Here is a 57,671-nt window from a genome sequence, read left to right on the forward strand (position 1 = left end):
GTAACATTGTTCAGCATGCGATAAAACTGCCACTGTATTTGACTAGCGCACCGAACTACATCAACTACGATTTAGGGCCGCTTGTGGGGAGTCCTTGTGATACGCTTTCTGTCCTCACCCCGGTCTCGCCTCAGGCGAGAGGCTTAATGCAATGCTTTCCAAACCCTGCCACAAATGAAGTAAACATAAAAATAAACAATGTGCCGCTTGGTAATTATACACTTAGTATATACTCACCGTTAGCGAATGAGGTAATGCACATAGAAGATAAAAACATTGCAAAAGATTTTACAAAAACATTACGTGTGCATGACCTTGCAAGTGGTTTTTATTTTGTAAAGTTGCAGGTGGAGGGGATGGTGTGGTATGGGAGGTTTGTGAGGGAGTAGCCCCTAAATCCCCCGCTGGGGGACTTGAACACCCCCAACCCCCGCTGGGGGCTTACCAAAGCTCGGATGGCATATTGTGTGTTTATCTTATTTAGTTGCAAAAAAAATGTTATCTCATGGATAAATTGAATTTTGAAAGTTTGTATAAAGGCGCAAAGCCAATTCAATTTGAATTTGCACAACAGATGCGCAAAGAGCCTACACAGGCAGAATCAATTTTATGGACATATTTATCCGGCAAGCAAATGCAAGGTTTGAAATTTAGAAGGCAACATCCATTAGACAATTTTATTTTAGATTTTTATTGTCATGAAATAAAATTGAGTATCGAATTGGATGGGAAAATACATCAGAATGAAATGCAAGCAACTTATGATAAAGAACGAACCAAGTGCTTACAAGATAAGGGCATTAACGAACTCCGATTTAAAAATGAAACAATCATTAATCGAATTACTGATGCACTCAATGAAATTGAAAAAACAATAAGACAAATAAAACGAAAGCAATATGATACCAAAAATCCAGCATAGCAAAGACAAGCCCCCAGCGGGGGTTGGGGGTGTATTGGCCACGCAATGCCCCCTGATAGGTGGCTCAGCTGTGTATTTGGCAAGACCAATTGTTGAGTTGTTTGATGACAATATCATGTACAACGATGAGGCAGTTTGCATAAGTCAAGGGGTAATTATGAAAGTGAAAAATCAAGCAAAAGTTGAAAATGTAGTTACAACTGTGAAAGTTTATCCTAACCCTGCAAAAGATGAAATCAATTTTGACTTTGGGAACGGCACATATTTCAAACTAATTATTTATGATAGTTTTGATAAAGAAATACGTTTGGAATTAATGCAAAGCAAAATTGAATACAAATTATCAACCACAGATATTGCAAATGGCATTTATCGTTATAAGTTAATTGGTGTGCCACATGAAATATCCGGAAAAATTGTAATATTAAAGTAAATAAAAATAAAGAGAAGTTGTTAAGGCAACTTCTCTATTTATATTCGACCATACAATGAAAAATTATTTTATTTTATTGATATTTTTTGTAGTCATGCTTGTTTTTCGCAGAAGTATTTAAATAATTTAGCAATCCACGGGTATGCATATTGGGGAAACGACTCCAATTTTGTGCTTATTGATTATAAAACTGGTACTCCTATTAATCAATATGTGGATTCTTCCGACTTGCTGATGGGAACAGTTTCGGCTCTTATTGCAGATAGCTTAGGTGAATTAATTTTCTATACAAACGGCTTTAGAATTGGCAACAAAAATTTTGAAATGATACCCGGTACCGATACTTTAGATTATACAAGTATAACCAACAACTGGCCGTATGGTCAGCCACTTTTAAACGGTGCTTTTTTCTTGCCATCATTGTCAAATCCAAATGAAATTTTATTGTTTCATAAAGATTGGCAAGTTAACTCTTTTTTAAATTGGCTTATTTTTACGAGTTATAATGCATGGTACACTGTGCTTGATAAAACCATGAATAATGGTTTGGGTGGTTTGGTATCGCGCAATAATATTTTATATAATAACGAAATGTGCAGAGATGGAATTCAAGCTGTAAAACATGCCAATGGTAGAGATTATTGGATTGTGCTACAAGATTATGATACAAGCACGTTTATTACTTTTTTATATACACCAACAGGTATTTATGGACCTTACTGTCAAAATATGAATATACCTCTCTATAGAGCAGGACAAGCATCTGCAATTTTTAATAGAGAGGGCAATAAGTATTTAACTATGTCATGGAATTATAACCTAATGCTATTTGATTTTGACCGATGTACTGGTCAATTTACATATACAAATAGAGTTGATACTTCATTCATGTTTCTTGGTTTCGCCTTTTGCTTTTCGGCAAAAGGCAACAAAATATATCGAATGGATAACAGCGATAAAATTTACCAATACGATACAGCCGATGTTGACTTTAATATTTCGCGCGATACGGTTGCCATTTACGATGGTTATTTTGATGGCGACTCTACTAAATTTGGTACTATGTACTTGGCGGCAGATGATAAAATTTATATTAGCTCCGTTGAAGGTTATATACATGCGATTAACAAACCCGATATGACAGGAACTGCATGTAACGTGACACAACATAGCTTTAAACATCCTGTACCAATGGGAAAAGCCTTCCCCAACTACATCAACTACGATTTAGGGCCTTTGGTGGGGAGCCCGTGTGATACTTTATCTGTCCTCACCAATACCCCCAACCCCCTACAAGGGGGCTTAATGCAATGCTTTCCAAACCCGGCAACAAATGAAGTAAACATAAAAATAAACAATGTGCCGCTTGGTAATTATGTGCTTAGTATATACACACCGTTAGCCAATGAGGTAATGCACATAGAAGATAAAAACATTGCAAAAGATTTTACAAAAACATTACATGTGCAGAACCTTGCAGGTGGTATTTATTTTGTAAAGTTGCAGGTGGAGGGAACGGAGTGGTATGGGAGGTTTGTGAGGGAGTAGTTCAAAGGTCACGACACCACGGTCGTGATGCCGACCAAAGTGTCGGCATTTTAAATGTTCAAGGTTGTGAGGTTTTGCAAGTTGAGCATTGGGAATGGTTAACAAATTTAGCATCCATTCGGCAAAGCGCACCCGTGGCCCTAAAGGGCGCAGCCGCAATAAATGCAATTTGCCAGCCGCACACCCGTGGCCCTAAAGGGCGCAGCCGCAATAAATGCAATGGAGCAACCGCACACCCGTGGCCCTAAAGGGCGCCACCGCACTGGTTAACAACTGAATTATGGAAAGAAAAATGTTTTATAATGCATCACCGGATTTGTTTATCAAAGCGCAAATGCTTCGTAACAGTATGACCGTGAGTGAAAAAACATTGTGGGAAAATCTTAAAGAAAATAAACTTGGTGTAAGATTCAAACCTCAGCATCCTATTGATATTTTTATTGCCGATTTCTATTGTCATGCTTTGAAACTTGTTATTGAAATTGATGGGGATTATCATCAATTTCAAATTGAGAAAGATAAAGCAAGAACAGAGGAATTACAAAATATAGGCATAGAAGTAATTCGTTTTACAAATGAAGATGTTGAAAATAATATTGAAATTGTTTTGCAAACAATAGTAGAGAAGATAAAACTAAAGCAAGAAAAAATGCAAACAAATAAAAATCTTCTAAAGAATGATAATGAGCGCTGGCACCCTTTAGGGGCAGGGGTGCGCGAGGGCAAAACGGATTTACTATTAAAAATTTTATTTTTATAATTGTTTTAGTGTATAGCCAATTGTGTTTTTCGCAAAAATATATGAATAATCTTGCTTTTAACGGTAATTACTTCTTATATAATGATACCTTTAATTTTGTACTGAGTGATTATCAAACCAGCACTCCTATTCATCAATATATCGATTCTTCTGATTTGCAAATGGGAACCGTTTCTGCCTTAATTGCTGATAGTGCAGGCGAATTAATTTTTTATTCAAATGGCTTTAGAATTGGAAACAAAAATTTTAAAATGATACCCGGCACTGATACATTAGATTACACTAGCATAACAAATAATTGGCCTTCTGGCCAACCAACCTTAAATGGTGCCTTCTTTCTACCTTCTTTGTCGAATCCAAATGAAATTTTGCTTTTTCATAAAGACTGGCAATTCATATCTTTTTTAAATTGCCTTATTTTTACAAGCTATAATGCATGGTTTACTATACTTGATAAAACTGCAAATAATGGATTGGGTGGGCTGGTATCGCGAAACAATGTATTGTACAATACCGAAATGTGCAGAGATGGCATACAAGCCGTAAAACATGCCAATGGCAGGGACTATTGGATAGTGCTACAAGACTTTGATACAAGCACTTTCATTACATTTTTATATACTCCTTCTGGTTTTTATGGGCCGTATTTTCAAAGTATGAATATACCATTATATAGATGTGGGTCGCATAATTCTATATTCAATTATCAAGGTGCAAAATATGCAACTTGTTCGTGGAACAATAATTTGATGTTATTTGATTTTGACAGATGTAGTGGGCAATTTACTTTTACTAACCAAGTGGATACAGGCATTTCTTACGGTGGCTTCTTTTTCTGTTTTTCTGCAAAAGGGAATAAAATTTACCGAGGCAATTACACAGAAATTTATCAATACGATACAGCCGATGTAGATTTCAATATTTCGCGCGATACGGTTGCTATATACGATGGATATTATGATGGGGACTCAACAAAATTTACTGGTATGTATTTGGCAGCCGATGATAAAATTTATATCAATGCCTCTGGAACAAAATATCAGCATGTCATAAATAATCCGGATGCTGCCGGAACAGCATGCAATGTTGTTCAACATGTAATAAATCACAATCTGATTTTAGATTTAGCCTTCCCCAACTACATCAACTACGACTTAGGGCCGCTTGTGGGGAGTCCTTGTGATACACTTTCGTTCCTCACCCCAACCCTCTCCAAAGGAGAGGGAGTAATGCAATGCTTTCCAAACCCGGCAACAAATGAAGTAAACATAAAAATAAACAATGTGCCGCTTGGTAATTATGTACTTAGTATATACTCACCGTTAGCCAATGAGGTAATGCACATAGAAAGCAAAAACACTGCAAAAGATTTTACAAAAACATTACGTGTTCAGAGCCTTGCAGGTGGTTTTTATTTTGTAAAGTTGCAGGTGGAGGGGATGGAGTGGTATGGGAGGTTTGTGAGGGAGTAGCCCCTAAATCCCCCGCTGGGGGACTTGAACACCCCCAACCCCCGCTGGGGGCTTACCAAAGCTCGGATGGCATATTGTGTGTTTATCTTATTTAGTTGCAAAAAAAATGGTATCTCATGGATAAATTGAATTTTGAAAGTTTGTATAAAGGCGCAAAGCCAATTCAATTTGAATTTGCACAACAGATGCGCAAAGAGCCTACACAGGCAGAATCAATTTTATGGACATATTTATCCGGCAAGCAAATGCAAGGTTTGAAATTTAGAAGGCAACATCCATTAGACAATTTTTATTTTAGATTTTTATTGTCATGAAATAAAATTGAGTATCGAATTGGATGGGAAAATACATCAGAATGAAATGCAAGCAACTTATGATAAAGAACGAACCAAGTGCTTACAAGATAAGGGCATTAACGAACTCCGATTTAAAAATGAAACAATCATTAATCGAATTACTGATGCACTCAATGAAATTGAAAAAACAATAAGACAAATAAAACGAAAGCAATATGATACCAAAAATCCAGCATAGCAAAGACAAGCCCCCAGCGGGGGTTGGGGGTGTATTGGCCACGCAATGCCCACTAATAGGTGGCTCAGCTGTGTATTTGGCAAGGCCAATTGTAGAACTATTTGATGAGAACATAATTTACAATGACCAAGCTGTATGCTTGAGCCAGGGCGTAAGTATGAAATTAGCAAATAACAATAACACAGAAGCACAAAGCGAAAACAGCCAAGTAAAAGTATATCCAGTGCCAAGTAATGAAGTTGTAAATTTTGATTTTGGAAATATCCAATTTAGCATGCTCTTGATATTTGATAGTTTTGGTAAGCAAATACAAGAGATAAAATTAAACGAAGAGCACCATTACCTTTTGCAAACAAATACGTATGCAAATGGTATATATCGTTATAAACTAATTAACGATAAAGTCGAATTAACAGGTAAACTTGTAATTCTAAAATAACAAAATAAAGGGAAACTGGTAATACGGTTTCCCTTTAACTTTGTAAATTAAAAATGAAAAGAATTATTTTATTTCTATTATTGTGTTGGTTTGGAGAATCAAAAGCCCAACAGTATTTGAATAATTTAGCCATTGATGGTCGATATGTATTATATAATGATACGTTTAATTTTGTTCTGAGCAATTTTAAAACTGGCAACCCTGTTTTTCAATACATTGACTCAGCCGATTTGCTTTTCGGAACGGTCTCTGCACTTATTGCAGATAGTACAGGGCAATTAATTTTTTATTCAAATGGATATAGAATTGGAAACAAAAATTTTGAAATGATCTCGGGTACTGATACTTTAGATTATACAAGTATAACCAACAACTGGCCTTATGGTCAGCCACTTTTAAACGGTGCATTTTTCTTACCATCTTTATCCAATACTAATGAAATATTATTGTTTCATAAAGATTGGCAATTTACTATGTTTCCAATTAATTGGTTGATTTGGACAAGTTACAATGCCTGGTACACAGTGTTAAATAAAACTATGAATAATGGATTAGGTGGCTTAGTATCTCGCAATAATGTATTGTACAATAACGAAATGTGCAGAGATGGCATACAAGCTGTAAAACATGCCAATGGAAGGGATTATTGGATAGTGCTTCAAGATTTTGATACAAGCACGTTTATTACTTTTCTATATACCCCATCCGGGTTTTATGGGCCTTATTTTCAAAATGTAAATATACCTCTTTATCGTGGTGGTATTTCAAATTCATTATTCAATAGACAAGGTACAAAATATGCAACTACTGCCTGGAACAACAATTTGACACTATTCGATTTCGATAGATGTTCAGGTCAGTTTACATATACAAATCAAGTAGATACCTCATGGCAATTTTTGGGTGCTATTTTTTGCTTTTCGCCAAAAGGTAATAAAATTTACCGTGGCAATTATACGGAAATCTACCAATACGACACAGCCGATGTTGACTTCAATATTACGCGTGATACGGTTGCGATATATGACGGATATTTTGATGTTGACTCGACAAAATTTGGCACCATGTTTTTAGCTGGGGATGATAAAATTTATATTAATGCATCGGGAACAAAATATCAACATGTAATAAATAAGCCTGATTTGTCAGGTATTGCATGTAATTTAACGCAACATTCCATTAAGCATCCGCTTTATATTGGTGCTTCCTTCCCCAACTACATCAACTACGATTTAGAGCCTTTGGTTGGCAGCCCTTGTGATACGCTTTCTGTCCTCTCCCCGGCCCTCTCCAAAGGAGAGGGTGTAATGCAATACTTTCCAAACCCGGCAACAAATGAAGTAAACATAAAAATTAAAAATGTGCCGCTTGGTAATTATACACTTAGTATATACACACCGTTAGCCAATGAGGTAATGCACATAGAAGGCAAAAGCACTGCAAAAGATTTTACAAAAACATTACGTGTTCAGAGCCTTGCAGGTGGTTTTTATTTTGTAAAGTTGCAGGTGGAGGGGATGGAGTGGTATGGGAGGTTTGTGAGGGAGTAGCCCCTAAATCCCCCGCTGGGGGACTTGAAAGATTAGTTCAAAGGTTTATGAGTTTAAGGAGTATTGAATGCGTTTGGCAGCCGAGACTTTAAAGTATTTTATCGGAAAAAAAATGCCTTTAAAACGCAGCCATATTAGAGCGTATGATAACCACACCAACCGAGCGCACAGTTTTTTTCATCATTCTGCTTGCATCATCTCATCTAATTTACCGCACTCCTTATCATACTCCGTATTAAACCTTTCAATGTATTCTAGCCGTTTCATGATGGTAACATCAATGCTGTAAAAGCCAAACTCCTCTACCACCAATCCTGTAATCATATAGCAGCCGCGGCCAGTAAAGGGATAGGTGGCCAACACTTGCGGAAAGTGGGTGGTATCAATCCAATCGCCATCGCTATCGAGAAAAGTGCCAAAGCTCATAGCCTCGCCATGCTTGGTGCGCGTAGGTTTGCGTGTAACCATGTAGCCACGTATGCTTATTACTTTGCCCAGGTGCATAGGCAAATCGATGGCCCTGCTTATTTCGTTTATAACGGTATCGTTATACGTTTTGAGCAAATCGAATGGCGAGCACAACACAAAGCCAAGTAGCTCCATTTGGTCCCAGGCATCGTCAATGCGATTTTGTATCAATGGGGGCAGGTTGTATTTTGCAGGTTGTACCGGAAACAGCTCGCTACGTGCTTCCGTTTTCTTTTTCTTGCCAAAAATAAAATGTACATCCCACAACAGTTGTTGCTTGCTGCGGCCGGTAAATCTAAAAGCACCAATCCGTATCAACCGTATCATTTGCTCAAGCGAAATACTATTGCGAGTGGCAAAGTCCTGTAACGATATGTATATACCTTTTTCCTGCTCTTCGATAAGTGTATGCGCAACGTTATGTTCCAACTCGGCCACGTGCATAAAGCCAATGTAAATATCTTTATCCTTAATGATGGTATAATATTTACTAAAGTTTACGCAGGGTGCATGAATAGTGGCACCGCACATACGCGCCTCATGCACATAGAATTCGGTAGTGTAAAAACCGCCAAAGTTGTTTATGCAACTCACCATGTACTCAAGCGGGTAATACGTTTTCAAAAACATACACTGATAGCTCTCAACGGCATAGGATGCCGAGTGTCCTTTCGAGAAAGCATAGCCTGCAAAACTTTCTATCTGCCGCCACACTTCTTTCGTAAGGGCATCATCGTAGCCACGCGCTTTGCAGTTTACAAAAAATTGTTTTTCCACTTTGTCAAACTCAGCCCGGCCGCGGTACTTGCCGCTCATGCCCCTGCGCAGCATATCGGCTTCGTCAAGTTCGAGACCGGCAAAGTGATGTGCCACTTTTATCACATCTTCCTGATACACCATCACCCCGTATGTTTCGGCCATCAGTTCTTTCATTAATGGGTGGGCATATTGCCTGCGCTCGGGATGATGAAAACGCAAAATGTATTCGCGCATCATGCCGCTTTGTGCTACACCGGGGCGTATGATGCTGCTGGCTGCTACCAAATCTAAGTAAGTGGATGCACGCAATTTAGATAGCAACATGCGCATAGCAGGCGACTCCACATAAAAACATCCGATGAGTCGTGCCCGCTGCAGGTTGGCACGTATACGCTCATCTTTTTTAAAACTGCTTACATCGTGTACATCTACCGTTACATGTTGGTTTTGCTGTATTATATCTACGGCATCTTTTACTTTGCCCAACCCGCGCTGGCTCAGTATATCAAATTTGTATAAGCCCACATCTTCGGCCTCTAGCATGCTAAAGTGTGTAAGCGGAAAACCTTTGGGTGGTATACTGGTTGCCGTATAGTAGTGCATCGGTTTTTCGGAAATTAAAATACCACCTGCGTGTATGCTCAGGTGATTGGGAAAATCAATCATCCGCTTGCCATAACTAAAAATCAGTTTTGAGATATGGTCGGGTGTAGCGGGATGCTTGCGATTATCAACCAGGTCGTCAATCTCGGCTTTAGGCAAGCCAAATACTTTGCCTAGCTCGCGCAACACAGCACTTGACTGAAAGGTGCTGTAAGTAGCCAATTGCGCCACATGGCTATGGCCATGGGTGCGAAAAATATAGTCAATTACATCATCGCGCTCCTTCCAGCTAAAGTCCAAATCAAAATCTGGAGGGCTTGTACGATACGGATTTATAAAGCGTTCAAAGTACAAATCCAAATCGACCGGGTCCACATCTGTGATGCGCAATAAATAGGCAACTACACTATTGGCACCACTTCCCCTGCCCACATAAAAATAATTTTTGCGTTGAGCGTATTGTACAATATCCCAGTTAAGTAAGAAGTACGCAGCATACCCCAGGTCTGTTATGGTACGTATTTCTTTATCATACCGCTCCATAATGGTATCGTTTTGTTGCGGGTAGCGGTAGTTGAGGTTTTCGGCACACAACTTACGCAGCAGTAGTTCGTCTTCATAAAGATTTCCGGTAAATGTTTTTTTGTTTTTGTTTTTGCCAAACTCAAAATCGATGCTGCATGTTTCGAGCAAGGCATGGCTATTGTCAATAATAACAGGATACTCGCTATAAATTTTTATCAACTCATACGGGTGCACTAGCAGGTGCCCGGGCTGCGCTTGCTCGCTTGCCGGCAACTTGCTTAGCAGTGTATTGTTGTCAATACTGCGCAACAAGCGGTGAGTATTATAGTCAGCCTTGTGGCGAAACGTGCATGGCGCCAGCATTACACATAGATGCATATAGTCGGCAATGGGCGATAGGCGTAAGTTGCGCACATCATCCGGTGCTACTCCTATCCATATACGCTTACGCTTGTCGTTTAATAGTTGTGTACGATTTTTTTGCGGCCATTGTATAAACCACTTCCACGGTACCACACACCACGCACTTTTAAAAACCGGTACTTTGTTGCCAAACCGTTTATCGTTGTGCAAATGATACGAGAGGTAATCATTCAACTCACGAAAGCCTTCGCTGTTTTGTGCCAGCCCCACAAATTTTTGTTCTATGCCATTTCTGAAGTCTATGCCTGCCACCGGTTTTATTCCATAGCGACCAGCTAACCGGTGAAAATCAAGTATGCCCGATGTGCTGTTAATATCGGTCAATGCCAGTTGCTTTATATTTCTGCTGTGCGCCTCTTGCAGCACCTCTTCGGGGCTCATACACCCGTACTTCCAGCTAAAGTAACTATGACAATTCAGATACATCGCAGTTGAAGGTTTTAATACAATCATTTTAATGATTGTATTGCAGCCAATTTGTTTTGCGTAATCTATAACCTTTTTTTAGAATATCAAATGGAGGGAGACGATAGTTTGAAGTTGAAAGTTTGAAGTTTGAAGAGGGAGAGTTATCGTCTTTTCTGATGCTGATGAAAAGACCAGTAAAAGTCGAATGACAGCAAAAAGCAAGCGACCGGCCTTTCTGCTTAAGGTTGGTGTTTTCACCAACCTCAAATTTTCTGCTTCTGGTTGGTGTTTTCACCAACCTCAAATTGAAAGAGGATAGTTATTGTCTTTGGTTGGTGAAAACACCAACCAAAGGCAAAAGTGCATTAAGTCTTTCACCTGTTTAAAAGCCCGCCTAAATTGGCGGGCTTACATCAAGGTATAGGATTGTACACTGTTTGCACCACGAACATTATTATTTCTGGTTGTGGCTGGTGTTTTAACCAACCACGAAAAATTGTTGTAATTTTTTTCTTGAATGATAGTTAGAATGCCGGAAGTGATTTTACGCTCAGCATTTTTCATATAGTGATTTGATGCTTTCATGTTCGGCCGACAGGCGTTTGTGATGTGAAACAAGGAGTTGCTTTTGTTCGTTTTCGGTTTCAGAAAAAATGGTGTCAAGTATTTTTTCGTAGGCTGCTGTGGTTAAGTCTTCTCCATATTCGCATGCGCTGAGAATTGCTTTTCGGTCTTTGCTTTTAAGTGCCGCCTTGGCATCTGCCCAAATGCGAAAAAATTTTCCCGATGCCATGTTACCTTTTACCACTGCTGCTTTCAGCTTATTAAGTTCTGCTATCAATTCAGTATGACAATTGCGGCTGGTAGTTGCAAACCTCGCAAACAAAATTTTTAAATCAGCCTCTTCGGTTGTTATCGTTGCTGATTCATATCCTTCGAAACGGTATTTGTTTAGTGAGAGGAGTGTGTTTAACGCTTCTGTCGAGTTATTTTTTTCCACTTTCATGTTATTTTAAATTGAAGAACAAGCTTTTTTATGGTGCTTTTTGTTACCAAATGGAGACTTCTGGTACACGATTTTATAGAGGTTCATGTTTATAAGATTTATTAGGTATTAATTTGCTGCAACCAAAAAGTCATGGAAACACGCACCAATTACAACTAATCTTCATAACCACTTTTAATGATGGTAGAAATGATTTTAAAATTTTGCCTGGCATAAAATCGTTGTGTAGTATGTGCAGGTATAATAATGCCTGAGCCTACTTTAAGGTGATAGTCTTTGCTATCAATTTTTATATCGGCTTCACCATCTATTACTTGAACATAATTTTCGAACGGAATCTTTTTTTCAGAGATTTCTTCTCCTTCACTTATGGACATGGCAGTTACCGTACCCGTTGATTTTTTAATTATTGTACGGCTCATTACCGCATTTGGAACATATTCTACTATTTCTACTATAATGTGTTCTCTTTGTTTTTCCAACTCTTTTGAATTGGTTTGTTGAGAATGTTCCGGATTGGCCTTTTTATCTTTCATGTGATGAAATGATTTAGTCGAGTTAGGCACAAAGAAAACCCAGTACTCCCTATCGGTTGCTATATTATTTTATCAAAAGATTGCAATATTTACAGGTCTTCCAAGTTCTTTCTTCTTATACCTTTTATTCCCTTAAAAAAACTTGGGGTGAAGCCTGTGGTCTTCTTGAATTGATTAGACAAATGTGCTGCGCTGCTGTAGTTCAATTTATAGGCGATTTCTTTAATCGATAGCTGGTCATAAATAAGCAACTCTTTGGCACGTTCAATTTTGTGGAGAATAATGTAATGTTCGATCGTGATTCCTTTGGTAAGTGAAAATATTACAGAAAGTGTATTGTAATCCACATGCAGCTTCTCACTTAAATAGTCAGAAAATTTTACCCGTGGTGCCTCTTCTTCGTAATGAATCATTTCGACTATGATGTTTCTTATTTTTTCTATCAATATTGCTTTATTATCATCCATGAGTTCTAAGCCTGATTTGCGTAAGGCTTTTTGGAGCAGATCATGCTTGCTGTGGGATAGTACTCCGTCTAACTCAATTTCTCCAAGTTCTATATTCGAAAATTTAATTTTTAGTTTTTCCAACTCTGATTTAACCATCAGTTTGCAGCGTAAACTAACCATATGTTGAATATATATCTTCATGCTATAAGAGGACTAAAACAAAACATGTAACTTTTATTAATTGATGTTTTATTACAAATGTATAATAATAGTTTGCGATATGCAAGGCGGTTTTACCAGAGCAGCTGAGAATACAGCATAGCAGTAACACAGTTATGCAATTTAATTGTAGTATCTAATCTGAATAATCAAAAGGTTGATTAGTGATAAATCAATCTTGAAAACACCGTGCTTGATAATTGCGTCACTATGGTTTCTACTTTAAAGCATCAAATAATTATATAATAATTAGAGGATAAAGTGCAATAAAAAAGAATTTTCCTTTGCTATCTTTGCAAAGTAATTGGTTTATGAAATGGTCAGGTTCCTCTGCATTTAAGGGGTGGTTATGAGTTGCAAATTTTGTAAATTGCATAAAATTGGTGGGAGTGACAAACCGCTTATTAAAAGCAATTATTAAAATATGAAGAGCAGAGTGGAGTAGTTTTGAAGTAGTTTTGAAATCATATCTTCAATAAGTTAATGGAATGTATCTCTCGATTAGAAAGGATGGAAGATTTGGATATTGGTAACTGTGAATAATATATGTTGATAATAATGCCAACTATTAGAGAAACCATAACAATGTTATTCTATTCTTTATAAAACAAACAAGCCGGGCATGCTGAACACCTTCGCTTTTTTTATACCGATATTTTTGTTGCTAGTGGCAATTGAAGCCGTTATCAGTTTTGCCCGTAAGGATGGAAAATATTCGGTAGGTAATACAGCTATTAATTTTACCATTGGTGCAATAGATCAGATTGGCTCGCTTTTTTATTTTGCTGTGTTTTTTTTCGTATTACAATACATGTACGATCATTTTAAATTAGTGGACATGCCATTAGATTGGCGGCAGTGGGTGTTGGCCTATCTTGCGGTTGACTTATTATCTTATTGGTATCATCGCTTATCTCATCGTGTTAGTATATTGTGGGCAGGACATATTACACATCATTCGTCTGAACTATTTAATCTCTCCAATGGATTTCGTACTTCCCTATTTCAGGGAATCAATAGAATTGTTTTTTGGGCATGCTTACCAATGCTTGGGTTTTCGCCTTATGTGCTCATTATCATTTTTAAAATTTCCGGCTTGTATGATTTTTTTATGCATACCGAGTATGTTCCAAGATTGCCGCTTTTAGAAAAAATCTTTATTACACCTTCATTGCATCGTGTTCACCATGGAAAAAATAAAATCTATATTGATAAAAATTATGGATCTACGTTTTCTATTTGGGATCGTTTATTCGGAACCTACCAGGCTGAAACCGAAAAAGTAGTTTATGGAATTACAAGCCCTGCAATAGGCGTTAATCCGATCGAAGCTATCAATCATTACTACATCTTATTGTGGCGCAACATAACACATGTTTCCCAATGGTATAAAAAGGTAATGGTATTGTTTTCTCCTCCCGAGTTGCTTGTGCAGCCCGTTGCAGTTGAACGTAAATCAGAACCGGAAAAATCCTTACATGAAAATAAGTCACTAAGAACATATGCGTATTGGCAAATGATGTTTTGCATTACCGGCTTTATCTGTTTACTCGCTTACATTGACTACTTAAGTCATTTTGAGTTAGTATTATCTTTTGCTGTTGTAGTAGTTTCCATGATTTATAGTACACTTATATTTAATAATCAGGTTTACGCTCAATTTCCTATACGATTTTTTGTTTGGCAAGTTATTGCAGCCACGCTTATGTTTATTTTTATCGAACAGTTTCATCAAATCACTTTTCTGTTAGTTTTTGCTTTTGTTTCTTTTTCATTAGTTTGGTTGAGCTTTAGTGATAGTGCTAAAAACCTAAGAAACATAACGTAACGAGTGATGCATAACATAATGACTTAGTACATAGAAGTGTTTCGAGAGTTAGCTTTAACACCATTTATGATTGTAACAATTTTATCTATCTACCGGCAATTTTATTTTTTCTGTTTGTGGTTGGTGTTTTCACAAGGTGTGTCAACCTAAAGTAAAAAATGTAACTAAAGGTGTTTTTAATTTGAAGATAATAGTTTGAAGTTTGAAAGTTTGAAGAGGGATGTTGGTGGGTTATTTTCTAGGATGGTTTCATTTCTATTGCAAATGAAATCACCAATAAAAGCTAAACGATTATAAATCCCAAACCCCTCTGCGAGGGCGGTTTACTAGCTTGCGTAAATCAAGCCAAAAGGCTAATACCATATATACAATTAGCGGACTGCCAATAGTGAGAAATGAAACGTAAACAAAGAACATCCTGATACGGGCGCTTTGAATATGCAAACGCTCACCAAGCCATTCGCAAACGCCAAAAGCATTTCGTTCGAAAAATGTTTTAATAAAGTCTATCAGCATTTTTATTGTTTTATTAATTGAAGGCCTATGGCACATTGCAGACAGTGTTTATAAATGCAATGCGTATTATGCAATTGAATCAACGCCTGACTTGTATATGCACTTGGCTTTTCCAATTTCAAAGATAGAAATTTTTTAGTAATCCGGTTATTTTCCATATCAATTTGTTCAAGAATACCGGTAGCCCTGCTTACCAGATGAAAATTCTGCATACGCTTACCATACGAAAACAACATGGGTACTACTACATTTATAAGTAAAATATCCACCGCATTTTTCCAATATGCTTGGGCAGCAATTTTGAGTCAACCGCAAAGTGATAGTGTGTGTCCCAATAGCCAGATGCGTTTATATCAAACAAGCTACATAATGATTTGTAATTTTTTGCTTCAAGCACTTTGCTCCATAGCCCCGAACTTTTATGCACCAACATTGCAAATTGCGCTAAACGCACTGTTGGAAAATTAGCAGGCCGCATGCGTGCAAATTTCCATAAACTGCCATTAACAGGTGTAAGCTTAAATTTGGCTTGTAAAAAATTATACTCTCTCACCAATGACTTTTCATAAGCATCGTTGCTAGCCGTATCAAGCAATCCTGCTTGCCCAAGAAGCAGGGCTTCTAGTTGCAACAAGTTGTCTTTTTGCTTGGCAAGCAGTTCAACCGGAGTTTGTCTTGCCAGTAATTCAAATGGCAACGCGTTTGTTTTAAATCCAAAGCAGCGGGCAAGCGTAATGTAAAATGTTTGCTCCCAGTGATTGTTGGTTTGAGTTAACAGTTCTTCTATATGTTGCGTTTTTTCTTCGAGGCGCGAGGTTAGCATGCGGTCGAGCCAGGTGGTAACCGTAATGGGCTTTACCAAATGCAGTTGCTTTTCGCACGGCAGTCCTGATTTGGTGTTCATCATTTGCTCGTATGTAGCCAGCAACGTTGGCTTTATACATTTGTTTAATTCCAACACCGGAATCTGATTTTGCAACTTGGTATCATTTTCAAAAACTACATGCAAAATCACATTGGTATAGGCGGCATCAAATTGATGCCGGTGCCTGTTCCAGTCGCTGGTGCGCAAATGTATTTCTACATTTCCTGCCCAAAGCGTATCGCCAATTTTAATTTGTGCATTGGCAAAGTCGGGCCCCGAATCGGAATTGTGTATCCCGTAAGATTTCACTTCTACCGGCAATCCATCGGTTGTAGCCAATTGGTTTGCATCAAACAATTTATACTTCCATACATAATGTAAAAAGTCTTCAGTCATATTGGATAGCGCTTTGCTAAAGTCAAAATTACGATGAAAAAAGTAACTGTAGTGGAAAAGGCAATATTTTTTTCAAAAAAGTCTTGCACAGTAAAAAAAATATCAACTACTTTGCATCACAAAGTACTTTTGATATGAATCAATCCGAAGAACATCTAAAACAATTGACCGAAATACGCACGATGATGGAACGCTCATCACGGTTTATTTCGCTTAGTGGGCTATCCGGAATTTTTGCCGGATTATTTGCACTGATAGGGGCCGCAGCAGCCATTGTATGTCTTAACATCCGGTTTCCTTATGGCGAATTTTTAATTAATGATAGCAATTCGTTAAGCCGCAAAGAAGTGATGTATTTCTTTTTTGCCGATGCATCCACGGTCTTGCTCGCATCATTTGTGGTAAGCATCTGGCTTACCTTTAACAGAGCACGACAGGCGGGCCTACCTGTATTTAATAGTGCTGCACGCAGATTGTTCATCAACATGTTTGTGCCCCTTGTAAGCGGTGGTATTTTTTGCCTCATAGCTTATTTTAAGTATGGTTATGTTGGTTTTATTGCCCCGTTAATGTTATTAATTTATGGGCTATCATTGTTAAATGCCAGCAAGTACACCTTGGATGATGTACGTTATTTGGCTTACGCAGAAATTGTGTTGGGCCTGCTTGCATTTTACTATATCGGATATGGCCTTATATTCTGGAGCATAGGTTTTGGCATTATGCATATTATATATGGAGTATGGATGTGGAATAAGTATGAAAGAAAAGCACCTTCAATCGATTAAATTAAAACGAACATTGCTGCAATAAGTAACCAAAGCCGGTGATAGAAAATTTAAATAAAGCATTTGAAAGTCGTGTGAGGCTGGGTATCATGAGTACATTGATGGTAAACGATGCTGTAGATTTTAGCACCTTGAAAGAATTACTTGACATAACCGATGGTAACCTGGCAAGCCATGCAACAGCGCTCGAAGGGCAGGGTTATATCGTAATAAGCAAACAGTTTGTTGGCAAAAAACCAAACACTACCTATAAGGCAACAAGAGATGGGAAGAAGGCATTTACTAAGCATCTTGATGCATTAGAAGCGTTGCTGCGAAACAGATAGGCAATAAGAAAAAAATAACAACGGATGAATGCAATAGTTTTAAATGCACATCCGTTAAAAAATGTAAAACCACTTTGAAATACAAAGTACTTTATAAAACGAATCAAATTATGAAACTACACTCAGTCATTTTAGCGCATCACCCGGTTGCTCTAACACAGCAAGGGCTCATGCAACAGATTAAATTAATCACTGCGGTTTTTGTTGGCCTGTTGGTACTTAGTGGCATCACGGCATTTCCGCTGCAAACCGAAATGGAATTTTTACTAACCATTATAAATTGGTTTCCAATGCCGCTCAGGCATTGGATAGAAACTGTAGCCGAAGGCATTATGCAAACATGGTCGCGCTATCCTTATATAGCTTATGGAACCGATTGGCTTGCATTTGCACATATCATGATAGGCCTAGCCTTTGTGGGTATATGGCGCAATCCTGTACAAAACATCTGGATATGCGAATGGGCAATGTTGTGTTGCTTATGCGTTTTTCCCTTAGCCTTTATATGCGGACCAATACGCGGCATTCCTTTTTTTCATCAACTTATCGATTGCAGCTTTGGCATATTCGGACTCGTGCCGCTTTATATTCTTCGTAAAAAAATTCTTCAACTTAAATCTATCATAAAAAATGATTAAGAATCTTGTAATCGCTTTTACACTTTGTGCTTATTGTATTTTGTTCTACCTACAATTGCCGGGTTTAAATTATTTTATTTTCAATCTGTTGCTCGTATTGGGAATAGCCATTACCAATACATCATGCCTGAAACATGCACCGTGGATAGCTGCTGCAGTAGGTACCGTACTTGGTGGCCTTTCGGTTTTTCTTTATGGTAATCAACTTAGTCTCTATGCATCCATCGTGTCGGTTGCTGCTTTAGCCGCTTACAGTTTTAGCGAAACAAAAACTATTCTGCTTGCCATTATTAACAGTGCGTACTCGTTTTTGTGTGGGTGGTTATTTGGATTAAGGATATTTTTTCGAAACAGGTTTTCGGCAAGTACCAAAGACAAATGGCACAGTTCGGCTTTATTAAAAATAATTGTACCTTCTATCGTACTCTTGGTTTTTATTACGCTTTACTTAAATGCCAATCCCATTCTGGCAAAATTGTTTAGCCAACTGAATTTAGATATCATCAGTTTTCAGTTTTTTCGATTTGTATTAGTAGGGTGGGCTATGCTGTACGGTTTCTATTATTATCAACGCATCGAAACGGTAACCGTATATGATGCCGGTTGTCATTCAGGCTTGAATCGCGATACAGTAACTTTTACCAGTTGGATAAACAATAAACTCAATATTAAAGCCGAAATTAATATCGGTTTTATTACCCTGTTGCTTTTAAATTTACTTCTGTTGTTGGTAAACATAGTAGATGTAAACTATCTGTTTATTTTAAAGGCCATACCTGCCGATATGACCTATTCCGAATATGTGCATCAAGGCACCAACTCACTTATTACGTCTATCGTACTGGCTATTGCCATCTTGCTTTATTATTTCAGAGGGTGCTTAAATTTTGAAGCTGAAGCAATCGGCCTTCGTGTGGTTTCTTTTGCCTGGATTATTCAAAATGTACTTTTAGTTTACTCAACTGCATACCGCAATTTTTTATACATACAGGAGTACAGTTATACCTATAAGCGTATAGGAGTGATGTTATATTTATTAGTGTGTGTAGCTGGCCTTGCATTAACACTTTATAAGTTAGTATATAAGAAGTCTAATTGGTTTTTAATAAGGTCATGTTCATGGCTTATGTTTGGTCTGCTTATTTTATTCAGCTTTTATAACTGGGATAAATTTATTACGACTCAAAATATTGAAATTGCCACAAAGCAGAACCGCACGCTCGATAAGGCATACTTACTCTCGCTGGGATATTCAAATACTCCGCTACTAATAGCCGAAGCAGAAAAGTATCAGCATAAAAATAAGGCTGACCGAAATTATGGTTCTGGTGTTGTACGAAGCAATAGTATTAGCGATGATGAATATCAGCAAGATTACTATGATGGATTTACCCATGAACATTACACAAAGAAACTGAGTAGCAAAATTGCGCAACTGTTTACGGAGCAAAATAAATATGGATGGCAGTCATCTTGCATTGGAAAAAAAAGTACGATAAGCGAAATATTGAAGTTGAATGAAAAACATAAAATCAGCAAACTTGATTTTTCACATAATGCTGTAAGCAGCCTGCGTGATGTTGCATTATTAAGCCCCGATACCCTGCAGCTTGAATATATGCAAGGATTGGATATGTCACTTCTTCCCAACATAAAAAATCTTAAGTATCTTAATCTACGCGGCACAAAGGCAGATACGCTTAATTTAATGCCTGCATTGCAAGAGGTAAGAGGGTTAACTTTGGATGAATGTAGTATCCATAATTTTTCATTCCTGAAGAACTATCCACATATTGAATCGCTTAGCGCTCGAAAGAATTTAATTAATGATTGCAACAGTCTGGCTAAAGTGAAGCAATTAAGGAAAGTAGACTTAAGCTTTAATATGTTGATCAATATTAGTGCACTCGATTCGATGACACAACTTGAAGAATTAATTCTTTTCAATGCATTTGCTCACTATGGGTGCATATTTCCTCAAAATAGTTCGTTGCTTAAACTTGATATTAGCAATAATGATTATATAAAAAATCAGGACTTAAAATTGAATGCACTAACAAGGCTAAAGGAGTTGAGTGCAAATCAGTTGAAGTTGAAAAGCGTAAAAGACCTTTTCAAATTTGATGGTGCAGAGAAAGAAATATTTCATTCACTTACTACACTGCAATTGAATGATAATTTTATTTCAGATTTAAATTCGTTAGTACTGTTTGACAAACTTCAATCCCTGGAGCTGGCCAATAATAACATGGTTGACATCCCTACAGGTCTAAGCAGTACGATATTTAATTTGAAAATTTCTGATAATGCAAAACTTGAAAGTATATCGGCCCTGGCCGATCTTAAAAAACTTAAAACGTTGGATATCTCATCTTGCCCACGAATAAAAAGTTTTGTTGCGCTTCAATCATTAACAAGTTTAGAAACGCTGGACATTGGTTCGTGTGCAATAAATACCATGTTTCCAAACATGAATTTGCCGGCCCTGCTAGAGCTTGATCTTTCTTATAATCCTATTGATCGATTAGATTCTTTTTCAAACTCTGTAAACCTAAAAACACTCGATATAAGAGGTTTGATGCTATCGGATGTTTGGCAGTTAGGCTTATTTAAATATTTAACCACCTTAACATTCGATCAAACATTCAGTGCAGAGCATAAGGAATGGGTTAAGAAACATATGCCGCAGGTTCAATTGGATTATGTTGCCAACAATAGATATTCTCCAAGTCTTTAAGCAGCTCAATAAAGGAATGAATTTGACCTTCGCAATAAACGTTTTATTAAGGACAGCCTTCGGCATCATTTGTTGCATCATTTGTGCAATTATTGCAGATCAAGTTGCTGTTCATTTTTTCGTACCCGACATACACAACGAAATCAATTGGATTATTCCCGCTGCCTGTGTTATTCAAGCCATTTTCGATTTTATACTTGTATTTCCCTTGATACATGCATTAGACTTACGTAGGATTAAACACCCGACTGCGTTTTTTATTTTTAAGCGATACCTGCCTGTTGCAGTATTTGCATCTATAGCAGTATACTATGGGGTTTTTAGCAACGCGGCTTTTGATTTTTTGTTGCCCATCATCACCATTAACTCAACGGTGGCATTGATCGTTTTTTCATTTTTATACATACAACCGGACTTTAATCAAATTAACTTAAACGAAACACTTAATATTCCCGATAATGAAATTAATAACTAAAACATTTTGGTTGCTGACCATATTCAGCATTGCCATGGGTTTCATCGAAACCGCTGTGGTTGTCTACCTGCGCGAGTTGTTTTATCCAAATGGATTTGCCTTTCCGCTAACATCTATGAGCAATACGATTATTATTACCGAGTTGTTGCGCGAATTAGCTACTATAATCATGCTGGCTAGTATTGGTTATATGGCAGGAAAAAACGCACATCAACGCTTCGCTAATTTTATTTTCTGTTTTGCAGTATGGGATATTTTTTATTACGTTTTTTTAAAAGTGTTACTCAACTGGCCTGATACCATATTAGATTGGGACATCCTGTTTCTGATACCTGTGCCATGGGTAGGACCTGTGCTTGCTCCGGTTCTTATAAGCATGGCCATGATCGTGTGGTACTTTTTAATTCATTATCACGACAAGAAAATCGAAGCTTCAACATGGTCGTTGTTTGCGGCCGGAAGCCTGATAGCAATTGGCTCTTTTATTTATGAGCATGTAATGGCTGCCTTTGCTGGCATTAATTTATTGCAGTATTCCCATATGTATATACCACAGCATTTTAACTGGTATTTGTTTGCTTGCGGGTTTGGATTGATATTGATGAGCCTATGGCATTACACCTTAAAAGCTATACAAGAAAACGAATTATATTTAATAACTATAAACAAAAAGTAAGATGTTACCATTTCAATCATTTTATAAAAACTCGTTAACCGAGCAAGTGCTTAACCGTATGCACTTCGACACCCATGTACGGCTTATTCATTTTAGCCTATTGTTGCTATGTGCTGCAAGTTGTTTGTTTGCTGTGATACGCTGCATATACAGTGACAGTTACACCATCCTGTTTATGATTTGGAATTTGTTTCTCGCGTATTTGCCTTTCATGTTTAGCAGGTTAATGTATACTGGCCATCACAAGCTTTTGCATATTTTTTATTTTACCCTATGGCTGCTTTTTTTGCCGAATGCGCCTTACATGATTACCGATATTGTACATTTAAAACAAATTCGCTTAAACGAGTTTTTCTGGTTCGATGTTTCTTTTTATTTCCTGTTTGCCATAACCGGAGTGCTGCTTGGTTTAGTTTCCATGCTAACCATGCATCGATACATGCATCAGTTTTACAAGCGCAGAGTTACGTGGCCTGCAATATTGGTGCTTCATATATTATGTGCGTATGGTGTTTACCTTGGACGTATAGAACGATACAATAGCTGGGACCTGTTTACCAAACCTGTTGTGCTTTTTAAAGATATTATAAACGACATTTTGCATCCCTTGCAAAATGAACAGGCATTAGGATTTACCATGGTAGGCATGTTGCTTTTAATGATGTGTTATTTTTTTATGGCCGCCATGCGTTGCCCTGAATTATTTTTTCGAATAAATAAAAGCCGCACACAACTATGAAAGTAAAAATGATTTTGCCGGCATTGGCCGAGGCCGAGAGCCCTTTTTGGCGGCCCATCAAGTATTCACTATTTCCGCCACTTGGATTAGCAACATTGGCTGCCTATCTTGATAGTGATGATGAAATAGATTTACAAGATCAACATGTAGAAGAGTTATCGCTTGACGATTGGCCCGACCTGGTAGTGATACAAGTTTATATAACCAATGCTTACCGTGCCTATAAAATTGCTACGCATTATAAGCAACGAGGTGCTTATGTGGTGCTGGGAGGCTTGCATGTAACATCAATGCCTGAAGAAGCTAAGATATATGCTGATACTATTTTCTTAGGCCCTGGCGAACAGACTTTTCCGCAGTTTTTAAAAGATTTTAAAAAGTGTGAACCAAAAAAAATATACAAATCAACTTCGTTTAGAACACTTGATAATATTCCTCCTGTTCGCAGAGACCTTATTAAGCGCAACCGATATCTTGTTCCAAATTCAATTGTGGTTTCGCGTGGATGCCCCCATCATTGCAGCTTCTGTTATAAAGATGCTTTTTACGAGGGAGGAAAAAGTTTTTATACCCAACGTATAGATGAAGCGTTAACAGAAATAGACAGGCTTCCCGGCAAGCATTTGTATTTTCTCGATGATCATTTATTAGGCAACAACAAGTTTGCCGAAGGGCTCTTTGAAGGAATGAAGAGTATGAGTCGTTTGTTTCAGGGTGCTGCTACCATCGATTCTATTTTGCGTGGCAACCTTATTGAAAAAGCTGCCGATGCAGGGTTACGAAGTTTGTTTGTCGGTTTCCAAACATTTTCTCCGCAAAACCTTAAGCAAAGTAATAAAAAACAAAACTTAGAAAAGGATTACCGGCAAGCCGTTAATCGACTGCATTCACTTGGCATTATGATTAATGGAAGTTTTGTTTTTGGCCTTGACGATGATGATAAGGATGTATTTAAACGCACCGTAGACTGGGGAGTAGAGAATGGAATAACTACTTCTACCTATCATATACTCACACCTTATCCCGGCACTAAACTGTTTAATGATATGCTTGATCAAAACAGAATTCTTACTTACAACTGGGACTTATATGATACCCGTAATGTGGTGTACCAAACTAAGAGCCTTACAGCAGAACAATTAAAGCATGGATATGATTGGGCATACAAGTCATTTTATTCATGGAAAAATATTTTATACTCAAGCAAGCAGCACGATTCGCTTAAGCATATGCTTAAGCATTTTTGTTATACCGGTGGATGGAAAAAATTTGAATCTCTTTGGAATTTTCTTATCAAAACGCAGTGCCTCAATAATATGCTACCTTTGCTTGAACAGATATTAAGTAAGGTTAATAATAAAGGTAATTTTAAACCTGATGAGCCGGAACCGAAAATGATTTTAACAAACAAAACCAATCAGGTAAATCTATAACTTTTAAAAATTGCACTATGTTTTCAGTAAAGAAATTTGTTGGTAGTTTTAAATATGCATGGCAAGGCCTAGTGCATCTTTTTCGCCATGAACAGAATGCATATGTACATTTGCTTGCGTTAACGGTGGTTGTATTAGCAGGATTTTATTTTGATATTCGTAACTATGAGTGGGTTTCAATTTTCATTTGCGTTGGACTTGTTTTTTGTTGCGAATTAATCAATACTGCCATAGAGCGAATAGTCAATTTTGTATCACCCAAATACCATAAAAATGCAGGGGTAATAAAAGACCTTGGGGCTGCAGCAGTTTTAATAGCAGCCTTAATTTCGCTCATTGTAGCGGCCATTATTTTTACTCCATATTTGAAAAATTTGACCTAAATTTTGGTGTAAATAAGACACTAAGCTTAAATAATATTGTTAACACCTTCTAGTTAATAACTGTTTTTAAGATTATAATATATTGTATATCAATATGGTAAAGCCAAATTTTTTGGGATCTTGGGTAATTAATATAATTAACAAATTGTTGATAAGATGCAAGTTTTAATTGTAGTTTTGTAGAGTATATTTGAAAGAAACTTGCGAATAATTAAGCTACAAACCGTTAATCCAATTTTAAAATATTTTATAATGAGAAACAAAATTTCTACAATGAAAGCATTGATTATTACAATGCTCTTATCGTTCATGTTTGCAGGGCAATCATGGGCATCACATTTTGCAGGTGGCGAGTTTCGCTATCAATGCATTAGTAACAATCAGTATCGCGTTACCATGATTTTTTATCGTGACTGCGATGGAATCACTGAACCATCCAGTGTTCCGATTTCAATTTCATCTACTTGTAGTAATACAAGTGCAACCTTAGCCAAGAAGCCCAATGGAGGCGGCTTTGTTAATGGATCAGTTATTTCAAATACGTGTGGCTCTGTGTTGAGCACTTGTGATGGGGGTACTGCACCCGGTTTGCGCAAATGGATTTACGAGGGTGTAATTACATTGCCAACCAATACCTGTAATTTATTTACTATAAGTTACGATGATTGTTGCCGTAATGGAGTTATTACTTCATTAAATAATCCGGGTGGTACCGGTTATTATGTTGAATGTAAAATCAATCGTTCAGTTTGTAATAATTCTCCTGTGTTTTCTAATGATCCTTTAGCTTTTGCTTGTGCCAATCAACCATTCAATTATAATCAGGCTGCGCTTGATGCAGAAGGCGACTCCTTATTTTATATGCTTGACTCACCCAAAGATGAGAATGGTAATTCGGTAATTTATAATTTCGGTTACAGCCTTAGCAATCCTTTGCTTAATACCGGTGGATTTAATTTGAATCCTACTACCGGAGCGGTAAATGTTACACCTAACACAGTGCAGATTGGAGTATTTACTGTAAAAGTAAAAGAATATCGCAATGGTATCTTGATAGGTGAAACAAACCGCGATATCGAAATTTTTGTAACTAATTGTGGCTCAAATGCAGTTCCTGAACTTTCAGGCTTTGATGGCACCAATAGCAATACTTTAAATGCTTGTGCCGGAAATAATACCTGTGCCGATATTACCAGCTCAGATGCCAATACTGCCCAAAGCCTTACATTAAGTTGGAATGATGGAATCAGCACAGCCACCTTTAACACGGGTTCGGGTACTCGCCCTACCGGAACTTTTTGTTGGACGCCTTCTCTTGGCGATATATCTTCTAATCCTCATGTATTTACTGTAACTGTAAAAGATAATGCATGTCCAATTAACGGTGTTGCAGTGTATACATATACTGTAAACGTTTATGAGTTAAGTTTATCGGGAAGCACTACTGCAGATGTAGGCGGTGCATGCAATGGTGGTGTAAACACCAATGTTTCTGGAAACATTGGCACTGTTTCTTACCAATGGAGCAACGGTGCTACTACCTCAGATCTTACTAATGTTTGTGCAGGAACATATACCGTTACAGCTACAGATTCTGAAGGATGTTCAAAATCTCAATCCTTTATTGTTGTTGGCGATACAAAGCAATGTGACCTTAAAATTGTTGTGCGTGGAGGCGAAGAAGGATGGTGTAAAACAGGTGGTATTATTACAGTAAATATGTTCGATGGCAAAGCGCCATATACCGTTGTGCTTACTAATACCATCGGTACTGTAAATATCACCAAGACTAGTCAAATTGATTTTGCAGGTTTCAACAATTTAGGATTTGGTGATTATGAAGTAACAGTTACGGATCAGGAAGGATGTACAGTATCTGCCACAACCTCAATTGCCTGGGATGGTTGTGGTGCTCCCACAAATCTTACCGTAACTAATGTAACAGACAAGTCTGCAAAGGTTAGTTGGACAGTGTGTAACGGCAATAAATTTAAAGTATATTATAAAAATCAAACTACAGGTATGGTTAGCTATGTAACGGTTAACTCAACTAATTTCGCCAACCTTGCCGGACTTGTTGCTGATACACGTTATGGAGTTAAGGTGCGTACAATTTGCTCACCAACCAAATCGTCTATGTACACGTTACCAAAAGGATTTTGTACCGGTAACTGTTCAAACAAAATTATGGAAGAAGATTTTGATGTTAGAGGTGCCATAAATGCTGATAATTTTGTAATCGTTTCTCCAAACGTAACCAATGGTTTTGTTACAGTAAGTGCAGTACTTGAGTCAAGTGCATCTTCACAAATTATTGTAACCAATGCAGTGGGTCAAACAATATTTACTGAAGACATCGATCAGGGAGTTGAAGAATTTAGCCGTCAAATTGATTTAAGCGGTTTAAATAATGCAATCTACTTTGTAACAGTTCGCAATGGTAATAGTATGCAAACTGCAAAAGTTGTAAAGTACTAGGTTAACGCTTTTAGTTATAAAAAAAGCCTTACAAGAAATTGTAAGGCTTTTTTTATTGATATAAGTTGAAGTCTTTCCGGCAGGGTTATTAATTTATGGAGTTTTTGTCAACGGAATTTCGTCTTTTACAATAAATGCGATTTCAAAATTATTTCTTAATTTTTCTAATACCGGCAAAGCCAGCCATCGAGTTTGATAATCTCCAACCCTTACTTTAAAATTAGGGGCATCATATATCAAATAGGAATTAATATCAGGAAATTGTTGTTCAAATGATGTTTTGATTTCTAATGCTTTGTTGCGTGTGCTGCCAAAATATATTTGTATCCTATATCCAGGCATCGAATTTGTTAATTTGTTTTTCCTTACTTGTTGCTCTACCAGTTTTTTTAATTTTTCATCTTCCGTAAAATTTGATTGTGCACTTGCAGTTATTGCTAGCAGGCAACTTGCAGCTATCAAGTAGCAATATTTTTTAGTAAGGATATTTTTCATACTTCTAAATTATAATTTAATCAGAGTTCGGGTAAAGCTTTCGTTTTTTCCCGCAAATTTAAGAATATATATTCCTGAAGCATATCTTCTGAAATCAATTTCAATCGTCAACTCGTTTTCTGTATTAAACAAGTTGATTAATTCTCCGGCTTCATTTATGATTTCTATCCTGCTAATTTTTCTATCAAGTTGTTCGTCAAGGGTAACGGTAAGCAATTCGCTCACCGGGTTTGGAAACAATCTAATGTTATAATCGGAATTTCGAAGGCTGCCCAGGCGGGCACTACCTACTACATAGGCTCCATTGCGAGCACATTTTTTATTGTCTTTTACGGTTACCACATAAGTGCCGGGAGAAATTCCGGTAATAGTTTGTGTGGTTCTTATTGGAGATGTATTCCAGGAGTAGCGGTATGGTGCAAATCCATTACTCGCAATTACCGAAGCTGTGCCATTGTCAAATAATGGTCCCGTGGCAGGGGTGCCACTTAAAGTTAGTTGTATCTGAGGTGGCTGGGTTAGAGCAAAGGTTGCTAATGTTGAACAGCCTGCTGCATCGGTAATTGTGCATGTATAATTGCCTGCAATACGATTGCCTATGCTGTCAGTACTATTCCCATTGTTCCACAAATACATGTATGGTGTGGCGCCTTGCGATGGTGCAACTTTGCACCATCCGTTTTTATTTCCGTAGCAGGTTAGATTTTTTTGTGTTTTATTAGCTAGTACCGCGTTGCTTGCACTTATAGTAAAAGTAGTTGTGGCGGTACAGGCATTTGCATCTGTTATAGTTACCGTATATGTTGCAGCTGCAAGATTGTTGAGCATATTGGTAGTTGCTGCATTACTCCATTGGTAAGTAAATACCCCCGTACCACCCACCGTGCTAATAGACAGTGCACCATTGCTCAGGCCACATGTGGTAGGTGTGGCGCTTCCTGTTGTGTTAATTGCAGCGGGCTCCGAAACCATGTAGTTTTTAAGGGCCGTACATCCGACACTATCCGTTATGGTAACCGCATAATTTCCTTGCGTTATATTCTGAATATCCTGCGTACTGCCACCCGTTGACCATTGATAGCTAAAAGGTGTTATACCTGCTGTGATTGTTTGTGTAATTACGCCCGAGGCATTTCCATGGCAAGCTACATCGGTAACCTGACCCATGGCAGCAACCGAATCGACATTTACTTGTATGGTATCGGTAGTGCTAATGCCGCTGCGTAAGTGTGTCACGGTTAGTATATATTGTGTATTCGCTATTGGGTTAGCTGTAGGATTGCTGATAGACGAACTTGATAGTGATGCTGCAGGTGACCATGCATAAGCATGATTGGCATTTGGCAATACACCTATTGTTGTTGAGTTGCCTTTGCATATTAGCTTATCAGTACCTGCATCGGCAGCTACGGTAGCTAGTAAAGCTATGTTGTCTAAGTACAGATTATTACCAAAGCGGCCAATGTTTTTAAATGCCAGAACTATGCTGTTACCATTATATGCATTTAAGTTAATGATTTCAGTGCGCCATTGGGTGGCAGTAGGCGTAAATGCCGAAGTATTATTACCCGAAACGGTAGATAGCACATTGCCACCCTTCACGTAAATTTCGTTAAATGTATTACCACAGTCAGTTGAAACAAGCACCTGTAAGGAGTCTTGATATTGCCCTCCATAAGGCTGATAGGCAACATCAAAAAGGAGACTTAGCGTGTTATATCCTACTGCATCAAAACGAATTGTCCTAAATTCATCTCTACGTCCTTGGGCATCCCAATCATAATTATTAAACCAAACACTATTGTTGCTGTTGCCCCAGGCACCAATTCCTGTGCGTAGGTTCCATTTTTGTTGATCGTTATTTACATCAATGTTTTGCCATCCTATGGGAGGGAAACCTTGTTCAAATGTTTCTGTTACATTCAGATTTTTTCCGAAGGTATTAATGTAAGCAGGTCGGGTAATGGAATGGTTGCCACCAATACCATCATATATAGTAAGGGTAACATCGTATGCCCCGGCTGCATTATACACCACCGTGGGATTGGCCACGGGGGAAGTGGAAGGAGTTGCTCCTGTAAATGTCCAGTTGTACGAGGCAACCGGCCCATTGGAGATATTGGAAAATTGCACTGGTACCCCAGTGCAGGGTGTTTGTAAGCCAGATTTAAAATCTGCAAGCAAAGGACGAAGTTGCGAAATTGGCATTTCCCAAACACCACGCCCATAAGTTGTCACACGCAATATAGATTGGTTAGTGCCATCATCAAATAAACTGATATCTTGAATATTTGTGCGCACAGGAAGACCGGAGTTAAAAAGCGTCCAATTAGTTTGTGATGCTTTTTTATAATATACATAGTTACCACCTGCTATGAAAACAAGTTCATCGGTTCCAAAAAATTCGTCTGTAGTTATACCTACCCAATTTACCGAAGGTAAATTGGAGCTTATATTTGAGAAGGTAATACCACCATCAGCACTGCGATACACGCGTGTGTTGCCAGTCATGTATATGATGTTCGAATTTCCCTTTATACTTGTTATACCGGATGTGCTAATCGTGTTATTGTGCACCACCTTGCGTGTAAATATCGGTGTGGCATCATAGGCATTGTTACAAATATAGATGGCCGAGTCGGAGGCGACAGCGTAAATTTTACTAGAGTCGTTCATATTGATATGCACGGCACGAATGGTTTTATTAAATGAACTGATTTTTGTCCACGAAGGTGTAGTATTCAAAAGGTTGGATGTGCGATATACGGCAGTATCACCTAAAATAGCCAGGTTGGTATTATTTCTATAAAATGAAATATCATTGTACGAGGTTTGTGTTAGCCCTATGTTTTGTTCGCCACCATTAACTGCTCTTCGCCTGGCGTTACCGTGATAGTATACGATGTTACTGTTAGGTCTATAATCAAAAGTGCAAAACGAAGACCAGTCGCCACCCCGGTTGCAATACCAGGTAGTATCTGCCAGGTAGAGCTCGCCATTATCCTGTGTTCCTATGCTAATCATATCTCTGCGTGTTGGGCTTGTAATGCCATGATACATTTCATAGACATAAAGGCCATTGCTTTTGCGTGTCCAGCCTAATCCCACGTTAGTACTTAACCATACGCCACCATCATTAGCAGTCCATATTTGTGCAGGGTTATATGGGTTTACACGAACCCAGTGCATATCGGTATGTAACACTGCCCACCAGTTTGTTAACTGTGACCACGTACTACCACCATTTGTTGATTTCCAAAAATTATGTGCACCCAGATAAACAATATTAGGATCTGTTATATCTGCTGCTAGCATATAATTGTAATTGCCTTGTCCGCCATCATTAAGAGTATCGTTGGTATAAGCGGTAAGGTTTGGGCTGTGAGAGTCTTTAACCACCGAAAAACTTAGTCCTCCATCAGTCGATTTGAAAATGGTTCCTTTTTTAGCAACCATGGCAAGATAAACCAATTGTGTATCGGCTGGTGTTACTGCAATGCGGATACCTGCAGGTGAGGAGTATCCCGTGGGAGTGTAAAGCCCGGTGGTTACCAGCACCCAGGTTTCGCCAAAATCATTCGATTGGTAAAAGTCCGTTCTGGTGCTTGCAAACAAAACCCTCGAAGTGGTATTTGCCTTTCGCAGCATTTGCGTGCAATTAAGTGAGGTAGCTGTTTTTAATGTCCAGCTACTTCCGGCATTTGTTGATTTATAAATTCCTTGATCAGTAGCAGCTATAAGGACATTGCTGTTTATTGGATCCATTAAAATTTCGGCAACCATACGTCCACTCATCCCGGAGCTGCTGGCTGCAAAGGATAGTCCACCGTTGGTTGATTTATATACACCTGCTCCGGTGTAATAGTAATTTAAATCGCCTGTGCCAAGATATATAACCTGATCGTTGTTATGGTCAACGCAAACGGAAGCAAAGCGGGTACCATTAGGCATGGCATCACATCCAGAAGCAATGTTCCATGAATTGCCTGAATCATTCGTTATAAATAATCCCCCGCGGGCGCTTACCGCATACATTTTGTTGGGAAGGCTGGGATGAAATTTGAAATTGCTAACACGGCTTATGCCATTTATTTGACCGCTTACATTGGTAGGGAAGTATCCGGTTGAAACCGGTGACCATGTTTGAGCTTTTACCATCATTGATAAAAGTATTATGCCTATGAATAAAGATGTAATTAGTTTGTACATGCCTTTCTATTTTTGAATGGTTGATTCTTTAACTTTTTCTAAATAAATTTCTTGTCGCTGATTAACAGTTAATATAGAACCATCCTCCTGCACCCACGGAGCAACATCGCGTTTCCATTCTTCAAATCGCTTGCATTCATAAACCATTTGTTGCCGCCATTCCTGTTCTTTGGCAAAACGTTTTTTATCGCGTTTAGTCATTTTTTCAAAGCTGTTTTGTGCACGCTCATGTTCCCGTTTTTCCGTGGCACTTTTTTCATTCGTTTTTAAGCTTATGGCATGCATTTCATTTTCCTCTTCCATTGGCTTTGTATGATGCTGCCAGTAAGTCTCATATGCCAGCATGGCTTGGTTGTAATTAGTAGTTGGATTATCAATCATCTCAATCCAAAGCGGCTCTTTTGCATATCGCTTTTCTTGAGCCCAAGCCATCGATATGGCCAATAGGATGACAAGCATAGTTAATAAGCTTATTCTTTTCATTTATACAGAAATTTTTAATTGAATTTGAAGGCAACAAATTAACCAAAATGATGCCATTTAGGTATCATTTTAGATTATAAAAATTGTACTTGGATTTTGGTAAAAAAAGTAAAACGCTAATAACCGAATTGAGACTTATTTGTCAAAGTCAACCTTGGCAATGCTATCAGCTGGTACAATCACATACAAGTCTTCATTGTCCTTTTTAAAGTAATAATTTTCGCGGGCAAATTTTTCAAGCAAGGTAGAGTCGCTCATCAAGGCGTTTAGTTCTGCTTTGTTTTTTACAATTTCTGTTGCATAATAATCTCGCTCTTTTTCAAGGTCATTCAGCTGCTGACGGATGCCGTATTGTTGTAGCAAATTATTTTTATCGAAAAATAATATCCAAGATATGATGATAACCGTAGTTAGCAGATATTTATTTTTAAGAAGTATAAACGATTTTTTTATCATGACACAAATATATTTTATGGTTGTTTATGTTTTGTGACTTGTACAACCCTAATACTAACAAACCTTTGTTCAATAGTAAAATGGTAATAAACCGACCTTAGAAAATGCCTGTTTCCTAAGTTTTATTGCACGCACTTAAAAACAGTATCTAACATACATGCACTTTTCAGGCTTCTCAAATTAAAAGGGAAATTTACGGATAGGGGTCTCATTCCGGCAATATATTCAGCCTGATAAGGCTAATCTTTTGAGCATTAAATATTACCCTCTAACTTGCTAGCATAAACTGCAAATTTCAGTTTTAACATACGTTAAACTTTTAGCTTTTTATACTATTGAAACATGCTTTTACGTATTAGTAGTTAATTTCAATACTTAACCCATGTCAAAATCAATTTTAACAGTTGCATTGTCCTGTTGGATTTATGCAACACAAGCAGCACACAACGAAGTTTCCTTTTTGCTTTATTTCGAAACCGATAAGGCAGAACTAGCACTTAACGAGCAAGAGCGCCTGTTAAGATTTGCAGGCGAATTAAAAGGCGCAACAAAATATTATGAGATTACTATTTCGGGGCATACTGATGCCGTTGGTACGGTGCAGTATAATACTGCACTCGCACAAAACCGGGCAAAATGTATTACGCAAGCATTAATCCAACAAGGTGTTAGCCCTTATGTAATCACGGAGTTTTCTTACAGCGAGAAAAAGCCGGTATTGCCCAATGTAACCGATGAAGGAAAATCTAAAACCGAAGGGTTGAGATTATGGTGCGCTTCTATGATTTTAGCACCACAGCAGAATTAATAAAAAGCTTAGATGCTGATACAATGCAAAGTTTTTATGTAGATGCGTCAAAGCCAATAAATATATTGGCCGGCAAAGGTACCCGGTTTGCGATGGCCGCAAATAGTTTTGAATATGAAAATGGCACGCCCTTGCATCGCAATCAAATTAGGATTGACGTTCGCGAAATTAAAAATGTGCAGAATGCCATTGTAAATAATCTGCAAACACAAAGTGCCGATGGAATGCTAGAGTCAGGTGGAATGTTTAAAATGGAGGCTTTCGATGGTGAGCAATTGCTCAGATTAAAAAAAGGGAAGAGTTACAAAGTTGATATTGCGAATACCAATTTGCAAAGTGGTATGAGTGTGTATGCCGCCAACCCACTGCCTAACGGCATGATACAATGGACTAATACCAGGCAAGACTTTGCTGTGGTAAATTCTCAACAAAAACCACAACCTTATATTAAAGTAAATGAAGAGCAATTAAATCAGTGGAAGGTATCGCCACGTTTGCGAGCAGATGTTACTAACTATGCATTTCAACTTCCTATTCCGCCAATACCTCCTTCATTGATGCATAGGCCAGTAAAACCTTCAAGTATAAATGTAGATGGATTTATGGATAGGTTACCATGGTATAGGAGGATATTTATGACTAAGCAACAGAAGCTTGCGTGGGTAAATAAAAAATATGCGCGGGAATTTGCTGCTGCAGAAGAAGCAAATGTAAATTATGGAGTGGCATTGTTGCAGTACCAAGCTCACACAGCTTCCTATAAGGTAAGCCTTAAAGCTTACAATGAGCAGATGGCAGCTTACAGACTTATGGTAAACAAGCAATATGAACTTTACAAAAAGTTCCGCCTTGCACTAATGGAAGAAAAAATGATAAAACGATTTGAACAGGCCAAGCAGGATGTGATTGTTCTGAGCAGAACAGGCAGGTTGAGATCTGCACCAATTAACGCTGTTCGCAACCTGATATCGGGAGGTGTTTTCAGTAGTCTGCATGATGATGTAATTATTCGTTTCGATTTTGAAGATTCGTTAATTGCAGTTTATAATCAGGATGCAAGGATTACTAATAAGCAAGCAAGCAATCAGTTTATTGCAGAAATGGAAAACATGATGACAGAATACAAGGAAAATGCAATTATCGCTAATGCTCCTGCTATTGATTACGAGCAAGCAATGTCAGACCAAATTGATAAGGATTTAGCTTCGGGCAAAGTTGACGCGAGTAATTATTCTATGTACTATACTGCCGAAATTGGTCAGACCGGCTGGATTAACTGCGACCGATTTTATACCGAACCTGAAAACGCGATGCGCACTATTACCATTCCTGATTTTGATGCACGTGATAAAGTTGTATATGCAATTGTTAAAGATATTGGCAGTAACCTTGCCATGTATTTAAACAATGGAGATTATACAGCAAAATTGCCTAAAGGTAAACTGGTAACTATTGTAGCTATTGGGGTTGATAAAAACAACTCTCCGGTTTATGCAAAGGTTGATTTACAGGTGAAGGATGACACCTCTGTGCCGGTGGAAGTAAGGCCTGTTACCATTGCCGGGTTGATAAAAGAAATTCGGAACTTATAACTGGTTTTAAACTTGATTCGATACGAAATGGCAGCTCCTGATGGGCTGCCTTTTTTGTTGATCTTACTTGGTTATCTGAATTATTTGGAATGGATATTTTTTTACATTTGGCATCTCCACAAAAAAAATAATCTTTAAAAACAGAACATTAATCAAATGAAAAACAAATTTAACTATTTGAAGCTGCTTTTTACTATAGCAGTATTGAGCATATACAGTGTATGTTATGCGCAAGATTGGGTAAAGATGATGCATGATCCTAATTCCAATTTCAAGGATGTACAAAAAGCATTTTATACCCAAAATGCAGATGCATTAAAAGAGCTTCGCGAAGAGCAACAGATGATGCGAACAGCACAATTGCCGTATCGAAAGTGTGAGGCATTAAAAAATATCCCCGGTTATAAAATTTTCAAACGTTGGGAGTGGTTTATGGAGCCACGTGTTGGCCCCAACGGAGAGTTTGATCCTGCTACTGTATGGAAAGAAAGACAACAATTTGAGCAAAATCCTACCTCAAAGTCTATTGGCAACTGGACATTTCTTGGTCCTGCCAATGCCGCCAACCTTAGTGGTGCAGGGCGTTTGAACTTTGTGCGTTTAGATCCTGGCAATTCAAGCACCATTTATGTTGGTTCTCCATCAGGAGGCTTATGGAAATCTACAGATAATGGAGTTACATGGGCAACCAATACTGATGACTTAAATCAGGTCATAGGGTGTACCGATTTAGCTATTGATCCTAATAACACCAATACCATGTATATGGCAACCGGTGATGGCGATGCCGGAGACAACTACTCAATTGGCGTTTTAAAGAGCGTTGATGGTGGATTAACCTGGAATACTACAGGCCTTTCTTTTTCTCCGGGAAATGTGCGAATGATGAGCAAGATATTACTTGACCCAACCAATACAAATAACCTGATAGTAGCTACCAGTGGTGGCATGTGGCGCAGTACCGATGCAGGTGCAACATTTAATATGGTGCAAGCCGGTTCGTTTAAAGATGCCGAGTTTAAGCCGGGAGATGCAAATACAGTATATGCTTGCGGAGGCGAATTTTACAAGTCGACAGATAATGGTGCTACATGGTCTAAAATAACTTCGGGTCTGCCTGCAGTGGCCAATGTTAGCCGCATGGCTATTGCAGTAACTCCTGCCGATCCAAATATGGTATACATGATTGTGGGCTTGCCTGCACCAAACTATGGTACCGAGGGGTATTATAAATCATCAAACAGCGGAACAAGTTTTACAAAAAATGGAACTCCAAGTGGATTAGGAACTCAGCAATGGTATGACCTATGCATAGCGGTATCTCCAACCAATGCACAAGAAGTTGTAATAGGAGGGCAAACAGGGTTTATCCGCAGTACCAATGGAGGAAGTTCTTTCAGCAGTGCCATCGGTACTATGCATGTTGACTTTCATGATGTTATTTTTGTTGATGCCACAACTTATTATGTTGCTAATGATGGAGGAGTTTATCGTACCACCAATAATGGTAGCTCTTATTCAAGATTGCACAATACCATTCAGATATCACAAATGTACGGATTTGGTCAGTCGGCATCTAATGCTAATTTATACATTCAAGGCTGGCAGGATAACGGAACAAATTTGTATGACGGAAGTTGGGGGCAAACAATGGGTGGCGATGGAATGCTTTGTTTCATAAGCCATGGAAATGATAATAATATGTGGGGTTCACAATATGATGGCTCATTAAACCGATCAACCAATGGTGGCAACACATGGAACTTTATTACCGGAATTTCTGAAACAGGTGCATGGGTTACTCCATGGCTCGAAGATCCTAACACACCAAATACAATTTGGGCAGGATTTGTAAATATGTTTAGGAGTACCAATGGAGGTGTTACCTGGACTAAGAGGAGTACTTTTACCAATACAGGTACTATGAATGCTATTGCAGTATCTAAAGCAAATAGCGATGTGGTATGGTGTGCAAAAGCCGGAGCACTTTATGTAACAAGCAATGCAGGCACCACATGGACACAAATCACCAGTGCACCCGGAGGTAATATAACGGGTATCGCTTGCAGCGATACCGATCCAAGCAAAGCGTGGATTACCTATTCAGGTTATAGCAACAAGAACAAAGTGTTTCAAACAAACGATCAAGGTGCAACATGGATTAATCTTAGTGCTTCCATACCTAATGTTCCGGTTAACTGTGTAACCTATGTAAACGGCAGTAATGATGCTGTATATATCGGCACCGATATAGGCGTATTTTATAAAGATGCATCTCTTAGTGTATGGCAAAATTTTTCGTCCGGTTTACCAACAGTAATTGTTACCCAAATAAATATTTTTTACCCCACTGGTGCTGTTCGTGTTAGTACTTACGGCCGCGGATTATGGGAATCTGCTCCTTATGTTGCAGGAACGTATGCCCCCATTGCTTATTTCTCGGCAGATAAAACTATTTCGTGTGCAGGTGCAGCAATTAATTATTCTGACTTATCATCAGGGCAACCAACTTCATGGAATTGGACTTTTGCCGGAGGCAACCCCGGTACTTCTAATAATCAGAATCCAACCGTGTACTATAACACACCCGGAGTGTACGAAGCAAAACTTGTAGCCATTAATGCCAACGGCACCGATAGTATTACGTATACATCATACATCAATATCAGCAACAGTCCCTATGGTGCACCAGCTACATCAGGAGCCACAGTTTGTGGGCCTGCGGTAGCAAATCTTTCTGCAACAGGAACAGGCCTTGGCACATTGCGTTGGTGGGATGCTCCAGGAGGAGGAAACATGGTAGCTACAGGAAGTGCCTATTCGCCAAATATTAATGGAACAAAAACATTTTATGTTGACGAAGAATTTCCGGCAGGTAGTCAGGACTATACAGGCGAAGGTTCCAACGGTATTGGTGCTGGTGCATATTTTACGGCCAACGATATAAGAGGATTATATTTTGATGTGATTAATCCGGTAATTCTTAATACGGTTGATGTATACTCTGGAGAAGCAGCTAATAGAACCATTGAGATTCTAGATTCTAAAGGCAATACCTACATAGATACCACCGTATTCATACCCGCCAGCTCAAGTCAGTTTACTCCTGTAACGGTAACACTAAACCTTCCTATATATCCCGGAAACGGATATTTTATAAAGTGTCGCGGCCTGGTTAACCTATTCCGCAATAGCGCAGGTGCTGTTTATCCTTATGTAGGCAACTCAGTAAATGTTACAGGTAGCAATGCCGGACTTCCAGGATATTATTATTTCTTCTACAATTGGGTACTTACTGAAATTGTATGTAATACAGCGCGTACCGCCTGCATTGCGCTTGACACATGCAGCAGTGCATCACTAAACGAAGCGGGGTTAAATGCTTTCAACTTATTCCCAAATCCAACCGAAGGATTGTTTACTGTTTCATTTGAGGCAAAGGCTGATGATTATAAAGTTGAAATATTGAATGCCGAAGGAAGAAAAGTGGCCGAGCAGCAATTTGTATCTGTTAGCGGTTTATTCCGAAAAGAATTTGATTTAAGCAACTACGCAAAGGGAGCATATACAGTTATAGTTACTAACTCACGTGGCGAAACACGTAGAAAGTTATTAGTATATTAATTAAGCGTCTGTTTAAGAGGTATCCCAAAAAAGAAAAGCAGTCCAAAGGGACTGCTTTTCTTTTTTGCAGGATTTTTTTGAAATGTATTAGCTGCCACTTAGCAGCTCTTTCACCAAGTGCGAAACAAGTTTGTTGTCTGCCTTGCCTGCAAAGTGTTTGGTGGCTGCACCCATTACTTTGCCCATATCAGCAGGTGAAGTGGCGCCTGCTTGACTGATTATTTCTTTCAATTGAATTTTAACTTCATCGGCACTTAGCATGGCAGGAAGGTAATTCTCTATCACAGCAATTTCTTCAATCTCGCTCACGGCAAGGTCTTCGCGGTTTTGCTGTTTGTATATTTCAATAGAGTCTTGCCTTTGCTTTACCAGCTTTTGCAATAGTTTTAGCTCATCAACATCGGTAAGTGCTGCGCCTCCACTTGTATTGGCTAACAATAATGCTGATTTAATAGCGCGCAATGCGCGCAACGCTGCTGCGTTTTTCGATAGCATGGCCTGCTTTAGGTCTGCATTTATTTTATCTTGTAAACTCATTTTGTTTTTTGTTTAACATTGCAATGTTACAAAATGTTAGATTTGATTGTTTAAAAAAAAATGCAGGCTTACACCTTTGATTAGTGTTGTGCAAGCAGGTGGCTGATTTTATATTTTATTCAAAAATCCACCCGGTCATATTTTCTATCAGTTTTGGTACAGGATAGTTTTCAAATTCTTTTATCGAAATTGCAAGGCTGTGCGGAAATGTGGAGGCAACAATACGTTTACAACTTATTAATATAAAAGTTGCAAACAACCGTTGATGCGACAAAATATGTTTTCTGCCCGTTGAAATTTTTTCTATACTGCAATTTTTTAACCGATGCGTAACAAGGAATTCCTCAGCCACTTGAATTACTTTTTTCTTGTTATTCACTAGTTCAACAGAAGGAAAATCATACAAGCCTTTCCAGATGTCATTTCCTGTTCTTTTAGTAATAATCATGTGATGCTTCGACTTCAAAATAAAGTAGTAAACATGCCTGTTTCGAACTTTTGTTTTTAGTGACTTCACCGGTAGGTCTTCTACCGTTGATTTTATAAAAGCCCTGCAATGCAAGGATAGCGGGCAATTGCTGCATAACGGGTTTACCGGTGTGCAGATAGTGGCGCCAAGTTCCATCATCGCCTGATTGTGTGCGCCCGGTTTTTTAATGTCAAGCAGTTCATTGGCTTTTGCCGAAAAAAATTTCTTTCCTTCATTACTGTCTATTGGTATGGCAGCGTTATATAATCGTGACAGTACCCGAAATACATTGCCATCTAATACTGCGCACGGAAGATTAAAGGAAATGGAACCAATAGCAGAAGCAGTATAGTCACCTATCCCCTTAAGCTTTAGCAAGCCTTCATAGGTATTGGGAAATTTACTTCCATGTTCAGTTACCAGTTGCCTTGCAGTTGCTAGCATGTTGCGTGCCCGGGAGTAGTATCCAAGGCCTTGCCATAATTTTAAAATCTCCTGTTCCGTGGCATCGGCAAATTCAGCAATCGTACTAAAACTTTCTACAAACCGAAGATAGTAGGGTAAACCTTGCTGCACCCGTGTTTGCTGTAAAATAATTTCTGACAACCAAATAAAATATGGATTTGAAGTGCTGCGCCATGGTAGCTCTCTTTTATTGAGTTGATACCAATTGGCAAGCCTTTTTTGCAGCTTTATTATTTCTTCTTTTTTCAAGTACAACTTTGTTAGGGGTTGCAAGAATATAAATCATTTCTGAAAAAGAAATTATAAGCTAAGGAATAATCATCCTTGCAAGTGGGTAAGAACTAGCATTAGGTAGGAACAGCATAAGGGTTGAGTTGAAATTGATAACCTCCTTTTATGCGAAAGTTTTCATAGTACCCAAATTTATGTAGTAATTTGCGCAATTAATTTAAAACGAAATACTTATGACAAAGGCAGACTTGGTAAATGAGATTTCGGCAAAGACCGGAATCGATCGTTTAATAGTGCTAAACACGGTTGAAGCTTTTATGAAAACAGTTAAAAATTCAATTTCACAAAATGATAATGTATACCTGCGCGGATTTGGAAGTTTTATTGCCAAAAAACGAGCAGCCAAAATAGGTCGTATTATCACCAGAAACACCTCGATAGAAATTCCCGAACATTTTATTCCGGCATTTAAACCGGCTAAATCGTTTGCCGAAAGAGTAAAAAAATCTATCAAGCCCGGAACTTCAGAAAACAAAGCTCCGGATGAATAAGGTACTGTTATAAAAACAATTTCAAAATAGTTGTTGCCTGCTATTTTTTGCCTGCTTTCTTCGACAGAAAATCAACCATGAGCCTAACTCCTATACCAGTCGCATCTTTGCCGCGATAGCTATCGCGGGTTTTTACAAAAGCTGGGCCAGCAATATCGAAATGCATATATGGGTAATCGGTAAACTTTTGCAGGAATCTGCCTGCAGTAATCGCTCCTGCATTAGCCCCTCCAATATTTTTACAATCAGCTATATCACTTTTTAATAACTCATCATACTCCTCCCAAAAAGGAAATTCAACCAATCGCTCATACGTGTTGTCGCCACTCTGCTTCAACCCGTTTTTGATTTTTTCATTAGCGGTGCCCATACACACAATACCATAATGCCCAATGGCAGCGGCAGCAGCACCGGTAAGTGTGCTAAACTCACAAACAAGTTCCGGATTATATTGCTTTGCATAATGCAAAGCATCGGCTAAAATCATACGTCCTTCTGCATCGCTATTCAACATCTCTACGCTAGTGCCGCTCATCATATGAATTACATCACCGGGTGCAAAGGCATTAAACCCCGGGCGATTATCTGTAGCGGGTGTAAGTCCTATTATATGTATAGGAAGTTTCATTTTTGCAATTGCATACATAGTGCCTGCAACTACTGCACTGCCAGCCATATCGCATTTCATATAATCCATGCTATTGCCTGTTGGTTTTATACTTAGCCCTCCTGTATCATAAACAACACCTTTGCCTACCAGTACATATGGTTTTTTATTACTTGGTTTTGCAGGTTTGTATTCCATTGTGGTAAAAGTGGGTTCATCAACACTCCCTGCATTTACTGCCAACAGTCCTCCCATTTTGAGTGCTTTAATTTTTGCCTTATTAAATATCTCAGTCTTAAAACCAGATTCTTTGCCCATGACTGCAAAAGAGTTGGCTAGGTCTTTTGCATTTTGATGACTGGTTGGTGTGTTTACTAAATCACGCACTCGATAAACCGCTTCGGCCAAAATGTTTTTTTCTGCAACCTCTGAAGTGTTTAATTTCGAGTTACAAATAATGACATTTTTCAAACTGTTTAATTCAGTGTTATTTTCTTTTCTATAAACTATAAATTGATAGTTGCCTAAGGCTATGCCTTCGGCTATAGCAAGCGATTGCTCATCCGCTTTGTTGCTGATAATTGAAAGATTGGTTTGTTGGTGTTTATTTAAATGGGCGGCAATTACATCACCGGCTTTGCGCAGCTGTTCAAGCTTAGAGGCATCTTTTCCACTTTTCTGTTGAATTATTACCCAACGATGGTATTGATTAATCAATACCGTTTTGCGTTTTGCATCATGCTCTCTCTTAATATAGCTAAGTTCTTCTTTGTTGAAGTAAGAAGCATCAAACTCATTTTTTTCATTCGTAAATATCAGCACATTGCCTTGCGAATATTTTTGCCCCAGCGTAATCTTTATCATATTATTATTTTTTGGAGCAAATGTATAGAATTATACTAAAGGCAGAATTGCATAATTTAAATGTAACTTAAAAAGAGTTTACACTAGCAGGTTTGGGATTTCATCTTCCGGTTTTTTAGCGTTGAACTATTCTCCATACATCAAATATTTCTTTCTGATGTTTTTAAAATTTTCTAATTCCGGTTTCCATGTAAGGCTAATATCTTTTGCTGTAAGCCCTTGTTTGATTTGCTCTTTTAACTTGCTTGTTCCGGCTAGCTTGTCAAAAAAAGGCCAGAAGAATTTTTCTTTATCCGGATAAGCATTAAACATATCTATCAGCCAGGTTAAGTTAAGTTGTTTTTGCTCACGAATGGCCCAGGCCTGATTAACAAGATTAACCCCATAACAAAGCGTATCTTGATAAGGGGGTGCATAATTTTTTGATTTCGATTTCGGCTTAAACGAAAAATTTTTATCGGCATATGCCGGAAAACCAATGATGGTAAATGGCTTTTCGGTGCCACGGCCAAGGCTTATTGGTGTACCTTCAAAAAAACAGATTGAGGGATACAGCAAAACGGCTTCTTCGCTTCGAAGATTTGGCGATGGCGCAACCGGCAACGCATAGCGAGTGCTGTGCGTATAATTTTTGCACGGAAAAACTTTTAGTATACATCGCAACGAATCCTGAAGCCACCCTTCGTTATTTATCATCACTGCGTATTCCCCAATGGTCATTCCATATACTACCGGAATTGGTTGCATACCAACAAAAGATTTCATTTCAGGATTTAACACCGGCCCATCAATATAAAATCCGTTAGGATTTGGCCTGTCAAGTACCAAACACATTTTGCCGGCTTCAGCGCATGCTTCCATCACATATTGCAATGTGGATATGTAGGTATAAAAACGAATACCTACATCCTGAATATCAAAAATGATGATATCGATATCTTTCATTTCATCCATAGTTGGCTTTAAATGCTTTCCGTATAATGATATGATTGGAAGCCCTGTTGTTTCATCTTTAGAGGTGTTTACTTTTTCTCCGGCTTGTGCCATGCCCCTAAATCCATGTTCGGGGGCAAAAATTTTTACAATATTTATTTTGTACGTAAGCAAAGTGTCAACCAAATGTGTTTGATTGATAAGCGAAGTATGATTGGCTACTACAGCTACTTTTTTTTCACGTAGCATGGTTATATATTCCTTTATAGAATATGCCCCTGGTAACACCTGACTTTCAGAAATGGCTATAGGCTCTTTGGCTAATGTTTGTGCATTACAGCTCATCAGACAAAAAGTTGACAACAGGAAGGCGATAAACGAAATTGTATTTTTCATTTGGCAAAGAAAACAAAAGAGAATCGTTTTTATATTCGACTTTTTATAATCAATCAGAAATAGTGTGCTATCGAACTAAATATAAAAATATCGTATGCATATGTAAGCTATCGCTAAAAGGATGATCGCAATGTTTTTTTTGAGCAGATGTTACCATAACCTTATACTATCATGATCAAAATAGCGGAAACACAACAGTTGCCGGTTGTCAGCATAAAGCAGTGCTTAAAAATATTAATCATACGTTAGCGGGGGTAAAGTTGACATGCTGATATGAACTATGATTTTTAACTGGTTATTTTATTAGAAACCAATAAATCGAAAAACCTTTTTTTTGAAGGCAAAAAATAGATGAGGCTAAAGCTTTATCTTTTAAAATCAGGTACGTTATAAAGTTGTATTAGGTAAATTACGCTTTAGGCAAATGGCTATTGTGTTGAGATAAAATTAACTTTTGCTATGTCAGCATTACGCAAAAGCAGGATAATGAAATTGCGAAAATATAATAATAGATTTCTTCAATGAATGTGAAACAAATTGATGTACCGATTGTTTAACTTTGGCTACTTAAAAAATCAACTTATGAAGTCGTTACTGTTTAGCGTATGCTTGTCGCTTATTTGCTCTATGTTATCACATGCACAAAATGGTGTTATCGCAGGTAGGGTAGTAAACGTGCTAAATAAGGAACCTGTTCCTTTTGCAAGTGTTGCTATAGAGGGCACTACCAAAGGTGCCACTACTGACGAGAATGGGAATTACTCCCTGTCTGGTTTATCATATGGCGTATATAATATTGTAGCCTCGTCAGTAGGCTTCCGCACCAGAACAATGTATGAGGTAGAGGTAAAAAATGCTAAATCAACATTTTTGATAATCGAGTTAGAGTCAGGAAACACAGAATTAAAAGAAATTGAAGTCACGGCTCAAACTTTTAATAAAACCGATGAAAGTCCTGTAAGCCTGCGCAGTATAGGTGTAACCGAAATTAAACGCAATCCGGGTGGCAATCGCGATATTTCGCGCGTTGTGCAATCGTTGCCCGGAGTTCAGGTAAGCAGCAGTTTCCGAAATGATTTAATAGTTAGAGGAGGATCGCCAAATGAGAATCGCTTTTTTCTTAATGGAATAGAAATTCCGGTTATTAATCATTTTACAACACAAGGTGCATCAGGGGGGCCTGTTGGAATGATTAATGTAGATTTTATTCGTGAAGTGAAACTTTATTCCGGAGCCTTTCCTGCAAATAGAGGAAATGCATTGAGCAGCACCCTCGAGTTTGAATACAAGGATGCGCGACAAGATAAACCTGCTTATACCTTAACGTTAGGTGCAACAGATTTTGCAGCAACAGTCGAAACTCCTATTTCGAAAAAGTGGGAATTATTGCTGGCTATCGTAGATCTTATTTGCAGTTTTTATTTTCGGCATTGGGCTTGCCCTTCTTGCCTAAGTATGACGATTTTCAATTCAAAGCCGAGGCAAGGCTTTCTTCGAAAGATATAATTGATGTAATAGGCATCGGTGCTTACGATATAGTTTCGCTTAACCTTGAAGCGAATGAAACAGATGCGCAAAAAATTATTTTAAAATCAATTCCACGCAGCACCCAATGGAACTATACCATTGGCGCACGATACAGGCATTTCAGAGAAAACAGTTATTATACAGTGGTGGTTAGTCGCAGCCATCTTAATAATACTGCTATTAAATATTTGAATAATGATGAAAGCAGCCAATCAAATTTGACTTTTAAATATGATTCGTATGAAATTGAAAACAAGGTTAGAGTTGAGAATACCACACGCGTAAAGGGATTTAAAATAAATACCGGTTTTGGATTTGAAGATGCCAGGTATTACAATTTTATTAAGCAAAAATTTCCCTTCATTGGCGAATTTAGTAATCAAAGTGAATTACAATTTTATAAGTATAGTGGGTTTGCGCAGGCGAGCAAAAATTTTCTCGAAAACAAACTTATTTTAAGTGCAGGTTTAAGAGCCGATGGCAGCACATTTAATAGCAAGATGAATAATCCGCTTAAGCAATTATCACCTCGAATTTCTCTGGCTTATTCATTAAACGAACGCTGGAGTATCAATGCTAATTCGGGAGTTTATAACCAACTGCCACCATACACTTCGCTGGGTGTGCGAAATGAGAAAGGTGAATTAGTTAATATCGATCTTGAGTATATAACATGTATTCATCAGGTGTTGGGTTTAGAATACAACACCATGCGCGATGCAAAAATTACGATTGAGGGTTTTTATAAGTCATATAATAATTATCCCTTCAACTTACGCGACAGCATATCGCTTGCTAACCAGGGAAGTGATTTCGGTGTGGTAGGTGATGCACCTATGGCAAGCAATAATCAAGGAAGAAGCTATGGAGTTGAATTTCTATATCAGCAAAAGCTGCGAAATAATTTTTATTGCCTTTTAGCTTACACACTTGTGCGCAGCGAGTTTCAGAATTTAAGTAATGTATTTGTGCCTTCATCCTGGGATGCAGTGCATTTGGTTAGCGCTACGGCTGGAAAAATCTTTAAAAGAAATATTCAATTTGGTGCTAAACTGAGATTAAATAGCGGACTTCCTTACACTCCTTTTGATGTGAATGCTACCGTATTAAAAGCTAATTACGATATCAGTGGCAATGGCATTCTTGATAAGTCACGTTATAACGCAAACAGACTACCACTATTTTATCAACTGGATGTTCGCCTCGATAAAAAATATAATTTCAGTAAATGGTTGCTCAATGTATTTATTGATATACAGAATGTAACAAATGCTCAAACCTTTCAACCACCTTTAATTGCCATAGAAAGGGATGTTAATGATAATCCATTAACCAGTGCAAACAATCCCGATTCGTATATTCCACGGCTACTAGACAACACAAGTGGCACCTTAATACCAAGTATAGGTGTGGTTGTAGAGTTTTAACTTGCTCGTTACTTTATCAAAACAAATGGAACAGACCTTTGCAGGCTGTAATTAGTTACAGTGGCTATATATTTGCCGCTAGCAACATTTTCGTTTAAAGAAAGTTGTATCTCATTGTTGCCCTTGTCAATTTTTCGATTTACATATGCAGCGACTGTCTTGCCTTTTAGGTCAACTATTTTATAATCAATAATCATTTCTTTATCAGCATATACAGTAAGAGTTACATTAGAGTTTGTCGCGTTGGCAAAAGCACTTACTGTAAACGGATTTGTCGCCATAGAGGAAGATGGAGATAAACCTGTTGTGCTTAAACTCATATTATACATGCTTCGTCCATACGTGGCAGCAGTGAGGCTATGGGTAGGATAATGTAGGCGTAAGTCAGTGACAGGAGCAGCGGGCAAGCCGCTACCTAAAACATTCCAATTAGACCATTGATTGATAGCGGCATGATACACACCAACATCACTGCCAATATATATCTGGTTGAGCATCGTATCAATTATAAGCGCATTTATTGGCATATCAGGCAAGTTGCCTTGTATATCAATCCAACTGGCACCGCCATCTGTAGTGTGATAAATGTGACTCATATTATCGTGATAGCGGTAACCTGATAGCGTAACGTAGCAATCGAGTGCATTGCGCGGATCAACTGCCACCCTTGTAATCCAACGTACAGGCAGAGAATTCGAAATTTTTGTCCATGACAGGCCTCCATTAGTAGTTATATGGACATTGCCATCATCAGTTCCTGCATATATTACATTTGGATCAGATGCCGCTACATCAAGTGTTGTAATGGTGGCATAAACAATTGGATAGGCGCTAGGTCCTATGCCATTTGATAAATCAGGACTAATTTCAAACCAGTTGGCACCTTGGTCTAGCGATTTATACATATGGTTGGCACCTAAATACATATTCATAGGATTTCCTGGTTCGTGCATATAAGGGGTGTTCCAGTTAAATTTATGATTTGAACTTACTCCATTAGTTCCGCAACTAAGCCCACCATACTGATATTCGGCTGTCCATACTCCTTGTTGCGTTGGATCAACTCTTACAACAAAACCATCGCCACCCCAAATTGATGTCCAGTTATTGGTGCTGCCAGTTGGTGTCATAACAGTACCATTGTCTTGTGTGCCACCATAATAATTGTCAGGTTGTTGTTCATCTACTTCGCATGTATAAAACTGAGTCACAGGCAACGTTTCGTTATGAGTAAAAGTTGTGCCACCATCATATGATGTATAAAGGCCTCCATCGTTACCTAGTAAAACTAAATTCGTATTTTGAGGATGAATATATACTTCGTGCTGATCCACATGTGTTTGCGAGGATGTAATATCATTCCAGGTGTTGCCACCATCAGATGTCTTCCATACATCAAAGTCAATAAGGTAAACCACATCCGGATTGAGAGGATCTATTTTAATACGTCCGTACCAATAGCAAACACTGGCAAATCCGGCATTTGATGAAACATTAATCCAACTATTTCCATTGTTAGTTGTTTTAAATATTCCGATAGGAGCACCAAAATCGTCCAGCACATAAGCATATAGAATATTTGGGTTTGATTTACTAATGTCGATTCCAATACGGCCAAGATTTCCGAATGAACCAAAGGGATTGCTTAATTTGTTCCAGGTGGCACCACCATCAAAACTACGATATATTCCACTTTCGGGCCCGCCATAATTTCTTCGATCAGGCCTGCGTACCCTTGTCCACATGCAAGCATAAACGGTATCAGGATGCACCGGATTAATAACAACATCAATAGCTCCGGTGCTGTCATTGAGGTATAACGACTGTGTCCAAGTTGTACCACCATCTGCAGTTTTGTATAATCCACGTTCAGCATTGTTACCAAACAAGTCGCCCATAGTAGCGGCATATACGATGTCCTTATTCGTTGGATGAACGGCAAGCCTTCCGGTGTTTCTTGTTAACTGTAACCCTATACTTTGCCAGGTGTTTCCTGCATCGGTCGATTTGTATAAACCATCTGCATCATAGCAAAGTGAACCTCCACCGGCATTTGCTTCTCCGGTTCCAACATACAAGGTGTTAGAGTCGGATGGTGCAATAGCCAAATCGCCTATGGACAAACTGCCCACACCGTCAAATATGGGAGCCCAGGTGGAACCTGAATTTGTTGACTTGAATACGCCTCCACTTGCTGCACACAGGTACATCGTAGTAAGGCTTGAGGAATGCATTTCAACATCAGTCAATCTTCCACCAATATTTACCGGTCCTGCTAAGTTCCACATTGCTGCTGATGTGCGCATTTGATTAGTTTGTAATTGTTGTTTATAGAAACTAAACGCATTCTTGTAAGCTCCGTAATCAACCTTATTATACGGATAGGCGCGTTGGTTAATAAACCAATCCTGGTTATTAGCTTTGGGCACATGCTTGGATTGTTTAGTTGGATTAACACAGGCGGTTAATACTGGCAACAGGAAATATAGGAAAATACTTTTTTTCATGATGTGTGTTTTTGCAAATATAACTTGAATAGCAATAATTGGTATTTTTTTGAATTGAAACTTATTACATAATAAACCCACTTGCGATCATAATTTAAAATTGGAAAGCACTTTTAAAAAACTAGGTGAGACTTGGTTTTCAAGCGTTTCCAGTTGGATCAATTATGTTAATTTTACTTACTGCTATTTTAATCGGCAGATGACAATTATTAACAATTAGTTCGTGTCTATTAGCAAGTCATATTTGTAAAGTGTACATAATCAATGTTATGTGGAGTCAAATTTACTTTTTTTTGTTTAAAAAGTCACAAAACAGTGTTGATAACTTATTTATCCCCCAAACGTTCGCGGTAGTTTACAATCGCAAATCATGGGTTAACCTTCAAAAAGGTATCACATAGAATATTTGAGTATTTTATAAAAATTTATTACTATAGATTTGGCCTGCCTATTCTAATGAGTTTTTCTGGTCAGTCTATCTTAACTTAATTATACTATTTATGAAAAAATTATTTACTAAAAACGGTTTACTATTTATTGGTATCCTTTCTATGGTATCTTTTATACCATTTAAATCACAAGCCACTCATTCTGCCGGAGCTGATATTTGGTATGAGAAGGTGGGCAACAATCAGTACAAAATTTCTGTGGCTTTCTTCCGAGATTGCCTAGGTATTTTAGAAGATAATGGTGTATTGGTTCGAGTTAAATCTGTTTCAAAGGGATTTAATCAGGAGTTTATTGCTCCCAAAAAGTCTCCTCCCAATGGAGAAATAGTTACTTTTACATGCCCTACGGGTGTTCCTACATGCCTTGGTGGCACTGCAGTAGGAATAAGAAGATGGGTGTACGAAGTAACCGTTTCATTGCCAGATACTGCTGCCGATTGGACTTTTAGTTGGCGAGAATGTAATAGAAACAATGCCATTACTACGGTTATTAATGCCGGAAATTTTTGTATGTATATTGAAGCTAAATTAAATAATACCATTTTTTCAAACAATAATGCACCAATCTTTACAAACCCACCTATCGCATTAGCTTGTATAGGGCAAAACTTTAACTACAATCAAGGTTCGTATGATTCAGAAGGCGACTCGCTGTTTTATGAACTTATTAATCCAAAACATACAGCGACAGCAAATGTGCCTTTAAATCCTCCTTTTACAGTTATAAGTCCAATGTCTTCGTCCACTCCATTTTCATTAAACTCTTTAACAGGCGCCCTCAATTTTACTCCAACACAAATAGAAGTAGGAATACTTGCATCGCGGGTCAAGGAGTATCGAAATGGGATATTAATAGGAAGTGTTATCAGAGATTTTCAATTTTATACTAGGCCTTGCCCTAACAATACTGCACCTGTTGCAAGCGGTTTTAACGGCACCAATATTTATGAAGATACTATTTGTGCCGGCACAAATGCCTGTTACTTTATGAATTCAATTGACCCGGAAGTAAATCAAAACGTGGTAATGACTTCCAATGTAACCTCAGTTATTCCTGGTTCAACTTTTACTGCTACTAACGCAAGCCGCCCGGTAGGTAATTTTTGCTGGCAAACTGATACTTCGGATGTACGTTCAACTCCTCATGTGTTTACTATCAGAGTAGTGGATGAGTTTTGCCCGGATGCTGCCGTTCAGGATTTTACCTATGCCATTTGGGTTGAAGATGTAAAGGCCGCAATTTCTAAAACAGATGAAACTTGCAATTTGATAGATGGCACAGCTACTGTGGTTCCAACCAATGGGTTGCCCGGATACACATATAGCTACCTATGGAGTAATGGGCAGACTAGTTCGACTGCCTCAAGCTTAGTTGGGGGCACATATACGGTTACGGTAACATCCAATCGAGGATGTACTGTTAGCAAACAAATAGTGGTAGGCGGGCCACCGGTAACTATCAATTTAACTCCAATTGTAAAAGCAAATACAGGATGTAATGGAATTTGTAACGGAGGCATAAATATTTCACCATTAGGCGGTACACTTTACACGTATAACTGGAGCACAGGAACCACCAATACGTTCATTGCAAACCAATGTCAGGGAGTTTACACAGTATTAGTAACCGATGTAAGTGGTTGCACTGCCATCACTTCTGTCACTGTTCCCGATTCAAGTCTGGTTGTAACTTGTAACCTAGCAACAACAAATGATGATGGTTGCCAGGGTGTTTGCAATGGTACTGCAACAGCTACAGCTGTTGCTAGCTCTGCAGTTACCTATTTGTGGAACACAGGTGCAACAACGTCCGCTATCACAGGGTTATGCGGAGGCATCTACACCGTTACGGTTACCGATACTAAAGGATGCAGCAGCACTTGTTCAGGAATCGTTTTAAATCAGAATACTTCCTTTACTGTTTCAGTTTCAAGAATAAACAACACAGGTTGCAATGGGGTTTGCAATGGTTCGCTTACAGCAAATACACAGGGAGGAACACAGTTTACCTATAGTTGGAGCAATGGAGCTACTTCCAAAACGATTTCGGGTATTTGCACAGGCACATATACGGTTATAGTAACAGATGCAAGCGGCTGCACTGCAAGCAGTGTTCGTTCAATTATTGATGGAGGCATTACCATAACCTGCAATGCAACATCATTGCCTAATACCATCTGCAACGGAACTTGCAATGGATCGGCAGTGGTTACTGCAACTGGAGGTACTGCACTTTCGTACCTGTGGTCGAATGGGCAAACAACTGCTTCAGCCTCAGGCTTGTGTCCGCAAACATATACCATAACGGTAACGGATGTAAGCGGATGCTCTTCGTTCTGTGGGGTAGTTGTTGGCAATAACCCCGAGCCTTTTGCCATACAAACTACTAAAACAAATGTAACATGTAATGGAGGTTCAGATGGTAGCATCACCACCAGCATCAGTGGAGGCACCGGCCCATTTTCATTGATATGGTCAAATGGAAATACGAATTTACAGGCAACGGGATTTATAGCAGGAACATATACGGTGACCGTAACTTCAGGACTCGGCTGTACACAGACCTTATCGGTAAGCATCACACAACCTACTAAAATAGTTGCTATGCGGGCAATTACAAAGAGTACTTGTGGCGATTGCTCGGGTAAAATTACGCTAACAGTATCCGGTGGCGTGGGACCATATACCTATCTATGGAGTAATGGAAAAACTACAAAAAATAATCTTAATGTATGTGCAGGCGCCTACAGTGTCACGATTACCGACTCAAGGGGATGCACCATTAATCCTAGCTACAATGTTGGAGACTCTATTATCGCCATCACTATTTTGGGCGTTGTTATAAATAATACCGGTTGTGCCGGAGCATGTAATGGCAGTATTAATGTTACACCATCCGGTGGAGCAGGCTTTACATATCTTTGGAATAACGGAGCCACCTCCAATCAGATTTCAGGAATCTGCGAAGGAAACTATATTGTTACCGTTACTAATAGTGCCGGATGTTCCAAAGAGCGTACGCTTGTAGTTGGTGGTCAAACCACTACTATTTCATGTACCACAAATGTTATAGACAATACCGGTTGTAATGGACTTTGCAATGGCTCCATTTCGGCCTTACCTGCTGGAGGTACTTCATATACCTATCAGTGGACTAATGGTCAGACCACGGCTCAACTAACTGGAATTTGCTCAGGAACGTTTACCGTAACCATTACCGATGTAACAGGTTGCACGTCTACCTGCACGGGCACGGTGGCCAATTTGGGCACGACCATAAGTTGCTCAGCTAGCGCAACTCCTAATTCTAACTGTGGCAGTGCTTGTAACGGAACTGTAACTGCAACATCAAGTGGCAGTGCTGCTGTAAGTTATTCATGGTCGAGTGGACAGACCACACAAACAGCCACAGGGTTATGTGCAGGAACATATACTGCTACAGTTACGAATGCGGCAGGTTGCACCTCAACATGCACGGCACAGGTAACCAATACCCTCGACAATATTAATGTCACGGCCACTGCAGTAAACGTTGCTTGCTTTGGCGGTTCGAATGGTGGTGCAGCAACAACTCTTACCGGAGGTACAGCGCCTTTTAATTATCTTTGGTCTAATGGAGCTACAACTAAGGATTTAAGCGGAATAACAGCAGGAACCTATACTGTAATAGTAACATCTAATACCGGATGCACAGTAAGTGCATCCTGCAATGTTACGCAGCCAGGTCCTTTAATGGCAGTAAGCACCATGACGCAAAGCATTTGTGGAAATTGTAAAGGCAAGGTAACCCTTGCAGTAACGGGCGGTATTGCACCTTATACCTATCAATGGAGTAATGGAGCCACTACTAAAAACATTTCAAATTTATGTGCTGCATCATACACCGTAACTCTTACAGATGTCAATGGATGTGCTTCTGGAGCAGGCGCTACAGTATCTGATAGCCTCGTTCCGGTTGTCATAAATGGGTCAATTGTTAATAATACGGGTTGCGGTAGTAGTTGCAACGGAAACATTCAACTTACAGTTAGTGGCGGTAGTACTTTTGTCTATGCATGGAGCAATGGACGTACTACCAAGAATATTTTCAATTTATGTGCAGGAGTATATACGGTTACTGTAACAAATAATTTGGGTTGCAACGCCACTTCATCTTTCTCTGTTTCGGGCAGTTCCATTAATGTGACATGTACTGTTAATTCAAAAAATAACACCGGTTGTAATGGAAACTGTAATGGCGAGCTAAATGCAATTCCATCCGGAGGTAGTTCGTATGCTTACTTATGGAGCAATGGATCTACTACTAAGAAAATAACAGGATTATGTAGCGGAAACTATTCGGTTATTGTAACAGATATAAGTGGATGCAGCAATGTGTGCAGCGCAATAGTTGCCGATAGTAGCACAGCCATAAGTTGCAATGCTACTTCTACCTTAAATACAGGATGTAATGGCAACTGTAATGGAACCGCAACAGCTATTCCCGCAGGTAACGGAGCATTTACCTATGCCTGGAGCAATGGACAAACTAATGCCACGGCAACTGGCCTTTGTGGAGGAAACTATACAGTTACTGTTACTAATACAAACGGTTGCTCATCAACTTGTAATGTAGCTGTTGTAAACCAGCCTGAGACATTTACAGTTTCAGTTAGCGGAACAAATATTTTGTGCAACGGAGGTAATAATGGAACAGCTGCAGCCACTGTTAATGGGGGCACTGCGCCATTAACTTACGTGTGGAGTAATGGTGCTTCTATTGCAACTATAAGCAACCTAACTAAAGGAACATATACGGTAACAGTAACGTCTGCAATTGGATGTACCGCAACTGCTTCGGTTGTGCTAACACAGCCTACAGCACTTTCAATTACTAAGTCAACTGTTAAATCTTTCTGTAATAATTGTGCGGGTAAGGTCAGCATTACTGTGACAGGCGGTAAATCTCCATATACTTACAGTTGGAGCAATGGAGCTACTACCAAGAATTTAGCAACGGTGTGTTCAGGTACGTATACTGTAATAGTTACCGATGCTAACCAATGCACCCTGACTACCTCGGCTTTTGTGGCTGATAGTGCGGTAAATATTAACATTACGGGTACACCAGTCAATAATACAGCCTGTAATAATGGTTGTAATGGCAGTATTAGCATGAATGCAACCGGTGGCAACACCTTTACCTACAGTTGGAGCAATGGCAGCACCACCAAAAATCAATCAGGTTTATGTGCAGGCAACTATACTGTAACCGTAATCAATAACTTCGGATGTACAGCAACCAAGTCATTTAGTGTAGGTGGGCAAACTACCAATATCACATGCTCCCTTACTTTTGTAAATAATGTTAGTTGTGGCACAGGGTGTTTTGGTTCAGCAACAGCCATACCATCAGGTGGCAGTAGCTACACGTATATATGGAGCAACGGCAAAACCACAGCTTCGCTCACCAAGTTGTGTGAAGGAACTTATACGGTAACTGTTACAGATATTTCGGGATGTACCATTACCGCAAGCGTGGTTTTACTAAAATTTGATCTTAACTTACAGTCAACCGTTACTAAAACGGATAATACATTCTGCCAGCAAGGACAATGCACAGGAACAGCTACCGTTACACCAACAGGTGGATCGATCTATATTTATCAATGGAATACCGTGCCGATACAAACTACCCAAACAGCAACCGGATTATGCGGGGGCACCTATCTGTCGAAGGTAACAGATTCTATAACGGGTTGTATCGTGCAGAAGTCGATTACAATAACCAATGTAAACATTGGTTTTGCGCTAGCCATTGCACAAACATCAGCTATTAAATGTGCCGGAGGCACGGGAGCATTATCAGCAAACCCTACTGGTGGAAGCTCGCCTTTTGGTTATTTATGGAGCAATGGAAAAACGACAAAGAGTGTGGCAGGACTTCTGACGGGTTCGTATACTGTTACGGTTACTGCTGCCAATGGATGTACTAATCAGGCTAACTTCACCCTTACTGAACCCGTTGCGTTAAGTTGCAATGCCACGGCAACTGCAAATACCTGCGCCAATCCGTGCAACGGTTCCATTAGCATTGCTGGTGCCGGAGGCACAGGAAGCTATCAGTACAACTTTGGAAATGGTTTTGGAACATCAGCTACTGCAACAAGTTTGTGTGCTGCAACGTATACGGTTACTGTTAAAGATGCCAACAACTGCTCAACTACCTGCAGTGGAATAGTGAATAATAATTTGCCGGTTTGTACTCCGTTAATGACCGGAACTGTTACCAATTATCGTACATCCGGACAACCTACTAATTTTCCACGCACGTATTTTGAAAATAATTTTACTCTTGTTTATCCAAATGGCTTGCTGATTCAGTCAGGTGGATGTCTGGGAGCTAAATCTATTACCTTGACAGATGTAGCAAGTGTTAAAGCCGTAATGCAGGCTACCGGCAGCCCGGCAGTGCTTACTTCCAATTTTGTTAATCCATCATTGAATGATTTAAATAATACGTTGGCTGCGCAGATTGCTGCTCTTAAATTAAATATTGATTTTGATAGTAGTGATCCAAACTTCGCTCCGGCAAGCACGGTTTATTTGTATCAAATGCTCATAGACTCAGGACCTATGACCGGACTTACTGTACAGCAATTGTATAACCAAGCTGTGAGCGTATTGTCGGGTTGCAGTAGCAGCTACACGCCAACCGTCATGCGCAATTATTGTTTGCAAGTAAACAACTCCTGGAGTTTAGGAACAAAAAGAAACAATGTTCTCAAGTGCCCTACTGATCCATGTGCATTAAAGTTTGCAGAGTATACCTACAATTCAAACGACCTGTTGCAGTATTCTGTATTTCCAAATCCAACCATCAATGCTGCCAATCTGGTATTTTTAGCTTCGATAATAGCTGATTATTCAATAGAGGTTTACGATACGAAGGGTAGGTTAATTTCGAACCTGAAAGGCGTTGCTTATGAAGGTATCAATCGGATTTTAATTCCTATGGAGAATTATACAAGAGGAATTTACATGGTTAATTTCAAGTATAGTGGAGAAACCCGTAGTACTAGATTAATTAAGGAATAAGCATTAAGCGTAATAGAATATTTAAGGGCAAGTTAGAAGTGACTTGCCCTTTTTTTTATTCAAATTGAAAAGACAAGTAGCCAATTTTTTTTCCTTTAGCAAGCCATATTCCCTCATACGTGGTTTTTATAGAAAGTATTTTGTCATTGGTTATATCTTTGTATAAATCAGAAGTATGAAAAATAAATTTGCCCGGAAACGTTTTTAAAATTTCTGTACTGTAATCAAAAAAATCTTGGTCATCGGACTTAAGGTGAATAATACCGTTGGAGCATAGAAATTTTTTATAGGCTAAAATAAATCGGGGGTTAGTCAATCTTTTATGTTCCCTGTCGCCCGGCTGAGGATCGGGAAAGGTTATCCATAATTCGCTTATTTCGTTAGCACCAAAACAATTTACAATGGTTTCGATTCTTGTTCTCAAAAAGGCAGCGTTCAGAATGTTTTCGTCATTTGCTGTTCGTGCGCCACGCCAAAGGCGTGCGCCTTTGATATCTATGCCAATAAAATTCTTTTGCTTGTATTCGTTGGCTAGCCCAATGGTATACTCACCGCGTCCGCAGCCTAACTCAAGCACAATCGGATTATGGTTGCAAAATACGATTTCATTCCACTTACCCTTTAACTCGAAA

General features: G+C 38.7%; 42 protein-coding genes and 2 pseudogenes (2 of these 44 cut by a window edge). 26 read left to right on the forward strand and 18 right to left on the reverse strand.

The features are described from left to right. From IPO27_17645 to IPO27_17685, 9 genes and pseudogenes are all read left to right on the forward strand, one after another. A protein-coding gene (locus tag IPO27_17645; protein ID MBK8848255.1) for a T9SS type A sorting domain-containing protein crosses the window boundary here: on the forward strand, positions 1 to 389 show its 3' end. 1,105 nt of this gene lie to the left of the window's left edge; the window shows 389 of its 1,494 coding nt (coding positions 1,106-1,494); its start codon lies off the left edge, out of view; the stop codon is at positions 387 to 389. 116 nt (positions 390 to 505) lie between these two features. Then, positions 506 to 922: an endonuclease domain-containing protein gene (locus IPO27_17650; GenBank protein ID MBK8848256.1), complete on the forward strand. Its 417-nt coding sequence runs from the start codon at positions 506 to 508 to the stop codon at positions 920 to 922. Further along, positions 900 to 1,355, forward strand: a complete 456-nt coding sequence (locus IPO27_17655; GenBank protein ID MBK8848257.1) for a hypothetical protein — start codon at positions 900 to 902, stop codon at positions 1,353 to 1,355. Before IPO27_17650 ends, IPO27_17655 begins: the two co-directional genes overlap by 23 nt. Positions 1,356 to 1,526: 171 nt before the next feature. After that, entirely contained in the window at positions 1,527 to 2,903 is a 1,377-nt protein-coding gene (locus tag IPO27_17660) for a T9SS type A sorting domain-containing protein (protein MBK8848258.1), read from the forward strand. 280 nt (positions 2,904 to 3,183) lie between these two features. After that, entirely contained in the window at positions 3,184 to 3,663 is a 480-nt protein-coding gene (locus tag IPO27_17665) for an endonuclease domain-containing protein (protein MBK8848259.1), read from the forward strand. Between the two features lie 41 nt (positions 3,664 to 3,704). After that, entirely contained in the window at positions 3,705 to 5,135 is a 1,431-nt protein-coding gene (locus IPO27_17670) for a T9SS type A sorting domain-containing protein (protein ID MBK8848260.1), read from the forward strand. 116 nt (positions 5,136 to 5,251) lie between these two features. After that, a pseudogene (locus tag IPO27_17675) lies at positions 5,252 to 5,669 on the forward strand (endonuclease domain-containing protein). Beyond that, on the forward strand, positions 5,647 to 6,108 hold the full coding sequence (locus IPO27_17680; protein ID MBK8848261.1) for a T9SS type A sorting domain-containing protein: 462 nt from the start codon (positions 5,647 to 5,649) through the stop codon (positions 6,106 to 6,108). Before IPO27_17675 ends, IPO27_17680 begins: the two are co-directional and overlap by 23 nt. Before the next feature lie 53 nt (positions 6,109 to 6,161). After that, entirely contained in the window at positions 6,162 to 7,658 is a 1,497-nt protein-coding gene (locus IPO27_17685) for a T9SS type A sorting domain-containing protein (protein ID MBK8848262.1), read from the forward strand. 180 nt (positions 7,659 to 7,838) lie between these two features. Here IPO27_17685 and IPO27_17690 read toward each other — a convergent pair whose 3' ends face one another. The 5 genes from IPO27_17690 to IPO27_17710 form a co-directional block, all read right to left on the reverse strand. Then, positions 7,839 to 10,862: a DNA polymerase III subunit alpha gene (locus IPO27_17690; GenBank protein ID MBK8848263.1), complete on the reverse strand. Its 3,024-nt coding sequence runs from the start codon at positions 10,860 to 10,862 to the stop codon at positions 7,839 to 7,841. Between the two features lie 390 nt (positions 10,863 to 11,252). Next, a complete protein-coding gene (locus IPO27_17695; protein ID MBK8848264.1) occupies positions 11,253 to 11,408 on the reverse strand; it encodes a hypothetical protein in 156 nt (51 codons plus the stop codon). Continuing rightward, positions 11,395 to 11,844, reverse strand: a complete 450-nt coding sequence (locus IPO27_17700; GenBank protein MBK8848265.1) for a PA2169 family four-helix-bundle protein — start codon at positions 11,842 to 11,844, stop codon at positions 11,395 to 11,397. The genes IPO27_17695 and IPO27_17700 overlap by 14 nt, the downstream gene beginning before the upstream one ends. Positions 11,845 to 12,005: 161 nt before the next feature. Beyond that, on the reverse strand, positions 12,006 to 12,386 hold the full coding sequence (locus IPO27_17705) for a cupin domain-containing protein (GenBank protein ID MBK8848266.1): 381 nt from the start codon (positions 12,384 to 12,386) through the stop codon (positions 12,006 to 12,008). Positions 12,387 to 12,475: 89 nt separating this feature from the next. Then, on the reverse strand, positions 12,476 to 13,036 hold the full coding sequence (locus IPO27_17710) for a helix-turn-helix transcriptional regulator (GenBank protein ID MBK8848267.1): 561 nt from the start codon (positions 13,034 to 13,036) through the stop codon (positions 12,476 to 12,478). Between the two features lie 640 nt (positions 13,037 to 13,676). On the opposite strand from IPO27_17710, the gene IPO27_17715 reads away from it, so the two are divergent. Further along, the gene (locus IPO27_17715; GenBank protein MBK8848268.1) at positions 13,677 to 14,882 is read left to right on the forward strand and encodes a sterol desaturase family protein; all 1,206 of its coding nucleotides are present in this window, start codon (positions 13,677 to 13,679) and stop codon (positions 14,880 to 14,882) included. A 291-nt stretch (positions 14,883 to 15,173) separates the two neighbouring features. On the opposite strand, the gene IPO27_17720 is transcribed toward IPO27_17715, so the two are convergent. The 3 genes from IPO27_17720 to IPO27_17730 are packed head-to-tail and all read right to left on the reverse strand — an operon-like array spanning position 15,174 to position 16,659. After that, positions 15,174 to 15,392, reverse strand: coding sequence for a hypothetical protein (locus IPO27_17720; GenBank protein MBK8848269.1), 219 nt, complete (start codon positions 15,390 to 15,392; stop codon positions 15,174 to 15,176). Positions 15,393 to 15,400: 8 nt separating this feature from the next. After that, positions 15,401 to 15,667, reverse strand: coding sequence for a DUF2851 family protein (locus tag IPO27_17725; protein ID MBK8848270.1), 267 nt, complete (start codon positions 15,665 to 15,667; stop codon positions 15,401 to 15,403). Continuing rightward, positions 15,649 to 16,659, reverse strand: coding sequence for a DUF2851 family protein (locus IPO27_17730; protein MBK8848271.1), 1,011 nt, complete (start codon positions 16,657 to 16,659; stop codon positions 15,649 to 15,651). The genes IPO27_17725 and IPO27_17730 overlap by 19 nt, the downstream gene beginning before the upstream one ends. A gap of 134 nt (positions 16,660 to 16,793) precedes the next feature. Here IPO27_17730 and IPO27_17735 point away from each other — a divergent pair, with 134 nt between their 5' ends. From IPO27_17735 to IPO27_17780, 10 genes are all read left to right on the forward strand, one after another. Next, positions 16,794 to 17,447, forward strand: coding sequence for a hypothetical protein (locus tag IPO27_17735; GenBank protein ID MBK8848272.1), 654 nt, complete (start codon positions 16,794 to 16,796; stop codon positions 17,445 to 17,447). 38 nt (positions 17,448 to 17,485) lie between these two features. Further along, the gene (locus IPO27_17740) at positions 17,486 to 17,773 is read left to right on the forward strand and encodes a transcriptional regulator (protein MBK8848273.1); all 288 of its coding nucleotides are present in this window, start codon (positions 17,486 to 17,488) and stop codon (positions 17,771 to 17,773) included. Positions 17,774 to 17,943: 170 nt separating this feature from the next. Next, positions 17,944 to 18,411, forward strand: a complete 468-nt coding sequence (locus tag IPO27_17745) for a hypothetical protein (protein MBK8848274.1) — start codon at positions 17,944 to 17,946, stop codon at positions 18,409 to 18,411. Continuing rightward, positions 18,404 to 21,148, forward strand: a complete 2,745-nt coding sequence (locus tag IPO27_17750) for a DUF4173 domain-containing protein (GenBank protein MBK8848275.1) — start codon at positions 18,404 to 18,406, stop codon at positions 21,146 to 21,148. Before IPO27_17745 ends, IPO27_17750 begins: the two co-directional genes overlap by 8 nt. Positions 21,149 to 21,164: 16 nt before the next feature. Further along, entirely contained in the window at positions 21,165 to 21,623 is a 459-nt protein-coding gene (locus tag IPO27_17755; protein ID MBK8848276.1) for a hypothetical protein, read from the forward strand. Then, positions 21,607 to 22,299 (forward strand): hypothetical protein, encoded by a 693-nt coding sequence (locus tag IPO27_17760; GenBank protein MBK8848277.1) that lies wholly within the window; start codon positions 21,607 to 21,609, stop codon positions 22,297 to 22,299. The genes IPO27_17755 and IPO27_17760 overlap by 17 nt, the downstream gene beginning before the upstream one ends. Position 22,300: 1 nt before the next feature. Beyond that, a complete protein-coding gene (locus IPO27_17765) occupies positions 22,301 to 23,038 on the forward strand; it encodes a DUF1361 domain-containing protein (GenBank protein ID MBK8848278.1) in 738 nt (245 codons plus the stop codon). Next, on the forward strand, positions 23,035 to 24,471 hold the full coding sequence (locus IPO27_17770; GenBank protein ID MBK8848279.1) for a B12-binding domain-containing radical SAM protein: 1,437 nt from the start codon (positions 23,035 to 23,037) through the stop codon (positions 24,469 to 24,471). The genes IPO27_17765 and IPO27_17770 overlap by 4 nt, the downstream gene beginning before the upstream one ends. 17 nt (positions 24,472 to 24,488) lie before the next feature. Beyond that, the gene (locus tag IPO27_17775; GenBank protein ID MBK8848280.1) at positions 24,489 to 24,854 is read left to right on the forward strand and encodes a diacylglycerol kinase family protein; all 366 of its coding nucleotides are present in this window, start codon (positions 24,489 to 24,491) and stop codon (positions 24,852 to 24,854) included. Positions 24,855 to 25,106: 252 nt separating this feature from the next. Beyond that, positions 25,107 to 27,332 carry a fibronectin type III domain-containing protein gene (locus tag IPO27_17780; GenBank protein MBK8848281.1) on the forward strand — a complete coding sequence of 742 codons (2,226 nt, stop codon included), beginning with the start codon at positions 25,107 to 25,109 and terminating at the stop codon, positions 27,330 to 27,332. Between the two features lie 93 nt (positions 27,333 to 27,425). Here IPO27_17780 and IPO27_17785 read toward each other — a convergent pair whose 3' ends face one another. The 4 genes from IPO27_17785 to IPO27_17800 all read right to left on the reverse strand — a co-directional run bounded on the left by IPO27_17785 (position 27,426) and on the right by IPO27_17800 (position 32,975). Continuing rightward, positions 27,426 to 27,827, reverse strand: coding sequence for an SPOR domain-containing protein (locus IPO27_17785; protein MBK8848282.1), 402 nt, complete (start codon positions 27,825 to 27,827; stop codon positions 27,426 to 27,428). Positions 27,828 to 27,836: 9 nt separating this feature from the next. Further along, a complete protein-coding gene (locus IPO27_17790) occupies positions 27,837 to 31,988 on the reverse strand; it encodes a T9SS type A sorting domain-containing protein (GenBank protein MBK8848283.1) in 4,152 nt (1,383 codons plus the stop codon). Positions 31,989 to 32,042: 54 nt separating this feature from the next. Further along, positions 32,043 to 32,519, reverse strand: a complete 477-nt coding sequence (locus IPO27_17795; protein ID MBK8848284.1) for a hypothetical protein — start codon at positions 32,517 to 32,519, stop codon at positions 32,043 to 32,045. A gap of 135 nt (positions 32,520 to 32,654) precedes the next feature. After that, positions 32,655 to 32,975 (reverse strand): septum formation initiator family protein, encoded by a 321-nt coding sequence (locus IPO27_17800; GenBank protein ID MBK8848285.1) that lies wholly within the window; start codon positions 32,973 to 32,975, stop codon positions 32,655 to 32,657. Positions 32,976 to 33,357: 382 nt separating this feature from the next. On the opposite strand from IPO27_17800, the gene IPO27_17805 reads away from it, so the two are divergent. From IPO27_17805 to IPO27_17815, 3 genes are all read left to right on the forward strand, one after another. Beyond that, positions 33,358 to 33,783: an OmpA family protein gene (locus IPO27_17805; GenBank protein MBK8848286.1), complete on the forward strand. Its 426-nt coding sequence runs from the start codon at positions 33,358 to 33,360 to the stop codon at positions 33,781 to 33,783. Beyond that, positions 33,744 to 35,375, forward strand: coding sequence for a hypothetical protein (locus IPO27_17810; GenBank protein ID MBK8848287.1), 1,632 nt, complete (start codon positions 33,744 to 33,746; stop codon positions 35,373 to 35,375). Before IPO27_17805 ends, IPO27_17810 begins: the two co-directional genes overlap by 40 nt. A 156-nt stretch (positions 35,376 to 35,531) precedes the next feature. After that, positions 35,532 to 38,999 (forward strand): PKD domain-containing protein, encoded by a 3,468-nt coding sequence (locus IPO27_17815; protein MBK8848288.1) that lies wholly within the window; start codon positions 35,532 to 35,534, stop codon positions 38,997 to 38,999. Positions 39,000 to 39,086: 87 nt separating this feature from the next. On the opposite strand, the gene IPO27_17820 is transcribed toward IPO27_17815, so the two are convergent. Together IPO27_17820 and mutY are read right to left on the reverse strand one after the other, a co-directional pair. Continuing rightward, positions 39,087 to 39,536 (reverse strand): GatB/YqeY domain-containing protein, encoded by a 450-nt coding sequence (locus IPO27_17820; GenBank protein ID MBK8848289.1) that lies wholly within the window; start codon positions 39,534 to 39,536, stop codon positions 39,087 to 39,089. Positions 39,537 to 39,651: 115 nt separating this feature from the next. Continuing rightward, the gene (mutY, locus tag IPO27_17825) at positions 39,652 to 40,701 is read right to left on the reverse strand and encodes an A/G-specific adenine glycosylase (protein MBK8848290.1); all 1,050 of its coding nucleotides are present in this window, start codon (positions 40,699 to 40,701) and stop codon (positions 39,652 to 39,654) included. A gap of 233 nt (positions 40,702 to 40,934) precedes the next feature. On the opposite strand from mutY, the gene IPO27_17830 reads away from it, so the two are divergent. Next, positions 40,935 to 41,252: an integration host factor subunit beta gene (locus IPO27_17830; protein ID MBK8848291.1), complete on the forward strand. Its 318-nt coding sequence runs from the start codon at positions 40,935 to 40,937 to the stop codon at positions 41,250 to 41,252. A gap of 40 nt (positions 41,253 to 41,292) precedes the next feature. On the opposite strand, the gene IPO27_17835 is transcribed toward IPO27_17830, so the two are convergent. Both IPO27_17835 and IPO27_17840 read right to left on the reverse strand, forming a co-directional pair. After that, a complete protein-coding gene (locus IPO27_17835) occupies positions 41,293 to 42,723 on the reverse strand; it encodes a leucyl aminopeptidase (protein MBK8848292.1) in 1,431 nt (476 codons plus the stop codon). Between the two features lie 126 nt (positions 42,724 to 42,849). Beyond that, on the reverse strand, positions 42,850 to 44,052 hold the full coding sequence (locus tag IPO27_17840; GenBank protein ID MBK8848293.1) for a DUF1343 domain-containing protein: 1,203 nt from the start codon (positions 44,050 to 44,052) through the stop codon (positions 42,850 to 42,852). 582 nt (positions 44,053 to 44,634) lie between these two features. Here IPO27_17840 and IPO27_17845 point away from each other — a divergent pair. Then, positions 44,635 to 47,006, forward strand: a pseudogene (locus IPO27_17845) (TonB-dependent receptor). 8 nt (positions 47,007 to 47,014) lie between these two features. On the opposite strand, the gene IPO27_17850 reads toward IPO27_17845, so the two are convergent. Further along, positions 47,015 to 49,513, reverse strand: a complete 2,499-nt coding sequence (locus IPO27_17850) for a hypothetical protein (protein ID MBK8848294.1) — start codon at positions 49,511 to 49,513, stop codon at positions 47,015 to 47,017. A 500-nt stretch (positions 49,514 to 50,013) separates the two neighbouring features. Here IPO27_17850 and IPO27_17855 point away from each other — a divergent pair, with 500 nt between their 5' ends. Beyond that, on the forward strand, positions 50,014 to 57,039 hold the full coding sequence (locus IPO27_17855; protein MBK8848295.1) for a T9SS type A sorting domain-containing protein: 7,026 nt from the start codon (positions 50,014 to 50,016) through the stop codon (positions 57,037 to 57,039). 55 nt (positions 57,040 to 57,094) lie between these two features. On the opposite strand, the gene trmB is transcribed toward IPO27_17855, so the two are convergent. Continuing rightward, positions 57,095 to 57,671 carry the 3' portion of a tRNA (guanosine(46)-N7)-methyltransferase TrmB gene (trmB, locus tag IPO27_17860; GenBank protein ID MBK8848296.1) on the reverse strand. 86 nt of this gene lie beyond the right edge of the window, so 577 of the gene's 663 nt are visible here — the last part of the coding sequence; its start codon lies beyond the right edge, outside the window; its stop codon occupies positions 57,095 to 57,097.

This window comes from Bacteroidota bacterium (genome assembly GCA_016714535.1).
In the GTDB taxonomy this organism is placed as follows: domain Bacteria; phylum Bacteroidota; class Bacteroidia; order AKYH767-A; family OLB10; genus JADKFV01.

Coding starts and splice junctions, on each gene's coding strand:
- IPO27_17705 (MBK8848266.1), bottom strand. CDS start 12,386: ATGAAAGATAAAAAGGCCAATCCGGAACATTCTCAACAAACCAATTCA.
- IPO27_17840 (MBK8848293.1), bottom strand. CDS start 44,052: ATGAAAAATACAATTTCGTTTATCGCCTTCCTGTTGTCAACTTTTTGT.
- IPO27_17855 (MBK8848295.1), top strand. CDS start 50,014: ATGAAAAAATTATTTACTAAAAACGGTTTACTATTTATTGGTATCCTT.
- IPO27_17780 (MBK8848281.1), top strand. CDS start 25,107: ATGAGAAACAAAATTTCTACAATGAAAGCATTGATTATTACAATGCTC.
- IPO27_17680 (MBK8848261.1), top strand. CDS start 5,647: ATGATACCAAAAATCCAGCATAGCAAAGACAAGCCCCCAGCGGGGGTT.
- IPO27_17715 (MBK8848268.1), top strand. CDS start 13,677: ATGCTGAACACCTTCGCTTTTTTTATACCGATATTTTTGTTGCTAGTG.
- IPO27_17745 (MBK8848274.1), top strand. CDS start 17,944: ATGCAACAGATTAAATTAATCACTGCGGTTTTTGTTGGCCTGTTGGTA.
- IPO27_17735 (MBK8848272.1), top strand. CDS start 16,794: ATGAATCAATCCGAAGAACATCTAAAACAATTGACCGAAATACGCACG.
- IPO27_17665 (MBK8848259.1), top strand. CDS start 3,184: ATGGAAAGAAAAATGTTTTATAATGCATCACCGGATTTGTTTATCAAA.
- IPO27_17760 (MBK8848277.1), top strand. CDS start 21,607: ATGAAATTAATAACTAAAACATTTTGGTTGCTGACCATATTCAGCATT.
- IPO27_17775 (MBK8848280.1), top strand. CDS start 24,489: ATGTTTTCAGTAAAGAAATTTGTTGGTAGTTTTAAATATGCATGGCAA.
- IPO27_17650 (MBK8848256.1), top strand. CDS start 506: ATGGATAAATTGAATTTTGAAAGTTTGTATAAAGGCGCAAAGCCAATT.
- IPO27_17690 (MBK8848263.1), bottom strand. CDS start 10,862: ATGTATCTGAATTGTCATAGTTACTTTAGCTGGAAGTACGGGTGTATG.
- IPO27_17790 (MBK8848283.1), bottom strand. CDS start 31,988: ATGATGGTAAAAGCTCAAACATGGTCACCGGTTTCAACCGGATACTTC.
- IPO27_17755 (MBK8848276.1), top strand. CDS start 21,165: ATGAATTTGACCTTCGCAATAAACGTTTTATTAAGGACAGCCTTCGGC.
- IPO27_17800 (MBK8848285.1), bottom strand. CDS start 32,975: ATGATAAAAAAATCGTTTATACTTCTTAAAAATAAATATCTGCTAACT.
- IPO27_17710 (MBK8848267.1), bottom strand. CDS start 13,036: ATGAAGATATATATTCAACATATGGTTAGTTTACGCTGCAAACTGATG.
- IPO27_17655 (MBK8848257.1), top strand. CDS start 900: ATGATACCAAAAATCCAGCATAGCAAAGACAAGCCCCCAGCGGGGGTT.
- IPO27_17685 (MBK8848262.1), top strand. CDS start 6,162: ATGAAAAGAATTATTTTATTTCTATTATTGTGTTGGTTTGGAGAATCA.
- IPO27_17805 (MBK8848286.1), top strand. CDS start 33,358: ATGTCAAAATCAATTTTAACAGTTGCATTGTCCTGTTGGATTTATGCA.
- IPO27_17815 (MBK8848288.1), top strand. CDS start 35,532: ATGAAAAACAAATTTAACTATTTGAAGCTGCTTTTTACTATAGCAGTA.
- IPO27_17695 (MBK8848264.1), bottom strand. CDS start 11,408: ATGAAAAATGCTGAGCGTAAAATCACTTCCGGCATTCTAACTATCATT.
- IPO27_17765 (MBK8848278.1), top strand. CDS start 22,301: ATGTTACCATTTCAATCATTTTATAAAAACTCGTTAACCGAGCAAGTG.
- IPO27_17750 (MBK8848275.1), top strand. CDS start 18,404: ATGATTAAGAATCTTGTAATCGCTTTTACACTTTGTGCTTATTGTATT.
- IPO27_17795 (MBK8848284.1), bottom strand. CDS start 32,519: ATGAAAAGAATAAGCTTATTAACTATGCTTGTCATCCTATTGGCCATA.
- IPO27_17730 (MBK8848271.1), bottom strand. CDS start 16,659: ATGACTGAAGACTTTTTACATTATGTATGGAAGTATAAATTGTTTGAT.
- IPO27_17810 (MBK8848287.1), top strand. CDS start 33,744: ATGGTGCGCTTCTATGATTTTAGCACCACAGCAGAATTAATAAAAAGC.
- IPO27_17820 (MBK8848289.1), bottom strand. CDS start 39,536: ATGAGTTTACAAGATAAAATAAATGCAGACCTAAAGCAGGCCATGCTA.
- IPO27_17785 (MBK8848282.1), bottom strand. CDS start 27,827: ATGAAAAATATCCTTACTAAAAAATATTGCTACTTGATAGCTGCAAGT.
- IPO27_17830 (MBK8848291.1), top strand. CDS start 40,935: ATGACAAAGGCAGACTTGGTAAATGAGATTTCGGCAAAGACCGGAATC.
- IPO27_17770 (MBK8848279.1), top strand. CDS start 23,035: ATGAAAGTAAAAATGATTTTGCCGGCATTGGCCGAGGCCGAGAGCCCT.
- IPO27_17670 (MBK8848260.1), top strand. CDS start 3,705: ATGAATAATCTTGCTTTTAACGGTAATTACTTCTTATATAATGATACC.
- IPO27_17835 (MBK8848292.1), bottom strand. CDS start 42,723: ATGATAAAGATTACGCTGGGGCAAAAATATTCGCAAGGCAATGTGCTG.
- IPO27_17850 (MBK8848294.1), bottom strand. CDS start 49,513: ATGAAAAAAAGTATTTTCCTATATTTCCTGTTGCCAGTATTAACCGCC.